The organism is Phenylobacterium sp. VNQ135 (assembly GCF_049445735.1).
Taxonomy (GTDB): domain Bacteria; phylum Pseudomonadota; class Alphaproteobacteria; order Caulobacterales; family Caulobacteraceae; genus Phenylobacterium.
Genome location: NZ_JBMSDS010000004.1, coordinates 550,030 through 603,226, shown reverse-complemented (window position 1 = coordinate 603,226; position 53,197 = coordinate 550,030). Strand labels below are relative to the sequence as shown.

Genomic DNA, 53,197 nt, shown 5'->3' with positions numbered 1-53,197 from the left:
GTGTGAGCCCGGAGCCACTCAGGCGGATCGATCTGGCCATAGGCCATCTTGCTCTCCTTGAACGAAGGCATGCGCGAGGGCCCGCGAGTTTCGCGTGGCTTGGCGCTGCTATTGAGCTGTGGAGTGCGTGGCTCTTGGTGTGACGCCTTGTCCGCTCAAGAGCGGGTGGCGCGGCGCACTGATCGACGCTCCGGCAGCGTGACAGATGCTCCAACGGGAGTCAAGAACAAAAAGAGAACAAACGACTCCGCTCTGTTGCTTCCCGGAATGCACATTACGCGAGGATGGCGGGGGTCATCTCGCGCCACGATCGTTCAGCACGCTTCGGAACCTCGGCTGTGGCGTGCACGTTGGCGTCAACGGCGCAGGTCGGGGACAGCACGAGGAGAGCTGAATGTCCCTTGGCACCATCCTGATCATCATCCTGATCCTGCTCCTGATCGGCGCCCTGCCGAACTGGGGATACTCGCGCGGCTGGGGTTATTTCCCGAGCGGCGGCCTGGGTCTGATCCTGGTGATCATCATCATCCTGGTCCTATTGGGGCGCATTTAGCGACGCGGCCCTTGGCGCAGGCCGCAATCACCCCCTAGCATCCGCCCCCAAAGCCAAGTTGGGGGGAGATGCATGACGGCCACGGAAACCGGGGCTGAGAGCCAGGCGCCGGCCGCGCTGACCACAGCGGGGCTCACGCCGTTCCAGAGAGCGAAGGCGATCGTCGGCGGCTCGGCCGGCAACCTCGTCGAGTGGTACGACTGGTTCGCCTACTCGTCCTTCGCCCTCTACTTCGCCCCCCACTTCTTTCCCAAGGGCGACACCACCGCCCAGCTCCTGCAGACCGCCGCCATCTTCGCGGTGGGTTTCTTCGCGCGGCCGCTGGGCGCCTGGCTGATGGGTCTGTACGCCGACTGGAAAGGCCGTCGCGCTGCGCTGGCGGTGAGCGTCGGCATGATGTGCGCCGGGGCCTTCGCCATCGCGGTCCTGCCGGACGCCCGCCACATCGGCGCGCTCGCGCCCGTGGGCCTGCTCGCCGCGCGGATCCTGCAGGGCCTCTCGGTCGGCGGAGAGTACGGAGCCAGCGCCACCTATATGTCCGAAATGGCCGGTCGCGCGCGGCGCGGCTTCTGGGCCAGCTTCCAGTACGTTACCCTGATCGCCGGCCAGCTCCTGGCCCTGGCCGTGCTCGTGCTGCTGCAGAACGTGATGGACAGGCCGGCCCTGGAAGACTGGGGCTGGCGCATTCCGTTCGTCATCGGCGCGGTCCTCGCCGTCGTCGTCTTCTGGATCCGCGCGGGGATGGACGAGAGCCCTTCCTATCACGCGGCCAAGGCCGAGGGGGCCGAACGGGCGCGGACCATGATGCTGTTCGCCCACTACCCGCGCGAGAGCGGCATCATCTTCGTGCTGACCGCGGCGGGCTCCTTGGCCTTCTACGCCTACACCACCTACATGCAGAAGTTCCTGGTCAACACCGCGGGCTTCAGCAAGGACGCCGCCACGGCGCTCACCGCCGTAGCGCTCGTCGTCTACATGGCCGCCCAGCCGCTGTTCGGCTGGCTGTCGGACAAGATCGGCCGCCGGACCACCATCGCCATCGCCTTCCTGGGCGGGACCATCGCGACCTATCCGGTGATGTCGGCTATCGCCACGGGGCCCTCGCAGGGCGTCGCCTTGAGCCTCGTCATCCTGCTGCTCGTCCTGCTCTCGGGCTATACGGCGGTCAGCGGGCTGGTGAAGGCCGAGCTCTTCCCGGCCCACGTCCGCGCCCTGGGCGTGGCGTTGCCCTATGCCGTGGCGAATGCGCTGTTCGGCGGCACGGCGGAGTATGTGGCCCTCTGGTTCAAGGACACGGGCGCGGAGGCAGGCTTCTACGTCTATGTCTCGGTGATCATGGCCGCCGGGTTCCTGGTGGCGGTGCGGCTGCGCGACACCAATCGCCATACGCTGATCAAGGAGGACTAGCGCAGTGCCGCCCGCGCTGGACATCGTCGCCTTCGCGATCTTCGCCGTCGCCTGGCTGTTCTACGAGCCGCTGCTGACCCTGGTGGCCAAGCGGCGGGGCGGCGTGCTGAACACCGACATGACGGTCATCCGCACTGCGTGGATGACCAACATGACCGGCCGCGATCCGCGGCTGATGGACGGCCAGCTCATGGGCCACGCACTGAACTCGGCTTCGTTCTTCGCCTCCTCCAACCTGCTGCTCATCGCCGCCGCCGCCGGCGCTCTGTTCGGCGGCGAGAACACCTTCCGCTCGGTCTCGGCGCTGGAGGTCGTGAAGACGTCGTCGCGCATGCTGTTCGAGGTGCAGCTGGCCCTGGTGCTCGTCAGCCTCGCCCGCGGGCTGCTCGACTTCATCTGGTCGATCCGCCAGCTCAACTACTGCATCGCCGCCATGGGCGCGGCGCCCGATCCGATGCCGGATCCTGCCGACCGGGAAGCTTATGGCGCGGTCATTGCGCGGATCCTCAATCCGGCGCTCTCGTCCTTCAACGCCGGCGTCCGCGGCTATTACTTCGCGCTCGCGGCAGCGGCCTGGCTGTTCGGCCCTTACGCGTTCATGGCCGCGACCGTCAGCGCCGTGGCTCTGCTGTTCTGGCGCCAGCGTTCGAGCGCGGCGGCCGGGGCGATCCGCGACCTGCGTCGCCTGTTGGAACGCTAGCCCAGGCCCAGCTCGGCCCGGGCCTTCCTGGTCAGCTTCGCGGCGATCAGCTGGTGGGAGGTTGCGATCCAGTCGGCGACGTCAGCCTCGTCCACGTCCGACAGATCGACGATCACCCAATGTCCCTTGGCGAGGTACGGCGCCTGTCGCGCGGGTCCGCCCTCGGTCAGGGCCATGAAGCCGATCTCGCTCACCTTGAACGACAGGGCGTTGTCGCCGGCGATGGCGAACACCTTGCCGCCCACCTTGTAGACGTCGTGGCCGCCCCACTGGACGACGTGGGTGGTCGCCGGCAACGCCAACGCCACCCTCGCCACGGTCTCATGCGTCGCCGCCCCCACCGACGCGCTCCTCAGGCGCTGACGCCGACGCCGATCGGGCAAGTCACGCCCGTGCCGCCGATGCCGCAGTAGCCGTGCGGGTTCTTGGCCAGGTACTGCTGGTGGTAGTCCTCGGCGAAATAGAACGGCCCGGCGGGCGCGATCTCGGTCGTGATGCGGCCCAGACCCTGCTTCGACAGCGCCTGCTGGTAGGCCTCGCGCGAGGCCTCGGCTTCCGCCGCCTGGGCGTCGTTGGTGACGAGGATGGCCGAGCGGTACTGGGTGCCGATGTCGTTGCCCTGCCGCATGCCCTGGGTCGGGTCGTGGTTCTCCCAGAAGGTCTTCAGGAGATCGCCGTAGCCGACCACCTTGGGATCGTAGACCACAAGCACGGACTCGGTGTGGCCCGTCCGGCCCGAGCAGACTTCCTCGTAGGTCGCGTTTGGGGTGACGCCCTGCTGGTAGCCGGCGGCGGTCACGTAGACGCCCGGGATTTGCCAGAAGACGCGCTCGACGCCCCAGAAGCAGCCCATGGCGAAATAGGCGGTCTCCAGCCCCTCCGGATAGGGGCCCTTGAGCGGCCGGCCGTTGACGAAGTGCGTCTCGGCGGTGGGGATGGCGTTGGGGCGGCCCGGCAGCGCCTCCTCAGGCGTCGGCAGGTCGAGGGGCTTCTTGAACAGCATGGGCGGGCTCCCGAAGGCGGAAAACAGGTCGGCCGTACAGATAAGAACTCAGCGCATGCGGCGCATCCCCGCAAGTCGACCGCCGGCTTACGACGCGCCGCTTGCCACTGGGGGCGTCCTGACTATATTCGCGCCCTCTCCGCGGGAGCCGTGGGGTGAGGTGGCCGAGTGGTTGAAGGCGCACGCCTGGAACGCGTGTATAGGGGAAACTCTATCGAGGGTTCGAATCCCTCTCTCACCGCCACTCAGGCGGTCGAACTTAGCTCTCGCGGAAGCACCGGGGAGTTTTCCGACTTCCTAGCCAACAGAACAGTCGCCGCCCCGAAGGCCTCCACCGCCGGGCGACGAAGGCGTTCGCCCATGAGCGCACAGGCCGTCAGTCCGCGGCGTCGGCGGTATGCAGGTGCTGGTCGCGGTCGCTGACGCCTAGGGCGTACATGAGGCCCACCCAGCCGCCCTTGATCCTGGGCAGCAGCGACAGCGTGATCACCAGCATGGACGTCAGCAGGATCGGCAGCGACCAGCGCGGGTCGCTCTCCCACACGATGGGGAACAGCAGCAGCGGCGCCACCACCAGATGGCCCACGAGCAGGATGGTCAGGTAGGCCGGCCCGTCATCGGCTGGATACTGGGCCAGGCTGTGATCGCAGCGCTCGCAGCGGTCGACCACCTTCAGGAAGCGCCAGAACAACCGGCTTTGCCCGCAGGCGGGGCACTTGTGCCGCAGGCCCCGGGACACGGAGCGCATGAGCGGGTGGACGATCTCGGCCATGGCGGCCATATGCCCGCTCGCGAGCTGCAGCGGAAGGGCCGGGGGCGTTCCGCCGCAGCCCTGCGGCGCTACGGATTGGTGCGGTGCTTCTTCTGCGCCGTGGGTTGGCCGAGCGCATCGGCGTCGTTGGCGACGTCGCCTTCCTCGGTGTTCTCGCCGTCGTCTCGCAGGATGTGCGGATCCTCGCCGGCCATGGTCGTGCCGCGGCTAGCGCCGATGCCGGGATCGGTCTCGAGGTCGTCGCGCGGCGGGCGGGCTTCGCCGGGGCCGGGATGCTTAGAGGTGGACATGGGCGGGCCTCCTTGGGTGGTCGCCCTGACCAACCCCAGGCAGCCCGCCGGGTTCCTTTAGCGCTTGGCGTCTTCCGCGGCGCCGGTGACGGCGCGGCCGGCCGCCTGGGCGTCGCGGCCGATGCCGGAGATGGTGTTGCAGGCGCCCACCAGCAGGGCGGAAGCGGCGGCGGCGAGCACGATCAGTTTGCGCATGGTTGAAACTCCTCTGGCGTCATCCTTCAACTCGAAGACGGCGGGTTTGTAGTCAAGCTTGGGGCGGCAATGCGGCGCTGCGGACAGCGCCGCATCCCGACATCTCGCTGCCCCGGACGCCCAGGATTCCGGCAGTTCGATGAAACTTCGCAGAACGCGTTATCGCACTGCAACGAAATCTTGCCAGGATCATTGTGCGATGCGAAACGGCGCGTCGTTCCGCGCCACGCCGTAGTTGGAGTATCCGCGTGCTCGAAATCCCGATGCGTACCTTCCCTGGCCTCTTCGTGGGCCGCCGCACCGTTCTTGCGGCGCAGGAGGTGACCGAGGGGGCGGAAGGCACGGCCTACCGCTGCGGCGCCTGCAATGACATGATCCTCGCCGAAACGGACCAGGCCCGTCTGCGCGACGTGGTCGTGAAGTGCCGCTGCGGCGAGTTCAACCAGCTCTAGGCTAGAGCTTCCGAACGAATTCGGCGCGCAGCACGAGGCCCTTGATGGTCTCGTGCCGGCAGTCGATCTCCTGCGGATCGCCGGTAAGGCGGATGGAGCGGATCACCGCGCCGCGCTTCAAGGTCTGGCCGGCGCCCTTGACCTCCAGGTCCTTGACCAGCGTGACCTTGTCGCCGTCGGCGAGCAGGTTGCCGACGGCGTCGCGCACCTCGACGCGCCCGGCCGCGGCGGCCTTCTCGGCCGCCTCGGTGACGCTGATCCACTCGCCGGTGTCCTCGTCGTAGACGAACTCCTCGTCGCTCATCAGTCCGCGTCCATCTTGAGGGCGGCGATGAAGGCTTCCTGCGGAATCTCGACCTTGCCGAACTGCCGCATGCGCTTCTTGCCCTCCTTCTGCTTGTCGAGGAGCTTCTTCTTGCGGCTGATGTCGCCGCCGTAGCACTTGGCGGTCACGTCCTTACGCAGAGCGCGCACCGTCTCGCGGGCGATGATCCGGCCGCCGATGGCCGCCTGGATCGGGATCTGGAACATGTGAGGCGGGATCAGTTCCTTCATCTTTTCGACCATGCCCCGCCCGCGGCTCTCGGCGCGGTCGCGGTGCACCAGCATCGAGAGCGCGTCCACCGGCTCGGCGTTGACGAGGATCGACATCTTCACGAGATCGCCGACGCGGTAGCCCTCGATCGAATAGTCGAAGCTGGCGTAGCCCTTAGAGATCGACTTGAGGCGGTCATAGAAGTCGAACACCACCTCGTTCAGCGGCAGGTCGTAGACGACCATCGCCCGCGTGCCGACGTAGGACAGTTCGCGCTGCTCGCCGCGGCGGTCCTGGCAGAGCTTGATGATCGAGCCGAGGTATTCGTCCGGCGTGAAGATCGTCGCCTTGATCCAGGGCTCGGCGATGCTTTCGATCTTCACGGGGTCGGGCAGGTCGGCCGGATTGTGCAGTTCGATCTCGTCGCCGTTGGTCATCGTCACGCGATAGACGACCGAGGGCGCCGTCGCGATCAGGTCCAGGTCGAACTCGCGGCTGAGGCGCTCCTGGATGATCTCCAGGTGCAGCAGCCCCAGGAAGCCGCAGCGGAAGCCGAAGCCGAGGGCGGCGCTGGTCTCCATCTCATAGGTGAAGCTGGCGTCGTTCAGGCGCAGGCGGCCGATGGCGGCCCGCAGGTCCTCGAAGTCGGCGGCGTCCACAGGGAAGAGGCCGCAGAACACCACGGGCTGCACCTCGCGGAAGCCGGGCAGGGGCTTGTCGGTCGGTTTCCGCTCGTCGGTGATGGTGTCGCCGACGGCGGCGTGGGCCACTTCCTTGATCGAGGCGGTGATGAAGCCGACCTCGCCGGGGCCCAGTTCGGCCACGTCGGTCTGCTTCGGCCGGAACACGCCCAGGCGATCGATCTGATACTGGGCCCCGGTCTGCATCATCTTGACCTTCTGGCCCACCTTCAGCACGCCATCGAAGACGCGGACCAGTACGACCACGCCCAGGTACTGGTCGTACCAGGCGTCGACCAGCAGGGCCTTCAGGGCTGCGTCGCGGTCGCCCTTGGGCGGCGGCAGGCGGGTGACGATGGCCTCCAGCACATCGTGAATGCCGACGCCCGACTTGGCCGAGCACTCCACGGCGTCCGACGCGTCCAGGCCGATCACGTCCTCGATCTGCTGGCGGACCCGGTCGGGTTCGGCGGCCGGCAGGTCGATCTTGTTCAGGACGGGCACGATCTCGTGGTTGTTGTCGATCGCCTGATAGACGTTGGCCAGCGTCTGGGCCTCGACGCCTTGCGAGGCGTCCACCACCAGGATCGAGCCCTCGCAGGCGGCCAGCGACCGGCTGACCTCATAGGCGAAGTCGACGTGCCCGGGCGTGTCCATCAGATTGAGGATGTAGGTCTCGCCGTCGTCGGCCTTGTAGTGCAGCCGCACCGTCTGGGCCTTGATGGTGATCCCGCGCTCGCGCTCGATGTCCATGTTGTCGAGCACCTGCTCGCTCATCTCGCGCGCGGTGAGCGCCCCCGTCTCCTGGATGAGCCGGTCGGACAGGGTCGACTTGCCGTGGTCGATGTGGGCCACGATCGAAAAGTTGCGGATCTTGTCGAGGGGAGTCGTCATTGCGCGCGCCCTCTACCACATATCGCGCCCTCTGCGAGACAGCAGGGCTCGCTCGGCCCTGGCCGTCACGCGGCGTCGCGTCGCGGCGCTTGTGGTTAATCCGCCATTAAACTGCGAGGGAGCAATCAGGCCCACGGGGACGGGAGCTGGAAGCTACGAAGGAGGCACGCCGCCCATGGACCGTCGCACGCTCATCGCCACCGGCATCGTCGCGCTCGGCGCGCCAACGCTGGTGCGCGCCCAGACCGTCTCCAGCCAGGAGCTGCCGCCGGCGGGCGCCGCTCCACCGCCCCGTCCGGGCGCCCGTGATCCCTACAACGAGGGCCGCTCGGGCGCGCCCAACGCCGAAGGACCGCCTGCGCCGCAGCCGCCGCAGCCCACCTATTCGACGGGCAGCGAGGACAAGACCTACAGCCAGGACGAGATCGTCCGCGGCGTCTCCGACTTCATGGGCGTCACGGCCGAAACCGCCGGCGGCGTGGTCGAAAAGCTGTTCGCCAGGAACGGCCGCCCTACGGCCTATATCGCCGGCGAAGAGGGCTCGGGCGCCTTCGTCGTCGGCGGCCGCTACGGCCGGGGTCTGCTCTACATGAAGGACAGGGAGCCCCTGGAGGTGTTCTGGCAGGGGCCGTCGCTGGGCTGGGACTTCGGCGGCAACGCCTCCCGCGTCTTCACCCTCGTCTACGACCTCTACGAGCCCGAGCTGATCTTCCAGCGCTTCCCGGGCGTGGAGGGCTCGGCCTATGTCGTCGGCGGTTTGGGCGTGAACTACCAGAAGGCCTCGGGCGTCACCCTCGCGCCGATCCGCGCCGGCGTCGGCCTGCGACTGGGCGCCAACGTCGGCTATCTCGCCTACACGCGGAAGCGCAACATCCTGCCGTTCTGATCCCGCCTTCTCCCGCGAGGGAGAAGGAAGATCAGCTCCTGAGCTTCGCGCCGACGGCCTTCTCCGCCGCCGCCACGACCTTGGCCGACAGGACCTCGATCTCGGCGTCGGTGAGGGTCTTCTCGCGCGGCTGCACGACCACCTCGATGGCGACCGACTTCTGCCCCTCGGGCACGCCCGGTCCCTGATAGACGTCGAAGACCCGCACGTCGGCGATGAGCTGCCTGTCGGCGCCCGCAATGGGACGGACAAGGTCGCCGGCTGGTGTCCCGGCATCCATCACGAAGGCGAAGTCGCGCTTCAGCGGCATCAGGGGCGAGAGCTCCAGCGCCGGCTTGGTCTTCACGCCCTTCTTCTTGGGCTCGGGCACGGCGTCGAGGTTGATCTCGAAGGCCAGCATCGGACCGTCGGCGTCCAGCGCCTTCAGCACCTGCGGATGCAGCTCTCCGAACTCGGCGACGACCACCTTGGGGCCGAGCTGCAGCCGGGCCGAACGACCGGGGTGCCACCAGGGCGCGTTCTGGCCCTGGACGACCTGCAGCGCCGGCGCGCCCACCTCGTCCAGCACCGCCAGCAGGTCGGCCTTCAGCGCGAACAGCGGGTCGACCCCGCCTTTGATCCATGACTTCGGCGGGTGCGGAGCCACGAGCGCGGTGATGGCGCTCCACTGGTCGGCCGGCTTGTCGCCGCGGAAGTTGGGGCCGATCTCGAACAGCGCCGCGTCGGGGAAGCCCCGGCGGGCGTTGCGGGCGGCGGCCTCGATCAGGTTGGGCAGGGCCGAGGGACGCATGCAGTCGAGGTCGGAGGCGATCGGATTGGCCAGGACCAGCTCGGGCTGGCCGCCGCCGAACAGTTCGGCCCAGGCCTGGCGCAGGAAGCTCCAGGTGATGGCCTCGGCATAGCCGCGCGCCGCAAGAGTGCGGCGGGCGTCGCGCATCCGCCGCTGGCGCAGCGTCAGCACCCCGCCGGCTTGGGGCGGAACCTCTGGCAGGGGCTCGGCCGGCAGCTTGTCGTAGCCGGCGATGCGGGCGATCTCCTCGACGAGGTCGGCCTTGCCCTCCACGTCGCGGCGCCACGAGGGGGGCGTGACCTGGTCGCCTACGACCTTGAAGCCGAGGTCGGTCAGGATGCGGTCGATCTCAGCCGCCGGCAGGTCCAGGCCCGAGAGCTTCTTCACATAGGCGCGGTCGAATGCGAAGGCCGCCGGCGGCGCCGGCGCCTCGCCCGCCACGCGCAGTTCCGAGGCCTCGCCGCCGCACAGCTCCAGGATCATCGCCGTCGCCAGCTCGATGCCGGGCACGACCGACTGCGGATCGACCGTGCGGGCGAAGCGGTACTGGGCGTCGGAGTTGATGCCGGTGTCGCGGCCGGTCTGGGCCGTCCGGATCGGATCGAACCAGGCGCACTCCAAGAAGACGTCGGTGGTCGCCTCGGAACAGCCGGTGGACTCGCCGCCCATGACGCCGCCGATGCCGATCGGGCGCTGGCCGTCGGCGTCGGCGATGACGCTCATCTCCGGCGTCAGGTCATAGGTCTTGCCGTCCAGCGCGATGAGCTGCTCGTCCTTGTGGGCGTGCGGCGTCGGCTGGTCCTCGCCGGAGGGCTCGGCCGGCCCCTTGCCCAGGCGCGCCTCGATCACGTCGCCCACCATCAGGGCGCGGTCATAGACGTGCAGCGGCCGGGCGCGGTCGTAGGTGATGAAGTTGGTGATATCCACCAGGGTGTTGATGGGGCGAAGGCCGATGCTGGTCAGCCGCTGCTGCAGCCAGGCGGGCGAGGGGCCGTTCTTCACGCCGCGGATCAGCCGGCCGGCGAACACCGGGCAGGCGTCGCCGTCGACGCGGATCTCGACCGGGCAGGGGAAGCTCCCCTTCGCCTGCGGCGTCGTCTCGGGCTTCAGCTTGCCGAGACCCGCCGCGGCCAGGTCGCGGGCGATGCCGCGCACGCCCAGCCAGTCGGGCCGGTTCGGCGTCACCTCGAAGTCGATCACGGCCTCCAGGCCGAAGGCCTCGGCGGCGCTCGCGCCCACCGGAAGCTCGTCCGGCAGTTCGACGATGCCGTCGGACTCCTCGGCGACTTCCAGCTCCTTGGCAGAGCAGAGCATGCCGTTGGAGACGACCCCGCGGACGGGTCGCGCCTCCAGCGTGATTCCGCTGCCGGGCACATAGGCGCCGATCGGCGCGTAGATCGTCGTCAGCCCCGCTCGCGCGTTGGGTGCGCCGCAGACGATCTCAAGGCGGCCGTCCTTGGTCTCCACCTGGCAGACCCGGAGCTTGTCGGCGTTCGGGTGCTGCACGGCCTCGACGATCTTGGCGACCGTGAACTTGGCGAGCTTGGCGGCGGGGTCCTCGACGGACTCCACCTCGAGGCCGGCCATGGTCATGGCGTCGACGACCTCGTCGACCGTCGCGGTCGTGTCGAGGTGCTCCTTCAGCCAGGAGAGGGTGAACTTCATGGCGCCTCTCCTAGCTCAGGCCGGTCGACGAATTCGGAGCCTGGAAGGCCGAGAAGCCCCAATGCTCCAGCCAGCGCACGTCCGAGCCGAACATGTCGCGCAGGTCGGGCATGCCGTACTTCAGGCTGCCCAGGCGATCGACGCCCATGCCGAAGGCGAAGCCCTGCCATTCGTCGGGATCAAGGCCGCAGTTCCGGAGCACGTTGGGGTGGACCATCCCGCCGCCCAGGATCTCCAGCCAGTCGGAACCCTGGCCGATCTTGATCGAGCCGCCGGAGCGGTCGCACTGCACGTCCATCTCGCAGGACGGCTCGGTGAACGGGAAGTGGTGCGGACGGAAGCGGGTGACCACGGCGTCGGTCTCGAAGAACCGGCGCGTGAAGGCGTCCAGGGTCCACTTCAGGTGGCCCATGTGGATGTTGCGGTCGATCACCAGGCCTTCGAGCTGGTGGAACATCGGCGTGTGCGTGGCGTCCGAGTCCGAGCGATAGACGCGGCCCGGCACAATCACGCGGATCGGCGGCTCCTGGCCGTTGGCGATCCAGGCCGGCAGCTTCTCGTTCGCAGTCCGCATCGTGCGGATCTGAACCGGGCTCGTGTGCGTCCGCAGCAGCTTGCGCTCGCCCGCTTCGTCCTCGCGCAGCCAGAAGGTGTCGTGCATCTCCCGCGCCGGGTGCTTGGGCGGGAAGTTCAGGGCCGTGAAGTTGTGGAAGTCGTCCTCGATGTCCGGACCTTCCGCCAGCGCGAAGCCCATGTCGGCGAAGACGGCGATCATCTCGTCCAGCACCTGCATGGTCGGATGCACCCGACCGCGGCGCTGCGGCGCGGGCGGCAGCGAGAGGTCGACCCGCTCGGCCGCGAGCTTGCGGTCAAGCTCGGCGGTCTCCAGCGCGGCCTTCTTCTCGGCGATGGCGCTGGCGACGGCGTCGCGCAGCCCGTTGATCTTCGGGCCCTGCTCGCGGCGCTCGTCCGGGCTCATCTTGCCCAGGCCCTTCAGCATCTCGGAGATCGAGCCGGACTTGCCCAGCGCCTCGACGCGGACGGCTTCCAGGGCGGCGATGTCCTGCGCGGCGTCGATGCGGGCGAGCAGCCCGGCCTGCAGTTCGGTGAGGTCTGTCATGACGGCGGTTGCTCTAGAGGAGGTTTGTCTGGGGCGGAAGGCAGCAAAAAGCCCTCCGGCGGTTCGGCCGGAGGGCTCTTCGAAGCTTCAAGGACCTTACGGTCCCCAAGGGCTTAAGCCAGCGCGGCGCGAACCTTGTCGGCGATGGCCTTGAACCCGGTCGGATCGTTGCCCGCGATGTCCGCGAGGACCTTGCGGTCCATTTCGATCCCGGCCTTGTCCAGGCCGAAGATAAACTGCGAGTAGGTGAAGCCTTCCAGGCGCGCCGCGGCGTTGATCCGCTGGATCCACAGCGAGCGGAAGTTGCGCTTCCGGACCTTGCGGTCGCGGTAGGCGTACTGGCCGGCCTTGTCCACGGCCGCCTTGGCGGCGCGGATGGTGTTCTTGCGGCGCCCGTAGAAGCCCTTGGCTTGCTCGAGAACCTTCTTGTGCTTGGCGTGGGCGACAACGCCCCGTTTCACGCGAGCCATCTGTCAGTTCTCCTTAGAGGCCGTAGGGGAGCCAGTTGCGGATGATCTTGGCGTCGGCCTCGCTCATCACCTTGGTCCCGCGGTTCTGACGGATGTACTTGCCGTTGTGGCTGATGAGGCGGTGGCGCTTGCCGGCGACGCCGGCCTTCAGCTTGCCCGTCGCCGTCATCTTGAAGCGCTTTTTCACGCCCGACTTCGTCTTCAGTTTCGGCATTTCACTCAGGGCCCGAAGGTCCTGTCCTCTGGTCGTGTTGATGAACCGCCATGGCATGCCTTGGGGCCAGGCGGTTCCGAAGGGGCGGGCTAGTAGCGGAAAGGCGTGCCGATGGCAAGGCGGCCATGCTTTCCGGGCCTTTTACCTCGCTCCTTAAAGGCCGGTTACCCGCGATGGCTTAACTGGGGCGTCCCGGCCGCGCAAACGCGGCGACGGAGACGACGAGAATGTCGAGCATCTCTTCCACGGCGCCGTTCACGCCCGGCTACAACCCGCATGCCATTCAGGCCCAACAATCCAGGAAGGCCGATCAGGCCGCGGAGAAGGCGCAGCAGAAGGTCGCCGAGCTCACCGCCACGGCGGTCGCCGCCGAGTCCGTGAAGGACTCCAAGAAGGGCGGCCTGCTCGACATCAGCGTCTAGGCCGGCCCCTCACGCCAGGCGGCTGGTCCTGCCGCGCACCTGCATGGCGAACCACAGGGCGGGCAGGACCAGCAGCGCCGAGAACGCGAACACCGAGCCCGGCGCGACGCGTGAGAAGAGCTGTCCCGCGAGCACCGGGCCGCCGATGCGGGCGAGCGCCATGCCGCTCATGTTCAGGCCCAGCATCTCGCCCTGCCGGTGCGCCGGCGCCGCCTGGGAAATCAGCGCCGAGACGTTCGGGAAGCAGATCGACTGCCCCACGCAGACCAGCGCGAACCCGACCATCGCTACGATCCAGGTGGGAGACAGCCCCTGGACCGTCAGCCCCAGCCCCATCAGCACCAGCCCGGCCGTCAGGGTCGAGGCCTCGCCGTAGCGCCGGGCCAACCGCCCTGAGAGCCAGCCCTGGCAGACCGCGCCCAGCAGGCCGATGCCCATGAAGGCCAGGCCGATCTGGCGCGGACCCCAGCCGAAGCGGGCTTCGGTCCACAGGCCGTAGGTGGCCTCGATGCCGGCGAAGCCCACCACCACGATGAAGCTGATCATCACCACCCGGCTGATCACCGGGTGGGCGAAGGCGTCGCGCACGCGGGCGGGCTTCGGTCCTTTGGGCAGCGGGACGGCGTCGGGCCGCCGCTCGCGCACCAGCAGGACAACCGCCAGGGCGGAGGCGATCGCAAACGCGGCCGCCGCCAGCAGCGGCAGCTGGAAGCCGAGGGCGCCGCGGCTGGGTTGGGCCAGCAGACCACCGATGGCGGGTCCGGTCATGAAGCCCGCGCTGAACGCCGCGCCCATGATCCCCATGCGCTGCGGGCGCTTCTCTGGCGGCGTGATGTCCGCCAGCGCGCCCTGCAGGGTGGAGATGTTGCCGGCGAAGAAGCCGTTGGCGAACCGAATGGCGAACGCCCAGCCGATGTTGGGCGCAAAGGCGAGCGCCACATAGCTCACGCCCACCATGGCGATGGTGGCGATCAGCACCGGACGCCGCCCCATGCGGTCGGACAGCCGGCCCCAGAACGGCTCGCCGAGGAACTGGCCGACCGAAAACGTCGAGAACAGCAGCGTCACCTGCCAGGCCGGCGCATCGAACGCCTGGGCGAAGAAGGGCAGCAGCGGGATGACCAGGCCGAAGCCGGCGATCATCAGGAAGATGACGCCCAGCAGGACGACCAGCGCCCGGCGTTCCTCGAGCTCGCTCATGGCGCGACCCGGAGGTTGGCGGAAACGGAAGAGGGCGCCGACGCGCGCGCAGGCGACGTCGTCGCCCGCGGTGCGAACTGGGACATGGCGGGTGAGGTAGGCTCAGGCCCCGGCGGCGGCAACCGCCGTTGGTCGCAAGGTTCGGCGCCTGTGGCCGCCAGGCCTCAGCGGGCGGCGGCCTGCTGCTTGCCGAGCTCGGCCTTGAAGCCGGCGTAGCCGCGCTCGAAGAACGTCCGGCAGCCCTCGGGATCGACGAAGGCGTCGGCCTTGCCCGACTTGGCCTTCTCCGCCGCTCGGAAGAACTGCGCGTGGCTTGCCAGGAACACGTCGCAGGGCGCGGCGCGCCAGAAGCGGTAGCTCTTCTCGTAGTCGGCGGCGATGCCGGGGTAGCTCTCCTGGCCCGCCAGCGTGTAGCCGGGAAGCACGGTGTTCGAGCAGAGGACGAGGGCCTGCCGCGCCTGACCGGACACCGTCACCGGGAAGGTCCAGGTGGTGCAGCCTCGCGTGTGGCCTGGCGTGATGTGGGCGGTCAGCGTGCGATCGCCCAGCTTCACCTTCTGGCCGTCGCGGATGGTCCCGTCCGGCTTCACCGGCGGGTAGCCATAGCGGTCGCCCAGGAAGAAGTCGCCCTTGCCGCCGCGGGCCATCAGCTTGCCGTCCTCGGCGCTGACCAGCACCTTCGCCCCCGTGGCGGCTTTCAGCGCGGCGATGCCGCCGGCGTGGTCGATATGGGCGTGGCTGTTCAGGATGATCTTCACCTGGCTCTTCGGGTCGAAGCCCAGGCGGCGGATGTTGTTCAGGATCTGCGGCGCGGTGCTCTCGTAGCCGCCGTCGATCAGGATCAGGCCCTTGTTGGTCTGGATCAGGTAGCTGGCGACGTCCGAGGCACCCACCCACCAGACGCCGTCGGCGACGGCGAAGGGCTTCACCGGCTCGTTGCCCCGATCCTGGGCGGCCGCGGGCATGAAGAAAGCGGCCGTCCCGAGGACGGCCGCTCCCAGAATTCCGATCGTTCTGCGGATCACGGTCCGGCTCAGCGCGGGGCCAGGATCATGATCATCTGACGGCCCTCCATGCGGGGCTCGTACTCGACCTTCGCCACGGGCTCGAAGTCGGCCTTCACCTTCTGCAGCAGCTTCATGCCGAGTTCGGGGTGGGCCAGTTCGCGGCCGCGGAAGCGCAGGGTGATCTTCACCTTGTCGCCTTCCTCGAAGAAGCGGTGCATCGACCGGGCCTTCACGTCGTAGTCGTGCTGGTCGATGTTGGGCCGCAGCTTGATCTCTTTGATCTCGACGACCTTCTGCCGCTTGCGCGCCTCGTTCTTCTTCTTCTGTTCCTGGAACTTGAACTTGCCGTAGTCCAGGATCTTGCAGACGGGCGGATCCGCGTTGGGGACGATCTCCACCAGGTCCAGACCCACTTCCTGCGCGGCCTCGATGGCGGCGGAGGTGGGCATCACGCCCTGCTTCTCACCGTGCTGGTCGATGAGGAGGACGCGGGGGACGCGGATATCTTCGTTCATGCGCGGCCCTTCCTTGACGGGCGGCGCTTGCATGGGGCGGCGAATAGGCAGTGCTCCTGGAGCTGTTGAAACGAGAGTGTCGAACGCAAAAACGCCGGCGCGCCGCAGGCGCTCCGGGCTCACCTCAGTATATGACGAAGGCGCCCTGCGGTATCAAGGTCGCGCGGAGGGGGCAGGGGCCAGGGAGTTCGCCGCCTGCGCCACTTGCGCCACACTGATGTCGGCCAGGTTGTCCGACTGGAGGATGGCCACCCGACCCCGGGGCGCCGATAGCGCCGGGTCCGAGCTCTTTCCGAAGATGACGATCGTGGGGGCGCCGGCGGCGGCGGCCAGGTGCAGGGGGCCCGTGTCGTTGCCGACCGCCAGCGCCGCCTTGGCGCCCAGGATGGCGACCCGGGCGAAATCGGTGCGGCCGGTCAGGTCTCGGGCCCTCGGCGTCTGCCGCTGGATGGCGTGGGCCAGCGCGGTCTCCTGGGGGCCGCCGATAATCACGATGTCGAAGCCGCGCGAGTAGAGGATCTTCGCGAGCTCGGCGTACTTCTCCAGCGGCCAGCGCTTGTCGAGGCGATGCGCCGAGCCGCCCGGCACGAACATTACATAGGGCCGCGGCTTCACCGCGCCCGGCACCGGGCGCTCGGCGGGCGCCTGCTTCAGGATCCACGACAGGTCTGGGGGCGGAGCCGTCCCGGGCTCGGTCGGCGCGTCCGGCCAGATGCCGGCGTACATGAGCTGGTCGGCCTGCCGCTCCAGGGTGTGCATCTGGTTTCGCAGCGGGTTCCTGTGCGGCAGCGAGCAGCCGAAGGCGATGCCGGACCAGGCCGGCGGGCCGGGCCGCAGGAGCTGGAAGATGCGGTTCGACTGGGCCGAGGTCTGCAGGTCGTACACCCGCGTCGGGTTCATGGCCTTCAGACGCTTCCGGAGCGCCATCCACTCGGGGAAGCTCTCGGGCCGGCCGCCGGTGTCCACGGCGTTGAAGTAGGGGCAGGTCTTGGCCAGCGCCTCGAACGGCGGCGTCGTCAGCAGCGTGATGTGCGCCTTCGGATGGGCCTCGCGGATCTTCTTCATCGCGGCAAGGGCCAGCACGAAGTCGCCCAGCGCCGACAACTTGATGACCAGGATGCGCTCGACGGTGCGGGCCATCAGCGGCGGCCTTCCAGCACGCGCTCGTAGGCGGCCAGGGTCGCCGAGCACATGGCGTCGTTCGAGTAGAGCTGGTGGGCCCGCGTCTGTCCGATATGGCCCATCTCGCTGCGCTTGCCGACCCCGGAGTCGATCGCGAGCGCCAGCGCCCGCATCCACGCTTCGGGGTCGCCCGGCGGAACCAGCCAGCCGGTGACGCCATCGACCACCGTTTCCGTGACGCCGCCGTGGTTGGAGGCGATCACGGGGCGACCCATGGCCTGCGGCTCCACCGCCGCGCGGCCGAAGGACTCCGGAACCGTCGTCGGCAGTATCGCGACATCGGCGAGCAGATAGGCCGCGGGCATGTCGTCACAATGGCCGACGATCCTTACGGCCTCCTGAAGGCCGGCGTCTGCGATCTCGCGCCGCAACTCCTCAGCGTAGCCGGTGCGGCCCTGATCGTCGCCGGCGAAGAGAATCAGGAAGTCGTGGCGCCCTTCCGCCGCCAGCCGCCGCGCAGCCTCGATGATCGTCAGGTGTCCCTTGATACGGGTGAGGCGGCCAGCCAGCAGCACCTTCACGCGTCCGTCGTCCGGCGCCACGCCCCAGGCTTTCCGCAGGGCATCCACCCGGTTCGGCGTCACCAGCCCCGGATCGAAGCGGCCGAAGTCGACGCCTCGCGGGATCGTCACCACCTTCGCCGGGTCGATCGCATGTTCCGACAGGATGTGGTCGCGGGTGTACTCGGAATTGGCGATGACCAGGTCGCCCCGCGTCATCACCGCATTGTACCAGCGCTTGAGGCTGCTCTTGGCCTTGTAGACCCCGTGGTAGGTCGCGACGAACGGCGTGCCCGTGGCATGGGCAGCCCAGAGCGACGCGAAAGCCGGCGCGCGGCTGCGGGCGTGGACGATCGAGACCTTTTCCTGGCGGATCAGCGCCACGAGCCGAGCCGCGTTTCCCAGCATCACCAGCGGGTTCTTGGTCTGCACGGGCATCTGGGCCAGCCGCCCGCCGTCGGCGATCAGGCGCTGGGTCATCCGCCCGCCGGCCGTGGCGACCAGGGCCGTGCCGCCGGCGCGCACCACCGCCTGGGCGATGTCGATCGTGCTCTGCTCGGCGCCGCCGGTCTCGAGCTCCGGGATGACCTGCAGAAGGGTGAAATCGGAGGGAAGAGCCACACGCCTTCTCTAAACTGAGTTGGCGCCGCCTGCTAAGAGGCTCCCATGAGCGAAACGAGCGAATTTCTCGAACGGCCTGACGGCGAGCGGCTGGCTTGGCGGAAGGTCGACGGCGCAGGCCCTGCGGTGGTGTGGCTGGGCGGCTTCAAGTCGGACATGGCGGGCACGAAGGCCCAGGCGATCGCCGAGTGGGCGCAGGCGAACGGCCGCGCTTACGTCCGCTTCGACTATTTCGGACACGGCGAGTCCTCGGGCGACTTCCGGGACGGTACGATCACCCGCTGGCGCGAGGACGCCCTGGCGGTTCTGGATGCGCTGACCGAGGGGCCGGTGGTGCTGGTGGGGTCGTCGATGGGCGGCTGGGTGGCCTGCCTGGCGGCCATGGCCGTTCCCGAGCGGGTGAAGGCGATGGTTCTGATCGCGCCCGCGCCCGACTTCACCGAGAAGCTGATGAAGCCCGAGATCCCGCCGGAAGGCCTGGCTGACCTCGCGCGCGACGGCGTCTGGCTGCGGCCCAGCGAGTACGGCGAACCCTATCCGATCACCGCGGCCCTGCTGGAGGACGGCGCCCGCTGGTCGATCCTCGAGGCTCAGGAGGTCCCGATCGAGGCGCCGGTGCGGATCCTCCAGGGCGGCGAGGACCCCGACGTGCCGTGGAGCCACGCCCTTCAGCTCGCCCACGCGATCAAGAGCCCGGACGTGGTCTTCACCCTGGTCAAGGACGGCGACCACCGCCTGTCGCGGGCGGAGGACCTGACGCGGCTGATCTCGGCGCTGGAGGACGTGATCCTCTGAACCTCTCGGCCATGTGGCGCGCAGCGCCGCTCCTTCTTTCGCTGACCATCCTGTTCTGGGCCGGCAACTCGATCGCCGGCCGGGCGCTCGCCGGCCTCGTCCCGCCGGTGGCCCTGTCGTTCTGGCGCTGGCTGCTGGCGCTGGTTCTGGTCACGCCCCTGGCCTGGCCGCACCTCAGGCGCGACCTGCCTGTGCTGCGCGCCCGTTGGCGCATCGTGGTCGCGCTCGCGCTGATGGGCGTCGCGAGCTTCGGCGTACTGCTCTACTTCGGCCTTCACACCACCACGGCGCTGAACAGCGTCGTCATGCAGGCGGGCATCCCGCCGCTCGTCATGCTGTTCGGGTGGCTTGGGCTGAAGGATCGCGTGAACCGCTGGCAGGTCGCGGGAATGGCGCTGTCGCTGACCGGAGTGCTCGCGGTGGTCACACGAGGTCGACCGTGGGATCTGATGCACCTCGGCCTGAACGCGGGCGACGGCCTGATCCTGATCGGCGTGGTGCTCTACGCCGTCTATTCGCTGATGCTGCGGCGGCGGCCGGACGTCCACCCGCTCAGCCTGCTCTGGGCGACCTTCGCCGTCTCAGCCCTGGCGCTGGCCCCGCTTTATGCCGTCGAGATGGCGCTGGGCGCGCGCATGGTGCTCTCGGCCAAGGCCCTGCTCGGCATCGCCTACGTGGCGGCCCTGCCGTCGTTCGCCGCCTACCTGTTCTTCAATCGTGGCGTGGAGCTCGTGGGCGCGGCGCGGGCCAGCCAGTACATGCACCTGCAGCCCATCTTCGGCGCGGTGCTCGCCGTCCTTCTGCTGGGCGAGCGTTTCCAGCTCCACCATGCGCTCGGCATGGCGCTGATCCTGGTCGGCATCGTCGTGTCCGGACGAAAGCCGCGGTGCTAGCCGCCCGCGGCAAGCACCGCCGCCAGCCCTTCACGGTAGCTCGGATAAGCCGGTCGCCAGTCCAACTCCGCCTTGGCGCGGGCGTTCGAGACCCGCTTGCTCTCGGCGTAGAAGCGCATGGCCGCGGGCGTAAGCTGGGCTTCGGCGAGGGGAACCTCCTGCGGAACCGGCAGGCCGAGGAGCTCGGCCGCATAGGCGACCACGTCCGGGTTCGGCGCCGGCTCGTCGTCACAGAGGTTGTAGATCCCGCCCGCCCGCGGCCGGGCGATCGAAGCCGCAAGGCCCGCGGCCAGGTCGTCGACGTGGATGCGCGAGAACACCTGGCCGGGCGCTACGATCCGCCGGGCCTTGCCTTCCCGCAGCCGGTCGAACGCCGAGCGTCCGGCGCCGTAAATCCCTGGCAGACGGAAGACCGTTACGGTCAGGCCCATGCCGCGGCCGACCTCCAGCCAGTCGCGCTCGGCGCCGACGCGGCGCGCGCCCTCCACCGATTGCGCCGCCAGCGTGCTGCGCTCGCTCACCCAGCCGCCGCGGCGGTCGCCATAGACGCCGGTGGTGGAGAGATACCCCGTCCAATCCGGGAAGGCCTGCGCGTGGGCCAGCGCCGGGACGAGCGCGTTCAAGCCCGGGCAGCCGTCCGCCCCCGGCGGCGCCGTGACGAGCAGCGCCTGCGCCTTGGCGAGTTCGCGGACCAGGGCTTCGCGATCGTCCACATGCACCGGCGTCACGCCGTCGGCCAGCAGGGCGTCGGGCGTCCCGCGATGGGTCGCCGCCGCCGTCCACCCCTGCCGCATCAGCCGGCGTGCGAGCGCCGAGCCCGAGAAGCCATAGCCGAAGACGAACAGCCGCAACCGCTACTCCGCCGCCACCTTGGCGGTATGCGCCGCCAGCGCCTGGGCGCGTTCGGCGTTCCAGGCCGAGACGCAGGGGATCTTCGTCAGGTCGGCCCGATGCGCATAGGCGCGCGCCGTCTCGGAGATCTCCATGAGCAGGCCGTCTTCCAGTGTGATCGGCTGCAGGCCATAGCCCAGCAGCCGGCGGTTCTCCACGCAGAGCTCGTTCTCGTCCGCCTCGGCGCGGGGGTTCGGCATGTGCGCCACCTCGGCGCCGGCCAGTCTGGCCACCATCGCCGCCAGGTCGCGGACCCGCCAGCATTCGGTCATCTGGTTCATCACCTTCACCCGATCGCCGCGTGCCGGAGGATGGGCGAGGGCGAGCTCCACGCAGCGCACGGTGTCCTGGATGTTGATGAAGGCCCGCGTCTGGCCGCCGCTGCCGTGCACCGTCAGCGGATAGCCCAGCGCCGCCTGCATGAGGAACCGGTTCAGCACCGTGCCGTAGTCGCCGTCGTAGTCGAAGCGGTTCACCAGCCGCGGGTCCATCCGCGTCTCGGCCGTCTGCGCGCCCCAGACGATGCCCTGGTGCAGGTCGGTGATCCGCAGGCCGTCGTTCCGCGCGTAGAACTGGAAGAGCAGGGCGTCCTGGGTTTTGGTCAGGTGGTAGATCGAGCCCGGATTGGCCGGATACAGGATCTCCTTCGGGGCCCAGCCGTCCGCCGTCTCCACCTGCACGGTCAGGTAGCCCTCCGGGATCGCCACGCCCGCCGTGCCGTAGCCGTAGACGCCCATCGTCCCCAGGTGGGCCAGGTGCACGTCGAGGCCGCTCTCGACGATCGCGGCCAGGACGTCGTGGGTGGCGTTCAGGTTGTTGTCGATGGTGTAGCGCTTGTGGGCGGCCGACTTCATCGAATAGGGCGCGGCCCGCTGCTCGGCGAAGTGGACGATGGCGTCGGGCCGGAAGCCTTTCAGCAGGTCGACCAGGCCGTCGAAGTCCTTGCCGACGGTGAGGTCGTGCGCGGCGATGGTCCGCCCCGAAACCTCGCGCCAGGCGGCCAGCCGCTCGGCCATGGGCGAAATCGGCGTGAGGGAGCCGGCGCCCAGCTCCTCGTCGATGCGCCGCCGCGAGCCGTTGTCGACGATGCCGACGTCGTGGCCGCGCGCCGACAGGTGCAGCGCCGTCGGCCAGCCGCAGAAGCCGTCCCCGCCGAGGATCAGTACCCGCATTCCCGCTCCCCGTCCCGAGAGCCCCCACCGCGGTTAGGGCTATCGCACCCCGGGCGACGGGGGAAGTCCGGCCGTCACAGGAGTTCGTGGATCGCCTTGCGGGCGGCGTCCTTCAGCTCGGGCCGCATCAGCGCGAAGGCCACGTTTGCGCGCAGCAGGCCGATCTTGTCGCCGCAATCGTAGGTGACGCCCTCGTACTCCAGGGCGTGGAAGTCCTGGATCTTCATCAGGTTGGCCATGCCGTCGGTGAGCTGGATCTCGCCGCCGGCGCCGCGCTCCTGGGTCTCCAGGATCTCGAAGATCTCGGGCTGGAGGATGTAGCGGCCGGAGATGAACAGGTTCGAGGGCTCCGTGCCCGGCGCCGGCTTCTCGACCATGCCGGTCATGCGGTTCAGCCGGCCGTCCTGACCGTCGAGGGCCACGATGCCGTACTTGTGGGCCTCGCCCTCGGGCGCCGGTTCGACGACGACGATGTTACCGCCGGTCTTTTCGTAGGCGGTGACCGCCTGCGCCAGCGCCGGCGGGTTCGCCGCCATCAGCATGTCCGGCAGCATCACCGCGAACGGCTCGTCGCCGATGATGTCGCGGGCGCACCACACGGCGTGGCCCAGGCCCAGCGGCGCCATCTGGCGCACGAAGCTCATTTGGCCGGGCTGCAGCACGTCCCGGCGCACGTCGGCCAGGATATCGGTCTTGCCCTTGGCCTCCAGCGCCTGCTCGATCTCGGGACTGGCGTCGAAATAGTCCTCGATGGCGCCCTGGCCCCGGCCGACGATGAACACGAAGTGTTCGATGCCGGCGGCTCGCGCCTCCTCGACGATGTAGGACAGGATCGGCCGGTCCACGACGTTCAGCAGGTTCTTCGGCGTCGTCTTGGCGCCGGGCAGCACCCGGGTCCCCAGTCCGGCCACCGGCAGGACCGCCTTGCGCACACGCTTCGTCATTCATCCCCTCCGAACGCTCCGGACCCGTCCGAAGCTCAGCCTTGGCTCGCGGCTCTCAGAACGCCGCAGGGCCGGCTGCGATCCCGGTCGGCGGCATGCCTGTACTGGTGTGATCACGATTTTGCGATCACGGGAAGTTGTGCAACGCTCCTCGCGGGGGATTCACCCCTAGGGAGCCAACCAAAATGAAGCTTCGCATTCTGACCGTTGCCGCCGCCGGCGTCATGGCCCTGGGCCTCGCCGCCTGCCAGAAGAAGGCTGAAGAAGCTCCGGCCACCGACGCCGCCGCCACCGCGCCGGCCACCGACTCGATGGCCACGACCGCGCCTGCGACCGACTCGATGTCGACCACGGCTCCGGCCGCCGACGGCATGGCCGCGACGCCGCCGGCCGACGCCACGGCGCCGACCACCACGCCGCCGGCCACCACGGGCGAAACCGCTCCGGCGCCGAAGTAAGGAATTCCCAGCCGAACGGCTGAACTGCGACGGCCGCCCCCTCGGGGCGGCCGTTTTGCTTTGCCGCTATTCGACGGTGACCGACTTCGCCAGGTTGCGCGGTTGGTCGACGTCCGCGCCCTTCTGCACCGCCACGTGGTAGGCCAGGAGCTGCACCGGCGCCGACAGCACCAGCGGCGCGATCAGCGGATCGCACTTCGGCGCCGTCACCACGATGCGGGCGCCCTTCGGCGCGTGCTTCTCGCCTTCGGGGTCGGTGATGAAGATCACCTGGCCGCCTCGGGCCATGACCTCCTGCATGTTGGACGCCGACTTCTCGAAGTAGCTGTCCATGGGCGCCAGGATGACGATGGGCGTCTGCTCGTCCACGAGCGCGATCGGCCCGTGCTTCAGCTCGCCGGCGGCATAGCCCTCGGCGTGGATGTAGCTGATCTCCTTCAGCTTCAGCGCGCCTTCCAGGGCCAGCGGATACATCGGCCCGCGGCCGAGGTAGAGCACGTCCCGCGCCTTGGCCACGTCCTGGGCGATGCTGCGGACAGCGTCCTCCAGCTTGATGGACTCGGCGATGAGGCGCGGCGCCTCCAGGAGCACCTTCACGAGGCGCTGCTCCTCGGCCTCGTCGATCTTGCCCCGGGCGCGCGCGGCGGCGATGGCCACCGCGGTCAGCACCGAAACCTGGGCGGTGAAGGCCTTGGTGGAGGCGACGCCGATCTCCGGGCCGCAGTGGATCGGCCAGACCACGTCCACCTCGCGGGCCATGGTCGATTCCGTGGCGTTGACGACGGCGGCGGTCTGCATGCCCTTGCCCTGGCAGAAGCGCAGGGCGGCCAGGGTGTCGGCCGTCTCGCCCGACTGCGACATGGCGATGGCCAGCGCGCCCGCCCGCAGCGACGGCTGGCGATAGCGGAACTCCGAGGCGATCTCGACGTCCACCGGCAGGTCGGCCATCTGCTCGATCAGGTACTTGCCCAGCAGGCCGGCGATGTACGAGGTGCCGCAGGCCACGATCTGCACGCGCTCCAGGCCCGCCCAGTCGATGCCGCCCGAGACCGCCGCACGGTTGGAGATCGTGTCCACATAGGCCGAGATGGTGCGCTGGCACCCCTCGGGCTGGTCGTGGATCTCCTTCTCCATGAAGTGCCGGTAGTTGCCCTTCTCGACCAGGGCGGCCGAGGCCGGCACGGTGCGCATCGGCCGGTCTGCGGGCTGGCCCGTCTCGTCGAAGATCCGCGCCGAGTTGTGATCGATGGCGACATAGTCGCCTTCGTCCAGGTAGCTGATCCGGTTGGTGAAGGGGCCGACCGCCAGGGCGTCCGAGCCGATGAACATCTCGCCGTCGCCGTAGCCTACGACCAGCGGGCTGCCGCGCCGGGCGCCCATCACCAGGCCATCCTCGCCTTCCACCAGCACCCCTAGCGCATAGGCCCCGGTGAGCTGATCCAGCGTCGCCTTGAAAGCCTCCAGCGGGGCCTTTCCGGTCTCCAGCTCGCAGTCCAGCAACTGCGCGATCACCTCGGTGTCGGTCTCGCTCTCGAACGTGCGGCCCTTGGCCTGCAGCGCCTCGCGCAGCTCGGCGAAGTTCTCGATGATCCCGTTGTGCACGAGCGTGACGCGGCCGGCCTTGTGCGGGTGGGCGTTGACGGTGTTCGGGCGCCCGTGGGTGGCCCAGCGCGTGTGGCCGATGCCGACGGTGGCGCGCAGCGGCTCGTCCGCCAGCACCTCTTCCAGCGCCTTGATCTTGCCCGCCGCCCGGCGACGCTCGAGCTTGCCGTCCACGATCCCCGCCACCCCGGCGGAATCATAGCCGCGGTATTCCAGGCGCTTGAGGCTGTCGATGAGCCGGTCCTGGACGGGTTTCGTCCCCACGATGCCGATGATGCCGCACATGTGGCTCGCGCGTTCCTTGTGCTAGAGGCAGAGGTTCGACCCTGTAACGCCGCGGCTTTAGCATCGGCTAAGGTCCGGGCCACTAAATCTCAGTTTCCAAACGTTTCGAGGCGGATCGATGAGCAAGCGCGCCTACTTCGGCACCGACGGGATCCGCGGCCAGGCCAACCGGCATCCGATGACGGCCGAGGTGGCGCTCAGGGTCGGCATGGCGGCTGGCAAGCTGTTCATGTCCAAGGACGACCGCCGCCACCTCGTCGTGATCGGCAAGGACACCCGGCTCTCGGGCTACATGATCGAGCCGGCCCTGGTGGCGGGCTTCACCAGCGTCGGCATGGACGTCCGCCTGTTCGGCCCGCTGCCGACGCCGGGCGTTGCTATGATGACCCGCTCGCTCCGCGCCGACCTCGGCGTGATGATCTCCGCGTCGCACAACCACTTCGCCGACAACGGGATCAAGCTGTTCGGCCCCGACGGCTACAAGCTCTCGGACGAGCAGGAGCTGGGCATCGAGGCGCTGATGGACCAGGGCCTGCAGGAGGGCCTCGCGCCGCCGGACAAGCTTGGCCGGGTGCAGCGGATCGACGACAGCCAGGCGCGTTACGTCGAGATCGCCAAGGCCACGTTCCCCAAGGGCCTGAGCCTCGCCGGGATGCGGGTGGTCATCGATTGCGCCAACGGGGCGGCCTACAAGGTGGCTCCCGAGGCGCTGTACGAGCTGGGCGCCGAGGTGATCCGCGTCGGGGTCTCGCCCAACGGCTTCAACATCAACGAGGAGTGCGGCTCCACCCACCCGCTGGCGATGTCGAAGATGGTCAAGGAGTACCGGGCCGACATCGGCATCGCGCTGGACGGCGACGCCGACCGCCTGGTGATCTGCGACGAGAAGGGCCAGGTCGTCGACGGCGACCAGATCATGGCCATCATCGCTGACAGCTTCGCCAAGGGCGACAAGCTGAGGGGCGGCGGCGTGGTCGCCACGGTCATGTCGAACCTCGGGCTGGAGCGCTACCTCGCCGACCGGCAGCTGAGGCTGGAGCGCACCGCCGTCGGCGATCGCTACGTCATGGCGCGGATGCGCGAAGGCGGCTTCAACCTGGGCGGCGAGCAGTCCGGCCATCTGATCCTCTCGGACCTCTCGACCACCGGTGATGGTCTCATCGCGGCGCTGCAGGTGCTGGCCGTGCTGAAGGAGTGCGACAAGCCGATGAGCGCGCTCGCCCGCCAGTTCGAACCGGTGCCGCAGCTTCTCGAGAATGTCCGCTTCAGCTCGGGCAAGCCGCTGGAGGACGCCCAAGTGAAGCAGGCCATCGCGGACGCCGAGGCCCGCCTCAACGGCTCGGGCAGGCTGGTGATCCGCCCGTCCGGCACCGAGCCCCTGATCCGGATCATGGCCGAAGGCGACGACGCCAAGCTGGTCAGCCAGGTGGTCAGGGAGATCGCCGGCGCCGTGAAGAAGGCGGCCGCCTAGGCGGCTCTGCAAAGCCGCAGAGCGGGTCTGCGCCCGCCCCTTATTGTGCAGCTACGCCACCGTCTTTAAAGCCCCGCGCTCCGCGAACGCCGGCCGATGACCGGCGGCCCGCGGCGAGGATTTGGGGAGATTTTCGATGCGTGTCGTGAAGTGGGCCGGCTATGGCCTGGCCGGCGTGGCGGTGTTCGTCCTGTTCGCAGTCGCGGGCGCGTTTGCGGCGTCGGAGGCGATGATCCGCTGGCCTGCCGGGGAACGCCCGGCTCAGTTCGTGTCCGCCACGCCGCCCATGACCGGCTCGGCCGAGCGCGGACGCCGCCTCGCCGTTCTGAACGGCTGCCACGATTGCCACGGCGATCGGCTACAGGGCCGGCTCTTCCACGACGATCCTGCAATCGTGCGCGCCTGGGGCCCGAACCTGACGCGGGTCGCGGCGCAACAGACCGACAGCCAGCTCAACGCCGCCATCCGTCATGGCGTCGGCGGGGACGGGCGCCAGCTGTGGGTGATGCCCTCCAGCGCGTTCGCCCAGCTGTCGGACCGGGAGACCGCCGACCTGATCGCCTACGTCCGCAGCTTCCCGGTCGCCGGCGAAGATCAGCCGCGCCTGGAAGTCGGCCACGTCGGACGGCTCGGCGTCCTGCTCGGCAAGTTCCGATCGGAGCACGCCCTGCTGAAGGCCGGCGTTCCCCCGCTGCCCAACCTCGGACCGCAGTACGCCCAGGGCCGCGCGGTCGCCCGCCTCTGCGTGGAATGCCACGGCGCCGACCTGAAGGGCTCGGAGGCGACGAAGAGCCCCGACCTGACCATGGCCGCATCGTACGACGACGCCGATTTCCGGCGCTTGCTGCACCAAGGCGTCGCCGCCGGCGGCCGCAGGCTCGACAACCTGATGGGCGCGGCCGCCCGCAGCCGCTTCACCGCGCTCACCGACGCCGAGATCCAGGCGCTGCATGCCTATCTGAAGGCCCGCGCCGAGCGGGAGATCGCCGCAGCGCAGTAGGCCCCCGCGGAGATTTGCGCCGGATTGCGGCGGCAGAACGCAGTTCGAGATTTCTGCGCAGCAACCCTACCCAGGCCTTAAGCCTTGTGTCACAGTCGTTACAACCACCGGACTTGAGCCGGGGACCAAAGAGCAAGACTTGGGAGGAAATATGCGGCGCGACCTCGCCCATTGGGGTGTGGCGCGGCAAGCCCGGCGTCCCGCGACGTCCATCGCCTGCCTCGCTTTCGTAGCTTTGCTTGCCACCGCCTTCTGGGCCGGCGTGGTCTGGATCGCCCAGGCTTTCATGGCGCTGGGAACCCTGGGCTTCTAGCCCGCCGGAGTTCTCGGGCGCCCGCGGGCGCTCAAGGCCTGCCGACGCTGTCGTATTCGAAGCCGCGCGCCTTCATGTCGTCGGGCTTGTAGATGTTGCGCAGATCGATGAGCACGGGCTTGCGCATCAGCAGCTTGATCCGGTCGAGATCGAGCGCCCGGAACTGGTCCCACTCCGTGATGATGACGAGCGCGTCGGCGCCGGCGGCCACCGCGTAGGGATCTTCGCGGAAGTCCACATCCGACAACATGTGCTTCGCTTCGGAGAGGCCCTCCGGGTCAAACGCCTGCACGCGGGCGCCCTTGTCCTGCAGGGCGGGGATGATCGCCAGCGACGGCGCATCGCGCATGTCGTCGGTGTTCGGCTTGAACGTGAGCCCCAGGACGCCGACCGTCTTGCCCTTCACCTCGCCATCCAGCGCCTTGATCACCTTGCGCGCCATCGCCCGCTTGCGCTCGTCGTTGACCTTGACGGTCGTCTCGATGAGCTCGACGGGAGCGCCATAGTCCCGTGCGGTGCGCACCAGCGCCAGCGTGTCCTTCGGGAAGCAGGAGCCGCCGTAGCCGGGGCCGGCGTTCAGGAACTTGTTCCCGATCCGCCCATCCAGGCCGATGCCCCGGGCCACCTGCTGGACGTCGGCGCCCACGGCTTCGCACAGGTCGGCGATTTCGTTGATGAAGGTGATCTTCAGCGCCAGGAAGGCGTTGCCGGCGTACTTGATCAGTTCGCTGGTTCGGCGGCCCGTGAAGACCATCGGCGTCTCATTGAGGTAGAGCGGCCGGTACAGCTCGCGCATGACGTCGCGGGCGCGCTCGTCGTCGGTGCCGACCACCACGCGGTCCGGCCGCTTGAAGTCCTCGATCGCCGCCCCTTCGCGCAGGAACTCCGGGTTCGAGACGACCGCCACGTCCGCGTCGGGCCGCACGCGCTTGAAGATGGCCTCGATTTCATCGCCGGTGCCCACCGGGACGGTCGACTTCGTCACCACGACGGTGAAGCCGTCCACCAGGCCCGCCACTTCCTCGGCTGCGGCATAAACGTAGGAGAGGTCCGCATGGCCGTCGCCGCGCCGCGAGGGGGTGCCCACGGCGATGAACACCGCATCGGCCTCGCGCACGGCCTCGCGCGCCTCGGTGGAGAAGAAGAGGCGGCCCGCCTTCACGTTCTGGGCGACCAGCACGTCGAGGCCCGGCTCGTAGATCGGGATGCCGCCCGCCTTCAGGCGCTCGATCTTGCCCGCGTCCTTGTCGATGCAGGTGACGGTGTGCCCGAAGTCGGCGAAGCAAGCCCCGCTGACCAGGCCCACATAGCCCGTCCCGATCATCGCAACCTTCATTCAGCGGTCCCCCGAAACTCTGCGCCTGGCCTCGAAGACGTCCGTGGACGTCGGAATCAGATTTCCTGGTTATAGGCGCCCACTTGTGACCGTTTCGCGAGGCGCGGCTTCACCTCTTCGCGGAACAGGCGGCGCATGTCGTCCTCGGACTGCGTGCTCTCCACCACGACCACCAGCTCGGGCTTGTTGGATGAGGCGCGCACCAGCACCCACGAGCCGTCCTCCAGGGCCACGCGGACCCCGTTGACGGTGACGAGGTCGGTGATCTTGCGGCCCAGGATGGTCCCGCCGGCGTTGGCGAATTCGGTGTATTCGCGGACGACGTCGTCGACCACGCCGTACTTCTCCTCGTCGGCGCAGTGCGGGCTCATGGTCAGGGAGGTGAAGGCCACCGGCAGGGCCTTCTTCAGGTCGGAGAGCTTCTTGTCGGGGTTGCGGTCCAGCATCGACAGGATCGCGGCGGCGGCCACCAGGCCGTCGTCATAGCCGCGCCCGATCGGCGGGTTGAAGAAGAAGTGGCCGCTCTTCTCGAAGCCGGCCAGCGCGCCGAGTTCGGCCGTCTTGCGCTTGATGTAGCTGTGGCCGGTCTTCCAGTAGACCGTCTTGGCGCCGTTGGCCTTCAGCACCTCGTCGGTGGCGAACAGGCCTGTGGACTTCACGTCGACGATGAAGGTGGCGTCCTTGTGCAGGACCGAAAGGTCGCGGGCCAGCATCAGGCCGATCTTGTCGGCGAAGATCTCCTCGCCCTCGTCGTCCACCACCCCGCAGCGGTCGCCGTCGCCGTCGAAGCCCAGGGCGACGTCGGCGTCATAGCGTCGGACCGCCTCGGCCATGGCGTGCAGCATGACGCTGTCTTCGGGGTTCGGGTTGTACTTCGGGAAGTTGAAGTCGAGATCGCAGTCCATCTCGATCACCGTGGCGACGCCCATCCGGCGCAGCGCTTCCGGCGCGAAGGCCCCGGCCGTGCCGTTGCCGCAGGCCGCGATCACCTTCAGCGGCCGCTTCAGGCTGGCGCGGCTCGCCACGTCGGCGATGTAGCGCTCGGCCACGCCTTCGACGTGCTGAACCGAGCCGCCGGGGCGCTCCGCCCACTCGCCCTTCAGGACGATCTCCTTCAGCCGGCCCATCTCGTCGGGGCCGAAGGTCAGCGGCTTCTGGGCGCCCATCTTCACGCCCGTCCAGCCGTTCTCGTTGTGGCTGGCGGTGACCATGGCCACGCAAGGGGCGTCCAGGTCGAACTGGGCGAAATAGGCCATCGGCGAGACCGACAGGCCGATGTCCAGCACCTCGCAGCCGGCGGCGACGAGGCCGATGGTCAGCGCCTGCTTGATCGACAGCGAATAGGACCGGAAGTCGTGGCCCACCACGATCCGCTTCTGGCCGAGCTCCTGGATGTAGGTCCCAAGGCCAAGGCCCAGCGCCTGGATGCCCAGCAGGTTGATCTCGGGACCGAAGAGCCAGCGGGCGTCGTATTCGCGGAAGCCCGTGGCCTTCACCAGCGGCCGGATCTCGTAGTCGAAGGTGTTCGGGACAAGGTCGGCTCTGGGGGCAGGCAGCATCGGAACTCCGGCGTTACGGGTCGCGGGTCTCTTTACTTGGCGGATCGATCCCCGGCCAGCCGAACGCATAAGGCGCAGCTTGGGTCCGTCCTTTTCATTTGATCGTGCGATCCCTCGGGACCTACATCACCCCGGCGCGCAGCAGGTCGTGGACGTGCAGGATGCCTACGGGGCGGCCGTCCTCGACGACGAACAGCACGGTGACCGCCGGCGCAGGATCGCTCATCAGCGCCAGCGCCTCGCCCGCCAGCATGTGCGGCGGAGCGGTCTTTTTCGGACCGCGGGTCATCACCTCGCCCGCTGTGTGGTCCATCAGGCCGTCGATGTGGCGGCGCAGGTCGCCGTCGGTGATCGCTCCCAGAAGGCGCCCGTCCGGCGCCACCACGCCCACGATTCCCCAGCGCATCTGCGTCATGACCAGCAGGGCCTGGCGCATCGGCGTCTCGGGTGAGACCAGCGGCAGTTCCTCGCGCCCGTGCATCAGGTCGGCGGCCGTCCGCAGCATGGCGCCCAGCTTGCCGCCAGGATGGAAGATCCTGAAGTCGGTCGGCTGGAACCCGCGGCGCTCCAGCAGCGCCACCGCCAGGGCGTCGCCCATGGCGAGCTGCAGGGTCGTCGACGTGGTCGGCGCATTCACCGCGTCCGTGGCTTCAGGCGCGTCCGGCAGCAGCAGCACGATGTCGGCCGCCCGCGCCAGGGTGGCCTCGGCCGCCGCCGTCAGGGCGATCAGCGGGATGCCGAACCGCGCCGCATACGCGATCACGTCCGCCAGTTCGCGGGTCTCTCCGGTCTTGCTCAGCGCGAGGATGACGTCGTCGGCGCCGATCATCCCCAGGTCGCCGTGGCTCGCCTCGCTGGGGTGGACGAAGGCCGCGGTGGAGCCGGTGGACGCCAGGGTGGCGGCGATCTTGCGGGCGATGTGGCCCGACTTGCCCATGCCCGTGCAGATGATCCGCCCGCGGGCGGCGAACAGCGTCTCGACGGCCTTGGCGAACGGCTCACCCAGTTCGCGCGCCATCCGGCCCAGCGCCTCGGCCTCGGTCTCCAGGACGCGGCGGCCAACGGAGATCGGATCGTGGCCGCTCATTGCGAGGGCGCCAGCGCCTGGTTCTGGATGTTGCGGACAGCCTCGCGCGCCTGGTCGGTCCGCTGCATCGCGGCCTCGTGCTCGCGCTTCATGGCCGCCTGCACCGCGGCCGTCCGCTGTACCGGCGTGTGGCCGAACGGGGCGGGCGAGCGGTCGCCCAACCCTTGCGGCCAGACGAGCGCGAGCGCCACCGCCGCTGCGGCGGCGAGAGCCAAAAAGGGGAGGTAGAGGCGGTCCAGCATCCGGCGTTCTATAGCCCGCGCCGACTTGACGGCGAAAGCCTCGGGTCCTAGCCGCTCTCTTCCCGCCAAACAGGAGCGCCGCCTTGCCCACCCTGATCCTGCTGCGTCACGGCCAGAGCCAGTGGAACCTCGAGAACCGCTTCACCGGCTGGGTGGACGTCGACCTGACGCCCCAGGGCGAGGCCGAGGCCAAGAAGGGCGGCGAGCTGATCGCTCAGGCGGGCCTCGCCATCGACCGCTGCTTCACCTCGGTGCAGACGCGTGCGATCCGCACCTCCTGGCTGGCGCTGTGGGCGGCGAAGCAGGCCTTCGTGCCAGAAACCAAGGACTGGCGGCTGAACGAGCGGCACTACGGCGGCCTGACCGGCCTCAACAAGGCCGAGACCGCCGAGAAGCACGGCGAGGAGCAGGTCAAGATCTGGCGCCGCTCCTACGACATTCCGCCGCCGCCGCTGCCCGCCGGCTCGGAATACGATTTCTCCAAGGATCGCCGCTACGCCGGCGCCAAGCTGCCCGACACCGAGAGCCTGAAGACCACGCTGGATCGGGTGCAGCCCTACTGGGAAAGCGACATCGCGCCGTTCCTGAAGAAGGGCGAGACGCTGTTGATCGCCGCCCACGGCAATTCCCTCCGGGCCATCGTCAAGCTGCTGTTCGGGGTGGGCGACGACGCGATCGTCGGCGTCGAGATCCCCACCGGCAACCCGCTGGTCATCGAGCTGGACGAGGGCCTGAAGCCGACGTCCGCGCGCTATCTCGACGCCGCGCGTGCCACGGAGCTGCCGGCGGTCTAGGTTCGTCGCATGACCGACGAGGACTTCATGCGGCGGGCCATCGCGGTCGCCCGAGCCCAGCTCGGCCGCACCGGCGATAATCCGGCCGTCGGCTGCGTGATCGTCCGCGACGGCAGGGTGGTCGGAGAGGGCGCCACCGGCGACGGCGGCCGCCCTCACGCGGAAGAGGTCGCCCTGACTCGGGCGGGCGAGGCCGCCCGCGGCGCGACGGCCTACGTCACCCTCGAACCCTGTGGTCAGCGCTCCTCCGGCGCCGCCTCCTGCAGCGAGCTCCTGGCGCGCGCGGGCGTCGTCCGGGTCGTCGTGGCGTCGCGCGACCCCTCGGTGTTCGCCGCAGGTCGCGGCGAGGTGCGACTGCGTGCGTCGAACATTGCGTTCGACCAGGGGTTGTTGAGCGCCGAGGCGGAGGACCTCTACGTGGGGTACTCGCCCGCTAAATCTATGCAAATACGTCGTTAATCGGTCAGACCGTAACGTGGTTCGAATCGTCGCCGGACCTCGTCCCGAATGCCCGTCACCGAAACCCGGACGCTCGTTCACGTCCGCCTGACCCAGGCGGAGGCGGACGCCGTCTGCGCCAAGCATGACCGGCTGTGGACCTCCAAGCCGGGCGGCGCCCGGGCGGTTTTCGCTTGGAAGGACCTGTCCGGGCTCAACCTGGCCGGCCGCAATCTCTGCGACGCGGACTTCACCGGCGCGATCCTGAGCGACAGCAACCTGGCGGGCGCGCGCCTCGACAATGCGACGTTGTTCGGCGCGGACCTGCAGAACGCCAAGCTGAACGACGCTTCGCTGCGTCGCGCCGACCTGCGCGCCGCCTGCCTGCGCAACGCAGACCTGACCGGCGCAGACCTCTTCGAAGCCGACCTGCGCGAGGGCCAACTCGCCGCCGCCGACCGCAAGTTCGGCTTCCGCCGTCTGGAAACCGGGGCGCCCACCAAGCCCGGAGAGATGCAGGGCGCGATCCTGGCGGGGGCCAACCTCGAACGCTCGCGTCTCTCGGGCGTCATGGCGGTGCGCGCCGATTTCACCGATGCGGTGCTGCGGGACGCCAAGCTGATCCGGGCGAACCTCAAGCAGGCCTCGATGAAGGGGGCCAATCTGTCGGGCGCGGACCTGTCCGGCGCCGACCTCGCGGGCGCCGACCTGCGCGACGCCGTGCTCGTGGGCGCCAAGACGGTGGCCTGGAACGTGATGAACGCGAACCTGGCCGGGGTCCTGACCGACGAGCCGGCGGGCAAGCTCGCCACCGGCATGCCCTACAAGACCATGATCCGCGACCACGCGCGCTGGTGCGAGACGGCGGGCGAGGAAGGCGCGCCATCGGTCTTCGACGGCGCCGACCTGCGGGCGCTGGGTTCCATCCGCGGCTTCAACCTGACGGCGCTTTCGGGCCGGGGCGCGATCTTCTACGGGCTCGATATGGAAGGCGTTCAACTCCAGGGAGCCCACCTCGAGGACGCCGACCTGCGCAACTGCAACCTCCGCCGGGCGGATCTGCGCGGGGCCCGTCTCGTGGGCGCGAAACTCTCGGGCTCGGACTTGCGCGACGCCCAGATGGGGCCGTTGCTGTTGGGCGGCGACCGGGTGATGCCCTGCGATCTCACCGGCGCGCAGCTCAAGAGCGCCGACCTCAGCGGCGCGGACCTGCGGCAGGCAATCCTCGACCAAGCCGACCTGAGCCGGGCCAACTTCCAGGGCGCCGTGCTGCGCCAGGTCAGGCTCACGGGCGCGACCCGCCAGGGCGCGCGCGGCCTGGACGACGTGATCTGACGTGACCGCGCCGAAGCCTGTCCTCACCGGCCGCCGTCGCCTCAGCGAGGGCGAACTGGCGATCCTGCTGGACGCCCACGCCCGCCATGCGGCCGGGCAGGGCGGCAAGCGGGCGATGCTGCCGTTCGTCGACTTCTCGGGCCTCGACCTCGCGGGCCGCGATCTCTCGGGCGCCGATTTCACCGGCTCGGTGTTCGACGCCGCAAGGCTCTCGGGCGCCAGGCTCGCCGGCGCCAATCTCTCCGGTTGCGACCTGCGCGGCGCCGATCTGCGCAACGCCGACCTGCGGCGCGCGAACCTCCGCGGCGCGTGCCTGACGGGTGCGAACCTCGCCGGCGCCGATCTGACCGAGGCCGACCTGCGGCCGGGCAAGATGTCGATGCCGCATCCCAGCAAGGGCTTCCCGACCGTCGTCGAGGAGCCGCGCAGCGGTTATGTCGATGGCGCGACGCTATCGGGCGCCATCCTCGACCGCTCGCAGTTGAACGGGCTGAACGCCGTGGGCGCCGACTTGTCGGATTCTTCGATGAAGGGCGCTCAGCTCACGGACGCCAATTTCCGCGGCGCCAACCTGGCAGGGGCGGCGCTGGCGCACGCCGACGTGAACGGCGCCGATCTGTCCAATGCCGACTTCGCCGACGCCGATCTCGAAGGCGTCAGCCTGACCACCGCCCGGACCGCGGGCGCCAAGCTCGGGCAAGTGCGTCAGCCGCCCGGCCGCCCGGCGATGGTCCGCGCCGAACAGCTCGTCCGCCAGGCCAAGGCGCACGACGCCTGGGTTCGCTCGGGGGGCAAGGAGGGTAAGCCCACCGCCCTCGACGGCGAGGACCTGCGGCCCGCTCTTGCCGAGCTGAAGGGGCTGCGTCTGACCGCCGTCAGCGCCAAGGGGGCCTGCCTTGCGGGCCTCGACCTCTCCGGCGCGCACTTCCAGGGGGCGAACCTCGAGAACGCCGACTTCACCGGCGCCAATCTGGCGGGAGCCGACCTGCGCGGCGCACGGCTGGCGGGTGCGAACCTCACGCGCGCCGATCTGACGAACGCGATTCTCGGGCCGCTGCCGCTGGGCCCTGGTCGGGAAACCCCGACCAACCTCACGGGAGCCCGGCTCCGCTACGCCAGGCTCGACGGGGCCGACCTGACCAGGGCCGTCACCGAGGGCGTCGACGCCCGCGGCTGCCGGCCGCCGCTTCGCTGACGCACCAAAAAAGGCGGCGCCCTCGCGGACGCCGCCTCGTCTTTGGCCTGAGAGGCCGAAGAGCGCTTACGCGGCCTTCTCGCCTTCGATCAGGTTCGACTGGCCGGTCGTGATGGCGATCGTCCGCGGCTTGAGCGCCTCGGGCAGCTCGCGCTTCAGGGCGATCGACAGCAGGCCGTCGGCCAGGTTCGCGTCGGTCACGACCACATAGTCCGCCAGCTGGAAGCGGCGCTCGAAATTGCGCTCGGCGAGGCCGCGGTGCAGGTACTGCTTGGCCTCGTCGTTGGCGGCCTTGCGGCCCTGCACGGTGAGGAGGTTCTCCTTCACCTCGACGTTGAGTTCTTCAGGACGGAAGCCCGCCACCGCGATGTCGATGCGGTAGGCGTTCTCGTCGGTCCGCTCGATGTTGTACGGCGGATAGCCCGTGGCGGCGTCGGCGGCGGCGGTCTCGAGCAGCGAGGCCAGGCGGTCGAAGCCCACGACGGAGCGATAGAGGGGGGAGAAGTCGATCGTACGCATGCGGTTCACATCCTTCTTCAGAAGCAAGGTTGCGTTTGGGTTGGGCGCGCCGTTGGACCTCGAAAGCATCCGCGGCGGCCGGAAAGCCCGGACATCCAGCGCCTTCCGCGAGTTGATTTAGGCGGCAGAAAACCCGGTTCAAGGGCTTGCGCGGGAAGCTCGGCCGCTTAAGGCTCCTCGCCATCAAACGCCTTAGGGAGGCTCCCACAGATGCTCCGTCCGCTCCTCGCCGCCGCCGTCGCCGCGGCCGCGATCTCCGCGCCGGCTTATGCCGCCGACGCCCAGCTCCAGGCCGCCGTGAACGGATCGCAACGGGGCGAGGCGCACAAGGCGCGGGACGCCGCGCGGCATCCTGTGGAGACCCTGACGTTCTGGGGCCTGAAGCCCAAGCAGACCGTGATCGAACTCCAGCCGGGGTCGGGCTACTGGACCGAGATCCTCGCGCCCTACGCCAAGGCCACGGGCGGGACCTACATCGCCACGGCGGCCGACCTGAACAACCCGAACCTGTCCGAAGCCGCCAAGACCGGCCGCGCCAACTTCGAGAAGAAGTACGCCGACGAGGCCAAGTACGGGAAGATCACCTACGCCAACTTCGGTCCGAGTTCCGGCCCGCTGGCCGCCCCGGGGTCCGCCGACCTCGTCATCACGGCCCGCAACATCCACAACTGGGTCACGCAGCCGGGCCTGCTCGAGAAGGTGCTCAAGGACGCTCACGCCGCACTGAAGCCGGGCGGCGTGCTCGCGGTGGAAGAGCACCGGAAGGACCCGAAGCCGGAAGCGGCCAACTGGTCGGACGGCTACATGTCGGAGAAGACCGTCATCGCCGCGGCGGAAAAGGCCGGCTTCAAGCTGCAGGCGAAGTCCGAGATCAACGCCAATCCGAAGGACGCCAAGGACCATCCCTTCGGCGTCTGGACCCTGCCGCCGACACGCCAGAGCGCCGCGCGCGGCCAGCCTGCCGACCCCAGCTTCGACCGCACGAAGTACGACGCGATCGGCGAGAGCGACCGGATGACGCTTCGTTTCGTGAAGGTGGGCTGAGCTGTCGCTTTGACCCCCGGCGGTGATCCGGTTAAGCCCGGATGAGGCCGGCTGCCGGGGGGCGGAGGCGCAAGGTTGCAGGGCAAGATGATCCTTCTCTCCCGCCGCATGGTGCTGGCGAGCGCCGCCGCGCTCGCCGCCTGCGGCCAGAAGCCGGAACCCCAGGCGGCGCCTGCGCCCAAGACCAAGGCCGCTGATCCGGCGACGCTGGAAGGCGCGGTGGCCGGCGCGTGGCGCCTCCCCGCCGATCGGGCCCGCGACCCGTTCCGCCATCCGGTGGAAAGCCTGCGGTTCTGGGGGCTGAAGCCTGGCGCCACGGTCGTGGAGTTCTGGCCAGGGGCCGGCTGGTACACCGACATCCTGGCGCCCTACCTCGCCGCCACGGGCGGCAAGCTCTACGCGGCGCAGCAGCAGATCACCGATCCGGCGGATACGGCCACGCGCACGGTGTTCGACGCCTATGCCCGGCGCTTCAGCGGCAATCCGAAGCTCTACGGCAAGATCGAGTTCACCAGCTTCGGCCCCACCAGCGGCCCGGTGGCGCCGGCCGGCAGCGCGGACCTCGTGCTCTTCCTGCGCAACCTGCACAACTGGATGGCGGCGGGCATCGCCGAGAAGGCGTTCCGCGACGCCTTCCTCGCGCTGAAGCCGGGGGGCGTGCTTGGCGTGGAGGAGCATCGCGCCAATCCCGGCGGCGTGCCCGACCTGCTGGCCAGCAACGGCTATGTGGAGCAGGCCTACGCGATGAAGCTCGCCGAGGAGGCCGGCTTCAGGCTCGCCGGCGAGAGCGAGATCAACGCCAATCCGAAGGACACCAAGGACCATCCTTTCGGCGTGTGGACGCTGCCGCCCGTGCGGCGCACCTCGGCGTTCGGCCAGCCCGCCGATCCAGGCTTCGATCGGGCCAAGTACGAAGCCATCGGCGAAAGCGACCGGATGACGCTGAAGTTCGTCAAACCGGCCTGACGAACGCCTCGTATGCGGCAATCCGCGTAACGGGGGTCACGACCCGTTTACACATTTCGCGCCTAAGGCGAAGCTCAACCGTGAGTCGGGGGAGCGCGGGGGCGCATGGCGACGCTCGAGGAATTGACGGAACGGATCCGCAGGGCGGTCGCGTCGGGGGCCGGACTGTCGCGCGCCGTGAAGCTCGACCTCAAGGGCGAGGGCGTCATCCACGTGGCCGGGACGGAGGTCTCCAACGAGGACAAGCCGGCCGACCTGACGGTGCGGATCAGCCGCGGCGATCTCGTCGCGTTGGGCAAAGGCGAGCTCGACCCGATGCGCGCCATGATGACCGGCCGCATGAAGCTGTCCGACATGGGGCTGGCGATGAAGCTGCAGCCCGAGATTCAGGCTCTGTTTTCGAAGGCCGTGTAAGCGACCCGCAATGACAGAGCCCGCGCCCCTTCTCGACATCGCCGAGGCCCCGGTTCCGCCGGGCGGCGAGGCCGACTGGTTCACCGGCGCGGACGGCGTGCGGCTGCGCGCGGCGCTGTTCCAGCCGGCCGGCCGGGCCCGGGGGTCGGTGGTGCTGTCGGGCGGCCGCACCGAGCCGATCGAGAAGTACTACGAAACCATCACCGATTTCCTGGCGCGCGGCTTCGTCGTGCTGGCGCACGACTGGCGCGGCCAGGGCCTGTCGGCCCGTGCGCTCGCCGATCCGCTGAAAGGCCACGCGCGCGGCTACAACGCCTTCCTGACGGACTTCGGCCGCCTGTTGGATCGCTACGAGGAACGGCTGCCGAAGCCGTGGATCGCCGTCGGCCATTCGATGGGCGGCTGCCTGACCCTGCTCGCCTTGGCCCATGGCGAGAAGCGTTTCGCCGGTGCGGTTCTGTCCGCGCCGATGCTGGGCGTCCAGTTCGGCAAGGTCTCGCCCGTCGCCGCGGCGTTGCTCGCCCGCCTCAACGTCGCTCTGGGCCGAGCCGGCCTCTACACCCTGGGCCAGGCGGGCAAGCCCTTCGACGACACCTTCGAAGGCAACATCCTGACCCATGATCGTCGCCGCTTCATGAGTCACCGCGCCCAGGTCGCCGCCATGCCCGAGCTGGCCCTGGGCGCCCCGACCTGGGGCTGGCTCGAGTTCGCCATCCGCGCCACCGCCTTCCTGGCCAGGCCCGAGCGCCTGCGTTCGGTGACCATCCCGGTCGAGATCGTCTCGGCGGCCGAAGACCGGCTCGTCGACAACGCCGCGCAAGCCGCGGCGGCCCGCAACCTCCCGCAGGGACGGCTCGTGACCGTTCCCGGCGCCTACCACGAAATCCTGATGGAGACGGACGACATGCGTAACATCTTCCTGAAGGTCTTCGACGCGCTCACCGGCAAGACTGCGCCGAAGCCTTCCGAAGGCCCGAAAGCTGCGGCGGCCACCCCGCCGAAGCCTGTCGAGGCGGCCAAGCCCGCCGAGGCCCCGAAGCCCGCTCCGGCCCCCGCAGCGGCCCCGGCCGCCCCCGCGGCGGCGAAGCCCGCTGCGACCGCGGCCAAGCCTGCGGCCAAGAAGCCCGCTGCGAAGAAGCCTGCCGCGGCGAAGAAGCCCGCGACCGCCAAGGCTGTGAAGCCCGCAGCGGCGAAGGCGCCGGCTGCGAAGGCGGCGTCTCCGGCCAAGAAGCCGGCCCCGGCCAAGGCGGCCCCGAAGGTCGCGGCGAAACCCGCCGCGAAGCCCGCCGCGACGAAGAAGGCTCCGGCCGCCAAGGCGCCGGCGAAGACTGCGGCCGCGAAGCCTGCGACCGCCGCCAAGAAAGCTGCTGCGGCCAAGAAGCCGACGGCCAAGCCGGCCGCTAAGCCAGCGGCTAAGCCTGCCGCTGTCGCCAAGGCTCCGGCCGCCAAGAAGCCCGCCGCGGCCAAGGCGCCCGCCGCCAAGAAGGCTCCGGCGAAGAAGTAGGCCTCTAGACGGCTGACCGTCGAAGGGCGACCAGCGCCTCCTCGAGGCAGGCGTGATCGCCGGCGATGGCCACCTGTCCGCCGTTCTGTCCCACCGGCTGGCCGCGCCAGTCGGTGGTCAGGCCGCCTGCGCCCTCGATCAGGGGGATCGCGGCGTCGATGTCCCAGGCCTTGAGCCCGGCCTCGATCACCATGTCGACCGTGCCCGAGGCCACCATGGCATAGGCATAGGCGTCGCAGCCCAGGCGGGCGAGACGCGCCGCCGCGCGGACCTGTGTCCAGGCGCCCAGCTCGGCGCCGCTGAAGCAGGCCTCGGGGTCCGTGGTGGCGATGATCGCATCGGTCAGCTTGGGGCAGGGCCTCACCCTCAGCGGCCGCTCGGCTCCGCGCGCCACCAGTCGCGACCCGGCCGCCGAGCCCAGATAGACTTCGTCGAGGTACGGCTGGCCGATCGAGCCGAGCACGGGCCTGCCCTCGTGACGGAGCCCGATCAGCACGCACCACAGCGGCAGGCCGGCGATGAAGGCCCGGGTGCCGTCGACCGGATCCAACACCCAGACGAATTCGGCGTCGGGGCGGTCCTCCCCGTACTCCTCGCCAATGACGCCGTGATCGGGGTAGCGCTGCGCAATCAAGGTCCGGATGGCCCGTTCGGCGCCGCGGTCGGCTTCGGTGACCGGATCGAAGCCGCGATAGCCGGATGCGCCGGCCACCCCCTTGTCGATCAGGCCGTGGTCGGCCCGGAACAGCGGCAGGATCGCTTCGCCGGCGGTGCGATTGAGCTCCAGCAGGAAGGCGTCGAGTTCGGACATCAGGGCGGGGGACATCGGCATGGCCCCCGCTTTAGCCCGACTTGGGTCCGGGCTTAAGCCTTGGCCTCGCCGTTCATCGCCTTGGCCAGCTCCAGCAGCCGCCGGCGCGGGCGCTCGCCCAAGGCGTAATAGGCGCGGACCAGCTCGTGGGTCTCCTCGCGGGCGAACAGGTCGAGCGCCTCGTCCGCTTCCTCGTGGGCCCTGCGCTGCTCCGCCGACAGGCCTTCGTAGAAATAGCTGACCGGCGCATCCAGGACTTCGGAGAGCTGCCAGAGCCGCGCCGCGGACATGCGGTTGGCGGCGCACTCGTACTTCTGAATCTGCTGGAAGCGCACGCCGCACGCGCCCGCAAGCTCCTGCTGGGTCAGGCCGAGCAGTTTCCGGCGCCGGCGAAGCTTGCGGCCCAGGTGAAGGTCGATCTCGTCCATTTCAGACGCCCGTGCATTAACCCCGCTGTCCCGGTTCGGGACCCGTCCGGTCTTCCGCCGCAAGTCGCGGGCCACTATTGGAGGGACATGGCCGAGACGCGCGAACCGACTTCCAGCTTCGGCCAGAGGCTCGCGTGGCGGCTGGAGGCCCTGGCCTTCGACGCCCTCTCCAGTGTCGCCCGTCTCTTCCCCGTCGACGCCGTCTCGGATTTCGGGGCCTGGCTCTTCCGCACCCTGGGTCCCCTGACGAGCGCGCGCCGCGTGGCCGAGCGCAACCTGCGCATCGCCTTCCCGCAGGCGTCGGACGCCGAGATCGCGGCCCTGATGCGCGCCCAGTGGGAGGAGCTCGGGCGCTGGCTGCTGGAGTTTCCGATCCTCGACGGCATCGTGGCCGATCCCTCGCGCCTGACGATCGAGAACGGCGAGCGGCTGGCCGAAATCGCGAACGGCGGCGGACCCGCCGTCTTCATCTCGGGCCACTTCTCGAACTTCGAGGTGATGGCCGCCGCCATCGTCCGGGCCGGCGTGCCCTGCCAGATCACCTACCGGGCGATGAACAACCCGCTGGTCGACGAGCGGGTGCGAAAGAACCGTTTCCGCTATGGCGTCCGGCTCTTCGCGCCCAAGGGCCTGGAGGGCGCGCGCGAACTGATGCGGGCGCTGTCGCGCGGCGAGTCCGTGGCGCTGATGAACGACCAGAAGTTCAACGGCGGCGTGGCCGCGCCGCTGTTCGGCGAGATGGCGCACACCGCGCCTGGCCCCTCGACCTTCGCGCTGCGGTTCGGCGCGCCGTTGCAGCCGATGAGCGTCGAGCGCCTAGGCCCCGGCGCTCGCTTCAAGGTGATTGTCCACGAACCGATCCATCTGGCCGACACGGGCGATCGTGAGGCCGACATCGAGGCTGGCGTGCGCCGCATCAACGCCTTCATCGAGGCGCGCATCCGCGCCCGTCCCCATGACTGGTTCTGGGTCCACAGACGCTGGCCGAACGAAGTCTACAAGCGGCGGGCCTAGCCCGCGTGCGTCTCGCGCCACCGTTGCAGCGCCTCGCCGGGGCCGGCGTAGGCCTCCTGCAGTTCGGCGCTCCAGTAGCGGAGCTGTTCCAGCGGCACCTTCTGGCCGGTGACGGCGCAGATCACATAGCGGCCCGGCTTCAGCACGGCGAAATCGCCGTCGCCGTAGTGGAGCTTGGCGATGTCGGCGCCGGCGGGGTCGTGGGCGTTCATGCGGGGCTATTTAGACCCTCGAGGGCGATCAGAACAGATCGCCCTGTTCGGGAGGCGGCGCCTTGGACTTCTTCGCGGCCGGCTTCGACACGGCGGGCGGCGCGGTGATGCCGTCCGCGCCGTCGATCACCGCCTGGCGGGTCACGCTGTCGCCGAACTTGATGGCGACCTCTTCGCCGCTGGTCAGGCTCGCGCCGGCGTGGACGAGGCTGCCGTCCGCCCGCGTCACCCGGGCGAAGCCGCGCTGCAGCGGCCGGTCGGGATCGACGCTGGCGTACAGCTTGGAGAGGCCGTCCAACCGCTCGCCGAGCCGCTCCAGCCGCCGGTCCATGCACGGCCGAAGACGCGCGCTCAATGCCTCCAGCCGGTCCTTCTGCACCTGTTGGGGACGCTTCAGCAGCAGCGGCGAGAGCCTGGACGCGACCCGCACCAGGTCCCGCTCGTGCGCCGCCGCGTTGCGTGAGAGGCCCGCGCCCAGCCGGCCCGACACGATCCCGAACCGCTGCGCCGCCAGCTCCACCAGATCGGGCACGCGCTTCAGCGCCCGGTCGGCGTGCTGCACGCGGCCGCGGCGGTCCTCCACCATCCGTCCGGCGCAGCGGTGCATCCGCGCGCCGTGGTCCGAAACCAGGCCCTTCAGCTCGGCCAGCACCGGCGTGGCCATCTCGGCTGCGGCGGTGGGCGTCGGCGCCCGCCGGTCTGAGACGAAGTCGATAAGGGTGGTGTCGGTCTCGTGGCCCACCGCGCTGATCAGCGGGATAGTGCAGGCCGCGACGGTCCGTGCGAGCCCCTCGTCGTTGAACGGCCAGAGGTCCTCCACTGAACCGCCGCCGCGGGCGACGATCAACACGTCGGGCCGCGGGATCGGCCCGGCCGGGTCCAGGGCGCAGAAGCCCCGGATCGCCGCGCTCACCTGTCCCGGCGCCGCATCGCCCTGCACCACCACGGGCCAGACGATCACGTGGCACGGCCAACGGTCGCGGATGCGGTGCAGGATGTCGCGGATCACCGCGCCGGTCGGGCTGGTGATCACGCCCACCACCGCGGGCGTCTCCGGCAGCCGCGTCTTCCGTTCCGGCGCGAACAGGCCCTCGGCGTTCAGCTTGGCCTTCAGCCGCTCGAGCTGCGCCAGCAGAGCGCCGACGCCGGCCGCCTCCATGGTCTCGATGACGATCTGGTAGCGCGAGCCCTGCGGATAGGCGGTGATCTTGCCGGTGACCACCACCTCCAGCCCCTGTTCGGGGCGGATGGAGAGGTTGCGGACGCTGCCCTTCCAGACGACCCCGTCGATGGCCGCCTTGTCGTCCTTGATGGTGAGATAGACGTGGCCGTTGGAGTGGTGGGTGACCTTCGAAAGCTCGCCGCGCAGCCGGACAAAGCCGTAGGCGTCCTCCAGCGTGCGCTTGAGCGCGAACGCCAGCTCCGAGACCGAATAGGGCCGCGCGTTGCCGCCGGTCTCTGTCGTGGTCGCCGCTTCGCTCATGGCCGGAACTTAGTCACCCCTGCGCAGGGTCCCAAATGGAAAGGGGCGCGTCCGGCCGCCGCGAGCGAAACGCACCCGCAGCGGAGGACACGCCCCCCATCCCCAACGGATCGGTCAGGCCGCTTTCGCGGATCTCAGATGTAGCGGCGCAGGCTCCGGGCGAGCTCGGCGGCGCTGGACTTCTTCTTCGCCTGGGCCGGCTGGTAGGCCACCTGGGCGTGCTCGTGGCAATAGGGGCCGGTCTCTTCCGAGCGGCGGCCGCAGAACGTGAAGCTGTCGAGGGCCGGATCGCCGATCGGCCACTTGCACATGTGGGCGCCCAGCGTCAGCACCGTGGCCATGCCCGGCGCCTCGTCGACATATCGGACCGGAGAGGGCGCGGGCTGGGCGGCCACCGGCTCGGCGATGCGGCGCGGCGCCGACGGGGCCGCCGTGGCGACACGCGCCGGACGGGGCGCCTTGAACACGGTGCGCTGCGGCTTCGACGGCGCGGCCCGGCCCGACAGGCCCAGGCGGTGCACCTTGCCGATCACCGCGTTGCGGGTGACGCCGCCAAGCTGCTTGGCGATCTGGCTGGCCGAAAGGCCGTCCTGCCAGAGCTTCTTCAGAAGTTCGACGCGTTCGTCGGTCCAGCCCATTACCGCCTCCCACCCGAGGGTTCGCAGACGTCCCCACGCCTGCAAGATTCAACATCTTGTGGCGCCCGGCTCTTTCGCCGCCCACCAACCACCATCAGTAGTAAACAACTCCCTAACGGCCACAATAGGCGCCCCACCGGTCATCCACAGGAACTAGATATTGCGTGCGGACCGCGCGCGAATGTCGCGGCCCGGGCGGCGGCGCCGGCGCCGGACGGCGGGGTTGCGGCGCGGGGCCGGCGGGCGCACATCTGCGCCATGCGTGATCTGCCTTCCGACGCCGAAGTCGTCCTGCCGCCCACTCCCAGAGCCTATCCCGGGGTGAACTGGGAGGGGTTGAAGACCCTCTACCTCCGCGAAGTCCGGCGCTTCATGAAGGTCGGGATGCAGACCCTCGCCGCCCCGGTGGTGACGGCGCTGCTCTACATGCTGGTGTTCGTCGTCGCCGTCGGCGGGGGCCGCCAGGTGCACGGCGTGGACTACGGCACGTTCGTCGCCCCGGGCCTGGTGATGATGCAGATCCTCTCGAACGCCTTCGCCAACTCGTCGTCGAGCCTGCTGCAGGCGAAGTTCAACGGCCTCATGGGCGACTTCCTGACCCCGCCGCTCACGCCGGCCGAGCACGTTGTGGGCTTCGGCGCCGGCGCCGCCACCCGCGGCATCGTGGTGGGCGCGATCAGCCTGGTCGCCGTCCTGCCCTTCGCCCGCCTGCCGGTCGCCCAGCCGTGGGCGATCCTCTACTTCGGCCTGGGCGCGGCGCTGATCATGGCCTTCGTGGGCATCATGGCCGGCCTGTGGAGCGAGAAGTTCGACCACATGGCCGCGGTCACCAATTTCGTCATCATGCCGATGACGTTCCTGTCCGGCACCTTCTACCTTGTCGAGCGCCTGCCCGAGCCGTTCCGCACGGCCAGCCACTACAATCCGTTCTTCTACCTGATCGACGGCTTCCGCTACGGCTTCACAGGCGTGGCGGAGAGCAACCTGCTCGTCGGCGTGACGATGACGGCGGTGCTGGTCTTCGCGCTCGGCTTCGCCTGCCTGCGGCTGTTCAGCGTGGGCTACAAGATCAAGACCTGAGGGCGGCTCAGCCTCGCAACAGCTGGCCGGGCGTCACGCCCAGGAGGCGGCGCATCCAGCGGGCCAGGTGGCTCTGGTGGGCGAAGCCGGTCTCCAGCGCCGCCTCGGCGATGCCGGTGCGGCCGCTCAGCAGCAGCGCCCGGGCCCGCAACACCCGGCGCTCCATGACATAGGCGTGCACCGACTGGCCCATGGTGCGGCGGAACAGGGTGGTCAGGTGCGGCACGCTGATGCCGGCCACCTGCGCCACCTCCTCCAGGCTGAGCTCGCCGTCCAGCCGGCTTTCCACATAGTCCACGATCCGCCGCAACTGCGGTTTCGAGAGCACCTGGCGGGAGGGCGCGCGCGGCCCGAAGTCCTGGAGCAGGCGCACGGCGAGCGCCGAGGCCACACTGTCGGCATGGAGCCGGCCCGCTGGGGCCGGCGCGTCCAGCTCCGCGACCAGGGCTCCCACGAAGTGCTCCACCAGCGGATCGCGCACCCCCAGCTTCGGCGCGAGCTCGGTCCGGTGCGGCAGGTCCAGCGCCTCGGCGGTTTCGGTCAACAGTTCCGGGGCAAGGCGCACGGAGACCATCTCGGTGGCCGCGGAGTCCTCCCACGATCCGTCCGCCCCGGCCGGCACCACGTCGAAGTCGGCCGGCGTCTGGACGCGTCGCTGCTTCACGCCCTCGCACGCGCACTCGGCCGTCACGCCGCCTGACAGGTAGAACAGCAGCCGGTGATCCGTCAGCACGCCGCCGTCGTGCCGCCCGGCGCTGGCCCGAAGCCGGCGCACGGCAAGTCCGCCCCACTGGCGCGCCTCGCCATATTCCAGGAAGGGCGCCGGAACGTCGGTGAACCGGAAAGGATAGGTCATCACTCGGCCTCGCATCTCAGCGAGCCCGGTTTCCGGCGCGAAGTCAAAGCACCGCGGACGCCATTCGCCGCACGATCATCCGTTCGTGCTCCATCCTGTCGGAACGTGCGCGACGCCCGGCATGCCGTTCGCGACCCTCGGGCGACCATCCGGGGAAAGCAGATGACCATAGCCGCCCTCTCGCCCGCCGCCCCCCGGGGCCGCATCACGCCGGCCCGGATCGGCGCCGCCGCGCTTGCCGGTGGAGCCGTCGACCTCGTGTACGCCACCGCCATGGGCGCGATGGCGGGCCGCTCTTTCCAGCAGGTCTGGCAGGGCGTGGCCGGCGGGTGGATCGGCAGGCAGGCTTCCGATCTGGGCTGGATCTCGGCCGCGCTGGGCCTCGTCACCCACTTCGGCATCGCCACGGCCATGGCCGCGAGCTTCGCCGTCGCGGCGTCTCGAGCGCCTGTGCTTTATCGCCGGCCATGGACCTCGGGCGTGCTCTACGGGCTCGTGCTCTATGCGGTGATGTACGGGCTGGTGCTGCCGCTGCGCTGGCCGCAAGTCTTTCCGCGGTGGGACGGCGTCCCCTCGGCCGCCGATGTCGTCGCGCACATCGGCGTGGGTCTGGCGATCGTGTTCGCGCTCCACAGCCGGGACGCCAGGGCTGCATGAGCACCCAGCCGCGCGCCATGCCCGCGGCCTGGGCCGCTCCCGAGCTGGCCGCTCTGCGCTCGGCGCTCATGGTGCGCGAGCACCTGGGCTTCCGCCGCGCGTCCGAGGTGCTCGGCGTCAATCCCTCGGTGCTCTCGCGACGTGTCGTGGCTCTCGAAGACGCCCTCGGCGTCTCCCTCTTCCAGCGAACGGCGGGCGGCGCGCGGCCCACCGGCGCCGGCGAGCGGTTCCTGGCCGAGGTCGAACGCGCGCTCCAGCTCCTGCAGCGCGCGGCCGCCCAGGCCGGAGCTGCCGGCCGGGGCGAGGAGGGGCGGCTGCGGCTGGGGCACGTCTGGCCGACCAGCGCCGGCCCCGCGGAACGCATCCTGCGCGACTATCGCCGGGCGTGCGCCGGCGTCGATCTCGAGCTTCGCGAAGGCGATGCGGTGAGCCTCGCCGCGGCCGTCCTCGACCGCGAACTGGATGCCGGATTCATGGCCGTCGAGGACGTCCCGCCCGACTTGGAACGTCTCGTGCTCTGGTCCGAGCCCTGGCTTCTGGCCCGGCCGGCGGACGGCGAGGGCCTGAGGCTGGGCGAGGCGCCCGTGCTCTGCGCCGCCAGCGACGACTGCTCGACGATTCGCCGCCTCGCCACGGCCGGCGGCGGGTCGCGGGGCGGCGTGCGGCCGCAACGCACGTCCCACGACGGGGTGCTCAGCCTGGTGGCCGCGGGCGCCGGCCTTGCGATCGTGCCTGAGAGCGTCGCGCAGTCCACGCGGGCGGACGTGAGCTTTTCGATCTTGCCCGGCGCGCCTGCGCCGTTGCGCCTCTGCGCGGCCTGGCGCGGCGACCACGACAATCCGGCGCTCCGCCGGTTCCTGAGCCAGCTTCGCGCCTCGCTCACCGAGACTGCCGCGTCGCCCTTGCGGGCCGTCGGCTGATCGTGCCGTGTGTGGCAGGACGGCCACTCTCTCAAGCAATCGTTGATCTTGTGGTGGTTGTTTCCAGAGGCGATTTCTGTGATCGCTGTCTGATCGACTTGAGTGTTGCTGATCGTGCAACACCTGATGCTCCCTCATACATTGACCGGATTTGTGTCAGATCGATAACTCCGCCATCTGATCCGGCAAAGCCGGGTCGAAATCTACGAGGGGGCGGCCGCCGGCAGCGGTGCGCCGGAGGATTGACCAGTGAGAAAGCATTCCGTTCGTACGCGCCTGCTCGCGTCTTCGATGATCTGTGGCGCGGCCCTGGCGGCTGCGGCCGGTCCGGTCTTGGCTCAGGACGGCGGCGAGGTGGCCGAGGTGGTGGTCACCGGCTCGCGCATCCCGCAGCCGAACCTGACCAGCGCCAGCCCGGTGACCGTGGTCGGCGCCCAGGACGTGGCGACCCGGGGCATCACGCGGACGGAAGACCTGGTCAATCAGCTGCCGCAAGTCCTGGCGGGGCAGGGCTCGATGATCGCCAACGGCGCGACCGGCACCGCGACGGTCGACCTGCGCGGCCTGGGCCCGAACCGCACGCTGGTGCTCATTGATGGCCGCCGCCTGCACATCGGCACCCCGGCGGCGACGGCGTCGCTGACCGCGCCGGACCTGAACTTCATCCCGGCCGCCCTGATCGAGCGCGTTGAAGTCGTCACCGGCGGCGCCTCGGCCGTGTACGGCGCCGACGCCGTGGCCGGCGTGGTGAACTTCATCATGCAGAAGAACTTCGAGGGCGTGCGTCTCGACGCGCAGTACTCGGGGTACCAGCACACCAACAACAACGACGATCTGCAGGAGGTCATCCGCCGGCGCGCCGCGGGCGCCCTCGATCCGTCGGCCTTCACGATCCCGGAGAAGGACGTGTGGGATGGCGGCACGACCGATCTCAACCTCGTCGTCGGCGTCAACTCGCCCGACGGCAAAGGCAATGTCACCACCTACGTTGGCTACCGCAACGTCCAGCCGGTGACTCAGGACAACCGCGACTACTCGGCGTGCAATATCGCCACTTCGAGTGCGGCGGCATCGTACGCCGGATGGATCTGCTCCGGCTCGGGCACCACCGCCCCGGCCCAGCTGCTCCCAGGCGGGGGAACGGGCATTCCGGGCCTGCCGGCGGGCCAGGGCTATACCCTCGATCCAACCGCGCCCGGCGGCCGCGGCTTCCGGCTCTATAGCGCCAACCGCGACGCCTTCAACTTCGCGCCCTACAACCACTTCCAGCGGCCGGACACCCGCTACACCCTCGGCGCCTTCGCGAACTACGAGTTCAGCGAGAAGGCCGAGCTCTACGCCCAGCTCATGTTCATGGACGACCGTACGGCGGCGCAGATCGCGCCCTCTGGGGTCTTCGGCCAGAACATGAACATCAACTGCGAGGGCAACCCATTCCTGACGGCCGCCCAGGTGACGGCGCTCTGCGCCGCCACCATCGACCAACTGCCTGACGATCCGGCGAACCCCGCCTCCACCGGCCTGAACACCGACGCCGATCCCACGACGCCCGGCCAGCAGGCCTCGGTGTCGGTCCTGCGCCGTAACGTGGAAGGCGGCGGCCGCGTCTCGGACCTGCGCCACACCAGCTACCGGGGTGTGATCGGCATGCGCGGGGCGCTGGACAACGGCTTCCAGTACGACGTGTTCGCTCAGCGCGGCTCCGTCGAGTACCAGCTCGTCTTCTTCAACGACTTCTCGCTGGCGCGCTCACGCAAGGCGCTGGACGTGGTGATCGATCCTGCGACCGGCCTGCCGGCGTGCCGCTCGGCGATCCCCTCGCTGGCCGGGACCAACTTCGATCCCGCTTGCCGGCCCTACGACATCTTTTCGATCGCGGGGCCGTCGCAGGAGTCCATCGACTACCTGCAGACGCCGGGCTTCCAGAACGGCGAGTACATCCAGACGGTCGTCTCCGCGTCGCTCACCGGCGACCTGGGCCAGTACGGCGTGAAGGCGCCTTGGGCCCGGGACGGCGTCGGCTTCGCGGTCGGCACGGAGTATCGGCGGGAGCGGCTGCAGCTGAATACCGATATCGCCTTCCAGACCGGCGACCTCGCCGGCCAAGGCGGCGCCGCGCTGCCCACCCAGGGCGCCTACGATCTGTACGAGCTCTTCGGCGAGGCCCGCTTGCCGCTGGTCCAGGACAAGCCGTTCTTCCATAACCTGTCTCTGGAAGTCGGCTACCGCTGGAGCGACTACTCGCTCGGCTTCTCGACCGATACCTACAAGCTGGCTGGCGACTGGGCGCCGACCGAGGACTTCCGCTTCCGCGCCAGCTACAACCGGGCCGTCCGGGCGCCCAACGTGGTCGAGCTCTTCTCAACCCTGAACGTGGTGCTCAACGGCTCGTCGGATCTCTGCGAGGGCGCGACGCCCGAGTGGACGCCCGAGCAGTGCGCGCGCACTGGGGTCACCGCCGCCCAGTACGGGAACATCGTCCCGAACCTCGCCGGCCAGTACAACGGCCAGACCGGCGGCAACCCGAACTTGGAGCCGGAGACCTCCGACACCTACTCGGCGGGCGTCGTCTTCACCCCCACCTTCATCCCCGGCTTCTCCGCCTCCGTCGACTGGTACGACATCAAGCTGAAGGATCGGATCGGCCAGATCGGCCAGGACGTCACGCTCGAACGCTGCGCCACGACCGGCGAGGCCTTCTTCTGCGGCTTGATCCACCGCGCGCCCGGCACCGGCTCCCTGTGGCTGTCGCAGAACGGCTACATCGTCGACACCACGTTCAACACTGGCGGCCTCGAGGTGGAGGGCGTCGACGTCGAAGCCAACTACCGCTTCGACTTCGGCGATTTCGGCGTCACCCGCGGCCTCGACCGCTATGGCGGGCTGTCCGTCAACTTCCAGGGCAGCTGGCTCGACAAGTACGCCATCATCACGCTGCCGGGCGATGCGGCCTTCAACTGCGCCGGCCTCTACGGCTCGGTGTGCACAGGCTCGGCGGTGCCGACCGGCGCGCCGTTCGTGGAATGGCGCCACAAGCTGCGGACCACCTGGCGTACGCCGTGGGACTTCGAACTGTCCGCCACTTGGCGTCATCTGTCGTCCGTCGAGGTCGATGCGGAGTTCTCGGGCGCCAGCCACGCCAACGGGCCGGACGCCAAGCTCGACAGCCAGGACTACTTCGACCTCGCGGGCACCTGGGCGGTGCGGGAGAACGTCACCTTCCGGTTCGGCGTGAACAACGTCTTCGACAAGGAACCGCCGCTGGTGTCCTCGGGCGGCGGGGCGATCAACAACTGTCCGTCGGGTCCGTGCAGCGGGAACACCTATCCGATGACCTACGACTCGCTTGGCCGGTACCTGTTCTTCGGCGTTCGCGCGGACTTCTGACCCCAAACAGAGGCGCCCCGCAGCCGGGCGGGGGCGGCGCCCCACAACGCCGCCTCCGCCTGCTCCCCTAAGGCGTTGACATCACGCCGTTCGAGGTCGAAAAGGCCAGGCCTTCCAGTCCCCGCGCCAGACCCGCGGGGACGCTTCCTTTTCGGAGGGCTTCTTCCTTGACCGATAAGACCGCCGGCCAGACCGCCGCGCCCGTTCCCAGCGATCATCTGATGGGCGTCTATGCGCGCGCCCCGCTGGCGTTCGAGCGAGGCGAGGGCTCGCGACTCTATACGGCCGAAGGCGAGGCCTATCTGGACTGCATGGCGGGCATCGCGGTCACCGCGCTGGGCCACAGCCACCCCAAGCTTGTCCAGGCGGTGAAGGACCAGGCCGAGAAGCTCTGGCACACCTCGAACATCTTCCGCATCCCGAACCAGGAGAAGCTGGCCGACCTGCTGACGCGGAGCACCTTCGCCGACGTCTGCTTCTTCACCAACTCGGGCGCCGAGGCGATCGAATGCGCGATCAAGACCGCGCGGAAGCACCACTGGTCGAACGGCCAGCCTGAGCGGATCGACATCATCGGCTTCGACGGCTCGTTCCACGGCCGGACGATCGCCGCCATCTTCGCGGCGAACAACCCGAGCTATGTGGAAGGCTTCGGCCCGCCGCCGCCCGGCTTCGTCGGCGCGAAGTTCGGCGACCTCGAGGGCCTGAAGCAGCTCGTCGGTCCGACCACGGCGGCCATTCTGCTGGAGCCCGTGCAGGGCGAAGGCGGCGCGCGCTCCTGGACCGAGGCCCAGCTCAAGGAGATCCGCCAGCTCTGCGACGAGACGGGCACGCTCCTGATCTATGACGAGATCCAGTGCGGCCTCGGCCGCACGGGCAAGCTCTTCGCCTACGAATGGGCCGACGGCGCGGCCGACCCCGACATCATGGCGGTGGCCAAGGCGCTGGGCGGCGGCTTCCCCGTCGGCGCGTGCCTGGCCACGGCGCAGGCGGCCAAGGGCATGACGCCCGGCAGCCACGGCTCCACCTACGGCGGCAACCCGCTGGCGATGGCGGTGGGCCTCGCCTCCGTGGAGGAGCTGGTGAACCCCGAACTCCTGGCGCACGTCCGTGAGGTCGCCGGCTATTTCAACCAGCAGCTCTCGGGCCTGAAGGATCGCTACCCGGACGTCGTGCTCGACATCCGCGGCAAGGGTCTGCTGATCGGGGTGAAGCTGGCCACGCCCAACCGCGAGTTCATGCAGCACGCCCGCGACGAGAAGCTGCTGATCGCCGGCGGCGGCGACAATTGCGTCCGCCTGCTGCCCCCGCTCACCCTCAGCCTCGACGAGGCCCGCGAGGCGATCGGCAAGCTGGAACGCGCCTGCGAGACGGCCCGGGC

Annotated in this window: 57 protein-coding genes and 1 tRNA gene (1 of these 58 cut by a window edge); 27 read left to right on the top strand and 31 right to left on the bottom strand. The window is 69.4% G+C overall.

Annotated elements, in window-relative coordinates; genetic code table 11:
- Positions 1-394 precede the first annotated feature (394 nt).
- From ACO2Q0_RS17680 to ACO2Q0_RS17670, 3 genes are all read left to right on the top strand, one after another.
- On the top strand, positions 395-553 hold the full coding sequence (locus ACO2Q0_RS17680; RefSeq protein ID WP_257837210.1) for a DUF3309 domain-containing protein: 159 nt from the start codon (positions 395-397) through the stop codon (positions 551-553).
- 72 nt (positions 554-625) lie between these two features.
- Positions 626-1,960 (top strand): MFS transporter, encoded by a 1,335-nt coding sequence (locus tag ACO2Q0_RS17675; protein WP_423352834.1) that lies wholly within the window; start codon positions 626-628, stop codon positions 1,958-1,960.
- Positions 1,961-1,964: 4 nt separating this feature from the next.
- Complete coding sequence (locus ACO2Q0_RS17670) at positions 1,965-2,660, top strand: DUF599 domain-containing protein (protein ID WP_423352833.1); 696 nt, start codon at positions 1,965-1,967, stop codon at positions 2,658-2,660.
- Here ACO2Q0_RS17670 and ACO2Q0_RS17665 read toward each other — a convergent pair.
- Positions 2,657-3,001, bottom strand: coding sequence for an MmcQ/YjbR family DNA-binding protein (locus ACO2Q0_RS17665; RefSeq protein ID WP_423352832.1), 345 nt, complete (start codon positions 2,999-3,001; stop codon positions 2,657-2,659). The two genes, ACO2Q0_RS17670 and ACO2Q0_RS17665, sit on opposite strands and share 4 nt — an antisense overlap.
- Positions 3,002-3,012: 11 nt before the next feature.
- On the bottom strand, positions 3,013-3,663 hold the full coding sequence (gene msrA, locus ACO2Q0_RS17660) for a peptide-methionine (S)-S-oxide reductase MsrA (protein WP_423352831.1): 651 nt from the start codon (positions 3,661-3,663) through the stop codon (positions 3,013-3,015).
- 154 nt (positions 3,664-3,817) lie between these two features.
- Between msrA and ACO2Q0_RS17655 the strand changes: the two genes are divergently transcribed.
- Positions 3,818-3,907, top strand: a tRNA-Ser gene (locus ACO2Q0_RS17655).
- A gap of 132 nt (positions 3,908-4,039) precedes the next feature.
- On the opposite strand, the gene ACO2Q0_RS17650 is transcribed toward ACO2Q0_RS17655, so the two are convergent.
- The 3 genes from ACO2Q0_RS17650 to ACO2Q0_RS17640 all read right to left on the bottom strand — a co-directional run bounded on the left by ACO2Q0_RS17650 (position 4,040) and on the right by ACO2Q0_RS17640 (position 4,920).
- Positions 4,040-4,435 carry a DUF983 domain-containing protein gene (locus ACO2Q0_RS17650; protein ID WP_423352830.1) on the bottom strand — a complete coding sequence of 132 codons (396 nt, stop codon included), beginning with the start codon at positions 4,433-4,435 and terminating at the stop codon, positions 4,040-4,042.
- 68 nt (positions 4,436-4,503) lie between these two features.
- Entirely contained in the window at positions 4,504-4,725 is a 222-nt protein-coding gene (locus ACO2Q0_RS17645; protein ID WP_423352829.1) for a hypothetical protein, read from the bottom strand.
- A gap of 57 nt (positions 4,726-4,782) precedes the next feature.
- On the bottom strand, positions 4,783-4,920 hold the full coding sequence (locus ACO2Q0_RS17640; protein WP_423352828.1) for an entericidin EcnA/B family protein: 138 nt from the start codon (positions 4,918-4,920) through the stop codon (positions 4,783-4,785).
- A 263-nt stretch (positions 4,921-5,183) separates the two neighbouring features.
- Here ACO2Q0_RS17640 and ACO2Q0_RS17635 point away from each other — a divergent pair, with 263 nt between their 5' ends.
- Positions 5,184-5,372 (top strand): hypothetical protein, encoded by a 189-nt coding sequence (locus ACO2Q0_RS17635; protein ID WP_423352827.1) that lies wholly within the window; start codon positions 5,184-5,186, stop codon positions 5,370-5,372.
- A 1-nt stretch (position 5,373) separates the two neighbouring features.
- Here the strand turns inward: ACO2Q0_RS17635 and ACO2Q0_RS17630 are convergent, their stop codons facing one another.
- A complete protein-coding gene (locus tag ACO2Q0_RS17630; protein WP_423352853.1) occupies positions 5,374-5,580 on the bottom strand; it encodes an alkylphosphonate utilization protein in 207 nt (68 codons plus the stop codon).
- Between the two features lie 95 nt (positions 5,581-5,675).
- A complete protein-coding gene (gene lepA / locus ACO2Q0_RS17625; RefSeq protein ID WP_423352826.1) occupies positions 5,676-7,481 on the bottom strand; it encodes a translation elongation factor 4 in 1,806 nt (601 codons plus the stop codon).
- Positions 7,482-7,656: 175 nt separating this feature from the next.
- On the opposite strand from lepA, the gene ACO2Q0_RS17620 reads away from it, so the two are divergent.
- The gene (locus tag ACO2Q0_RS17620) at positions 7,657-8,367 is read left to right on the top strand and encodes a DUF1134 domain-containing protein (RefSeq protein ID WP_423352825.1); all 711 of its coding nucleotides are present in this window, start codon (positions 7,657-7,659) and stop codon (positions 8,365-8,367) included.
- Between the two features lie 31 nt (positions 8,368-8,398).
- Here the strand turns inward: ACO2Q0_RS17620 and pheT are convergent, their stop codons facing one another.
- The 4 genes from pheT to rpmI all read right to left on the bottom strand — a co-directional run bounded on the left by pheT (position 8,399) and on the right by rpmI (position 12,626).
- Positions 8,399-10,822, bottom strand: coding sequence for a phenylalanine--tRNA ligase subunit beta (pheT, locus tag ACO2Q0_RS17615; protein WP_423352824.1), 2,424 nt, complete (start codon positions 10,820-10,822; stop codon positions 8,399-8,401).
- A 10-nt stretch (positions 10,823-10,832) separates the two neighbouring features.
- Positions 10,833-11,942 carry a phenylalanine--tRNA ligase subunit alpha gene (pheS, locus tag ACO2Q0_RS17610; RefSeq protein WP_423352823.1) on the bottom strand — a complete coding sequence of 370 codons (1,110 nt, stop codon included), beginning with the start codon at positions 11,940-11,942 and terminating at the stop codon, positions 10,833-10,835.
- A gap of 113 nt (positions 11,943-12,055) precedes the next feature.
- Entirely contained in the window at positions 12,056-12,412 is a 357-nt protein-coding gene (gene rplT / locus ACO2Q0_RS17605; protein WP_423352822.1) for a 50S ribosomal protein L20, read from the bottom strand.
- Positions 12,413-12,425: 13 nt separating this feature from the next.
- Positions 12,426-12,626 carry a 50S ribosomal protein L35 gene (gene rpmI, locus ACO2Q0_RS17600; protein ID WP_423352821.1) on the bottom strand — a complete coding sequence of 67 codons (201 nt, stop codon included), beginning with the start codon at positions 12,624-12,626 and terminating at the stop codon, positions 12,426-12,428.
- A gap of 227 nt (positions 12,627-12,853) precedes the next feature.
- On the opposite strand from rpmI, the gene ACO2Q0_RS17595 reads away from it, so the two are divergent.
- A complete protein-coding gene (locus tag ACO2Q0_RS17595) occupies positions 12,854-13,048 on the top strand; it encodes a hypothetical protein (protein ID WP_423352820.1) in 195 nt (64 codons plus the stop codon).
- Positions 13,049-13,057: 9 nt separating this feature from the next.
- On the opposite strand, the gene ACO2Q0_RS17590 is transcribed toward ACO2Q0_RS17595, so the two are convergent.
- The 5 genes from ACO2Q0_RS17590 to ACO2Q0_RS17570 form a co-directional block, all read right to left on the bottom strand.
- Positions 13,058-14,248, bottom strand: coding sequence for an MFS transporter (locus ACO2Q0_RS17590; protein ID WP_423352819.1), 1,191 nt, complete (start codon positions 14,246-14,248; stop codon positions 13,058-13,060).
- A gap of 164 nt (positions 14,249-14,412) precedes the next feature.
- Positions 14,413-15,213 carry a subclass B3 metallo-beta-lactamase gene (gene bla, locus ACO2Q0_RS17585; protein WP_423352818.1) on the bottom strand — a complete coding sequence of 267 codons (801 nt, stop codon included), beginning with the start codon at positions 15,211-15,213 and terminating at the stop codon, positions 14,413-14,415.
- Between the two features lie 68 nt (positions 15,214-15,281).
- On the bottom strand, positions 15,282-15,803 hold the full coding sequence (infC, locus tag ACO2Q0_RS17580; RefSeq protein ID WP_423352817.1) for a translation initiation factor IF-3: 522 nt from the start codon (positions 15,801-15,803) through the stop codon (positions 15,282-15,284).
- A 120-nt stretch (positions 15,804-15,923) separates the two neighbouring features.
- Positions 15,924-16,910 (bottom strand): glycosyltransferase family 9 protein, encoded by a 987-nt coding sequence (locus ACO2Q0_RS17575; protein WP_423352816.1) that lies wholly within the window; start codon positions 16,908-16,910, stop codon positions 15,924-15,926.
- Positions 16,910-18,073 carry a glycosyltransferase family 4 protein gene (locus ACO2Q0_RS17570; RefSeq protein WP_423352815.1) on the bottom strand — a complete coding sequence of 388 codons (1,164 nt, stop codon included), beginning with the start codon at positions 18,071-18,073 and terminating at the stop codon, positions 16,910-16,912. Before ACO2Q0_RS17570 ends, ACO2Q0_RS17575 begins: the two co-directional genes overlap by 1 nt.
- A 45-nt stretch (positions 18,074-18,118) precedes the next feature.
- Here ACO2Q0_RS17570 and ACO2Q0_RS17565 point away from each other — a divergent pair, with 45 nt between their 5' ends.
- Both ACO2Q0_RS17565 and ACO2Q0_RS17560 read left to right on the top strand, forming a co-directional pair.
- Positions 18,119-18,868 (top strand): alpha/beta fold hydrolase, encoded by a 750-nt coding sequence (locus ACO2Q0_RS17565; RefSeq protein ID WP_423352814.1) that lies wholly within the window; start codon positions 18,119-18,121, stop codon positions 18,866-18,868.
- An 11-nt stretch (positions 18,869-18,879) separates the two neighbouring features.
- Complete coding sequence (locus tag ACO2Q0_RS17560) at positions 18,880-19,761, top strand: DMT family transporter (RefSeq protein ID WP_423352813.1); 882 nt, start codon at positions 18,880-18,882, stop codon at positions 19,759-19,761.
- Here the strand turns inward: ACO2Q0_RS17560 and ACO2Q0_RS17555 are convergent.
- From ACO2Q0_RS17555 to ACO2Q0_RS17545, 3 genes are all read right to left on the bottom strand, one after another.
- Positions 19,758-20,612, bottom strand: a complete 855-nt coding sequence (locus ACO2Q0_RS17555) for an SDR family oxidoreductase (protein WP_423352812.1) — start codon at positions 20,610-20,612, stop codon at positions 19,758-19,760. The two genes, ACO2Q0_RS17560 and ACO2Q0_RS17555, sit on opposite strands and share 4 nt — an antisense overlap.
- 3 nt (positions 20,613-20,615) lie before the next feature.
- The gene (locus ACO2Q0_RS17550) at positions 20,616-21,824 is read right to left on the bottom strand and encodes an NAD-dependent epimerase/dehydratase family protein (protein ID WP_423352811.1); all 1,209 of its coding nucleotides are present in this window, start codon (positions 21,822-21,824) and stop codon (positions 20,616-20,618) included.
- 74 nt (positions 21,825-21,898) lie between these two features.
- Positions 21,899-22,768: a UTP--glucose-1-phosphate uridylyltransferase gene (locus ACO2Q0_RS17545; RefSeq protein ID WP_423352810.1), complete on the bottom strand. Its 870-nt coding sequence runs from the start codon at positions 22,766-22,768 to the stop codon at positions 21,899-21,901.
- Positions 22,769-22,953: 185 nt separating this feature from the next.
- Here ACO2Q0_RS17545 and ACO2Q0_RS17540 point away from each other — a divergent pair, with 185 nt between their 5' ends.
- Positions 22,954-23,226, top strand: coding sequence for a hypothetical protein (locus ACO2Q0_RS17540; protein ID WP_423352809.1), 273 nt, complete (start codon positions 22,954-22,956; stop codon positions 23,224-23,226).
- A 66-nt stretch (positions 23,227-23,292) separates the two neighbouring features.
- On the opposite strand, the gene glmS is transcribed toward ACO2Q0_RS17540, so the two are convergent.
- Positions 23,293-25,113: a glutamine--fructose-6-phosphate transaminase (isomerizing) gene (gene glmS / locus ACO2Q0_RS17535; protein ID WP_423352808.1), complete on the bottom strand. Its 1,821-nt coding sequence runs from the start codon at positions 25,111-25,113 to the stop codon at positions 23,293-23,295.
- Positions 25,114-25,231: 118 nt separating this feature from the next.
- On the opposite strand from glmS, the gene glmM reads away from it, so the two are divergent.
- The 3 genes from glmM (at position 25,232) to ACO2Q0_RS17520 (ending at position 27,897) form a co-directional block, all read left to right on the top strand.
- The gene (gene glmM, locus ACO2Q0_RS17530) at positions 25,232-26,584 is read left to right on the top strand and encodes a phosphoglucosamine mutase (protein WP_423352807.1); all 1,353 of its coding nucleotides are present in this window, start codon (positions 25,232-25,234) and stop codon (positions 26,582-26,584) included.
- Positions 26,585-26,720: 136 nt separating this feature from the next.
- Complete coding sequence (locus ACO2Q0_RS17525) at positions 26,721-27,584, top strand: c-type cytochrome (protein ID WP_423352806.1); 864 nt, start codon at positions 26,721-26,723, stop codon at positions 27,582-27,584.
- A 151-nt stretch (positions 27,585-27,735) separates the two neighbouring features.
- The gene (locus tag ACO2Q0_RS17520; RefSeq protein ID WP_423352805.1) at positions 27,736-27,897 is read left to right on the top strand and encodes a hypothetical protein; all 162 of its coding nucleotides are present in this window, start codon (positions 27,736-27,738) and stop codon (positions 27,895-27,897) included.
- Between the two features lie 31 nt (positions 27,898-27,928).
- Here ACO2Q0_RS17520 and ACO2Q0_RS17515 read toward each other — a convergent pair whose 3' ends face one another.
- The 4 genes from ACO2Q0_RS17515 to ACO2Q0_RS17500 form a co-directional block, all read right to left on the bottom strand.
- Entirely contained in the window at positions 27,929-29,233 is a 1,305-nt protein-coding gene (locus ACO2Q0_RS17515) for a UDP-glucose dehydrogenase family protein (protein WP_423352804.1), read from the bottom strand.
- Between the two features lie 56 nt (positions 29,234-29,289).
- Positions 29,290-30,792: a phosphomannomutase/phosphoglucomutase gene (locus ACO2Q0_RS17510; RefSeq protein WP_423352803.1), complete on the bottom strand. Its 1,503-nt coding sequence runs from the start codon at positions 30,790-30,792 to the stop codon at positions 29,290-29,292.
- A 121-nt stretch (positions 30,793-30,913) separates the two neighbouring features.
- The gene (locus ACO2Q0_RS17505; RefSeq protein WP_423352802.1) at positions 30,914-31,879 is read right to left on the bottom strand and encodes a KpsF/GutQ family sugar-phosphate isomerase; all 966 of its coding nucleotides are present in this window, start codon (positions 31,877-31,879) and stop codon (positions 30,914-30,916) included.
- Positions 31,876-32,121: a hypothetical protein gene (locus tag ACO2Q0_RS17500; protein WP_423352801.1), complete on the bottom strand. Its 246-nt coding sequence runs from the start codon at positions 32,119-32,121 to the stop codon at positions 31,876-31,878. The genes ACO2Q0_RS17505 and ACO2Q0_RS17500 overlap by 4 nt, the downstream gene beginning before the upstream one ends.
- Before the next feature lie 83 nt (positions 32,122-32,204).
- Between ACO2Q0_RS17500 and gpmA the strand changes: the two genes are divergently transcribed.
- The 4 genes from gpmA to ACO2Q0_RS17480 are packed head-to-tail and all read left to right on the top strand — an operon-like array spanning position 32,205 to position 35,883.
- On the top strand, positions 32,205-32,915 hold the full coding sequence (gpmA, locus tag ACO2Q0_RS17495; protein ID WP_423352800.1) for a 2,3-diphosphoglycerate-dependent phosphoglycerate mutase: 711 nt from the start codon (positions 32,205-32,207) through the stop codon (positions 32,913-32,915).
- A gap of 9 nt (positions 32,916-32,924) precedes the next feature.
- Entirely contained in the window at positions 32,925-33,374 is a 450-nt protein-coding gene (locus ACO2Q0_RS17490) for a deaminase (RefSeq protein WP_423352799.1), read from the top strand.
- Between the two features lie 48 nt (positions 33,375-33,422).
- Positions 33,423-34,688: a pentapeptide repeat-containing protein gene (locus ACO2Q0_RS17485; protein ID WP_423352798.1), complete on the top strand. Its 1,266-nt coding sequence runs from the start codon at positions 33,423-33,425 to the stop codon at positions 34,686-34,688.
- 1 nt (position 34,689) lies between these two features.
- Positions 34,690-35,883 (top strand): pentapeptide repeat-containing protein, encoded by a 1,194-nt coding sequence (locus tag ACO2Q0_RS17480; RefSeq protein WP_423352797.1) that lies wholly within the window; start codon positions 34,690-34,692, stop codon positions 35,881-35,883.
- A gap of 66 nt (positions 35,884-35,949) precedes the next feature.
- Here the strand turns inward: ACO2Q0_RS17480 and ACO2Q0_RS17475 are convergent, their stop codons facing one another.
- The gene (locus ACO2Q0_RS17475; protein WP_423352852.1) at positions 35,950-36,402 is read right to left on the bottom strand and encodes an Hsp20 family protein; all 453 of its coding nucleotides are present in this window, start codon (positions 36,400-36,402) and stop codon (positions 35,950-35,952) included.
- A gap of 210 nt (positions 36,403-36,612) precedes the next feature.
- On the opposite strand from ACO2Q0_RS17475, the gene ACO2Q0_RS17470 reads away from it, so the two are divergent.
- The 4 genes from ACO2Q0_RS17470 to ACO2Q0_RS17455 all read left to right on the top strand — a co-directional run bounded on the left by ACO2Q0_RS17470 (position 36,613) and on the right by ACO2Q0_RS17455 (position 40,330).
- A complete protein-coding gene (locus ACO2Q0_RS17470; protein WP_423352796.1) occupies positions 36,613-37,446 on the top strand; it encodes a class I SAM-dependent methyltransferase in 834 nt (277 codons plus the stop codon).
- Between the two features lie 87 nt (positions 37,447-37,533).
- A complete protein-coding gene (locus tag ACO2Q0_RS17465) occupies positions 37,534-38,412 on the top strand; it encodes a class I SAM-dependent methyltransferase (protein ID WP_423352795.1) in 879 nt (292 codons plus the stop codon).
- A gap of 105 nt (positions 38,413-38,517) precedes the next feature.
- Entirely contained in the window at positions 38,518-38,826 is a 309-nt protein-coding gene (locus ACO2Q0_RS17460) for an SCP2 sterol-binding domain-containing protein (protein ID WP_423352794.1), read from the top strand.
- A gap of 10 nt (positions 38,827-38,836) precedes the next feature.
- Positions 38,837-40,330 carry an alpha/beta fold hydrolase gene (locus ACO2Q0_RS17455; RefSeq protein WP_423352793.1) on the top strand — a complete coding sequence of 498 codons (1,494 nt, stop codon included), beginning with the start codon at positions 38,837-38,839 and terminating at the stop codon, positions 40,328-40,330.
- Between the two features lie 4 nt (positions 40,331-40,334).
- Here ACO2Q0_RS17455 and hisN read toward each other — a convergent pair whose 3' ends face one another.
- Positions 40,335-41,162: a histidinol-phosphatase gene (gene hisN / locus ACO2Q0_RS17450; protein WP_423352792.1), complete on the bottom strand. Its 828-nt coding sequence runs from the start codon at positions 41,160-41,162 to the stop codon at positions 40,335-40,337.
- 32 nt (positions 41,163-41,194) lie between these two features.
- Positions 41,195-41,569, bottom strand: coding sequence for a helix-turn-helix domain-containing protein (locus ACO2Q0_RS17445; protein ID WP_423352791.1), 375 nt, complete (start codon positions 41,567-41,569; stop codon positions 41,195-41,197).
- A gap of 87 nt (positions 41,570-41,656) precedes the next feature.
- On the opposite strand from ACO2Q0_RS17445, the gene ACO2Q0_RS17440 reads away from it, so the two are divergent.
- Positions 41,657-42,583, top strand: a complete 927-nt coding sequence (locus ACO2Q0_RS17440; RefSeq protein WP_423352790.1) for a lysophospholipid acyltransferase family protein — start codon at positions 41,657-41,659, stop codon at positions 42,581-42,583.
- Here the strand turns inward: ACO2Q0_RS17440 and ACO2Q0_RS17435 are convergent.
- The 3 genes from ACO2Q0_RS17435 to ACO2Q0_RS17425 all read right to left on the bottom strand — a co-directional run bounded on the left by ACO2Q0_RS17435 (position 42,580) and on the right by ACO2Q0_RS17425 (position 44,916).
- Positions 42,580-42,795, bottom strand: coding sequence for a DUF2093 domain-containing protein (locus ACO2Q0_RS17435; protein ID WP_423352789.1), 216 nt, complete (start codon positions 42,793-42,795; stop codon positions 42,580-42,582). The genes ACO2Q0_RS17440 and ACO2Q0_RS17435 overlap by 4 nt on opposite strands.
- A 28-nt stretch (positions 42,796-42,823) precedes the next feature.
- A complete protein-coding gene (gene xseA, locus ACO2Q0_RS17430; RefSeq protein WP_423352788.1) occupies positions 42,824-44,278 on the bottom strand; it encodes an exodeoxyribonuclease VII large subunit in 1,455 nt (484 codons plus the stop codon).
- Between the two features lie 134 nt (positions 44,279-44,412).
- A complete protein-coding gene (locus ACO2Q0_RS17425) occupies positions 44,413-44,916 on the bottom strand; it encodes a GcrA family cell cycle regulator (protein ID WP_423352787.1) in 504 nt (167 codons plus the stop codon).
- A 258-nt stretch (positions 44,917-45,174) separates the two neighbouring features.
- Here ACO2Q0_RS17425 and ACO2Q0_RS17420 point away from each other — a divergent pair, with 258 nt between their 5' ends.
- A complete protein-coding gene (locus tag ACO2Q0_RS17420; protein WP_423352786.1) occupies positions 45,175-45,996 on the top strand; it encodes an ABC transporter permease in 822 nt (273 codons plus the stop codon).
- Between the two features lie 7 nt (positions 45,997-46,003).
- Here ACO2Q0_RS17420 and ACO2Q0_RS17415 read toward each other — a convergent pair whose 3' ends face one another.
- The gene (locus tag ACO2Q0_RS17415; RefSeq protein ID WP_423352785.1) at positions 46,004-46,852 is read right to left on the bottom strand and encodes a helix-turn-helix transcriptional regulator; all 849 of its coding nucleotides are present in this window, start codon (positions 46,850-46,852) and stop codon (positions 46,004-46,006) included.
- Positions 46,853-47,014: 162 nt separating this feature from the next.
- Here ACO2Q0_RS17415 and ACO2Q0_RS17410 point away from each other — a divergent pair, with 162 nt between their 5' ends.
- The 4 genes from ACO2Q0_RS17410 to ACO2Q0_RS17395 form a co-directional block, all read left to right on the top strand.
- Entirely contained in the window at positions 47,015-47,509 is a 495-nt protein-coding gene (locus tag ACO2Q0_RS17410) for a hypothetical protein (protein ID WP_423352784.1), read from the top strand.
- Complete coding sequence (locus ACO2Q0_RS17405) at positions 47,506-48,429, top strand: LysR family transcriptional regulator (protein ID WP_423352783.1); 924 nt, start codon at positions 47,506-47,508, stop codon at positions 48,427-48,429. The genes ACO2Q0_RS17410 and ACO2Q0_RS17405 overlap by 4 nt, the downstream gene beginning before the upstream one ends.
- Positions 48,430-48,678: 249 nt before the next feature.
- Positions 48,679-51,816 (top strand): TonB-dependent receptor domain-containing protein, encoded by a 3,138-nt coding sequence (locus ACO2Q0_RS17400; protein WP_423352782.1) that lies wholly within the window; start codon positions 48,679-48,681, stop codon positions 51,814-51,816.
- 221 nt (positions 51,817-52,037) lie between these two features.
- Positions 52,038-53,197 carry the 5' portion of an aspartate aminotransferase family protein gene (locus ACO2Q0_RS17395; RefSeq protein WP_423352851.1) on the top strand. It continues 25 nt past the right edge of the window, so 1,160 of the gene's 1,185 nt are visible here — the first part of the coding sequence; its start codon is at positions 52,038-52,040; the stop codon falls past the right edge of the window.

Bases quoted from the DNA above. Each gene is read 5' to 3' on its own strand.
- ACO2Q0_RS17520 (WP_423352805.1), top strand. From the start codon at position 27,736: ATGCGGCGCGACCTCGCCCATTGGGGTGTGGCGCGGCAAGCCCGGCGT.
- msrA (WP_423352831.1), bottom strand. From the start codon at position 3,663: ATGCTGTTCAAGAAGCCCCTCGACCTGCCGACGCCTGAGGAGGCGCTG.
- xseA (WP_423352788.1), bottom strand. From the start codon at position 44,278: ATGAGCGAAGCGGCGACCACGACAGAGACCGGCGGCAACGCGCGGCCC.
- ACO2Q0_RS17505 (WP_423352802.1), bottom strand. From the start codon at position 31,879: ATGAGCGGCCACGATCCGATCTCCGTTGGCCGCCGCGTCCTGGAGACC.
- ACO2Q0_RS17620 (WP_423352825.1), top strand. From the start codon at position 7,657: ATGGACCGTCGCACGCTCATCGCCACCGGCATCGTCGCGCTCGGCGCG.
- ACO2Q0_RS17420 (WP_423352786.1), top strand. From the start codon at position 45,175: ATGCGTGATCTGCCTTCCGACGCCGAAGTCGTCCTGCCGCCCACTCCC.
- ACO2Q0_RS17415 (WP_423352785.1), bottom strand. From the start codon at position 46,852: ATGACCTATCCTTTCCGGTTCACCGACGTTCCGGCGCCCTTCCTGGAA.
- ACO2Q0_RS17405 (WP_423352783.1), top strand. From the start codon at position 47,506: ATGAGCACCCAGCCGCGCGCCATGCCCGCGGCCTGGGCCGCTCCCGAG.
- ACO2Q0_RS17470 (WP_423352796.1), top strand. From the start codon at position 36,613: ATGCTCCGTCCGCTCCTCGCCGCCGCCGTCGCCGCGGCCGCGATCTCC.
- ACO2Q0_RS17475 (WP_423352852.1), bottom strand. From the start codon at position 36,402: ATGCGTACGATCGACTTCTCCCCCCTCTATCGCTCCGTCGTGGGCTTC.
- lepA (WP_423352826.1), bottom strand. From the start codon at position 7,481: ATGACGACTCCCCTCGACAAGATCCGCAACTTTTCGATCGTGGCCCAC.
- ACO2Q0_RS17680 (WP_257837210.1), top strand. From the start codon at position 395: ATGTCCCTTGGCACCATCCTGATCATCATCCTGATCCTGCTCCTGATC.
- ACO2Q0_RS17525 (WP_423352806.1), top strand. From the start codon at position 26,721: ATGCGTGTCGTGAAGTGGGCCGGCTATGGCCTGGCCGGCGTGGCGGTG.
- bla (WP_423352818.1), bottom strand. From the start codon at position 15,213: ATGCCCGCGGCCGCCCAGGATCGGGGCAACGAGCCGGTGAAGCCCTTC.
- glmM (WP_423352807.1), top strand. From the start codon at position 25,232: ATGAGCAAGCGCGCCTACTTCGGCACCGACGGGATCCGCGGCCAGGCC.
- ACO2Q0_RS17645 (WP_423352829.1), bottom strand. From the start codon at position 4,725: ATGTCCACCTCTAAGCATCCCGGCCCCGGCGAAGCCCGCCCGCCGCGC.
- rplT (WP_423352822.1), bottom strand. From the start codon at position 12,412: ATGGCTCGCGTGAAACGGGGCGTTGTCGCCCACGCCAAGCACAAGAAG.
- ACO2Q0_RS17410 (WP_423352784.1), top strand. From the start codon at position 47,015: ATGACCATAGCCGCCCTCTCGCCCGCCGCCCCCCGGGGCCGCATCACG.
- rpmI (WP_423352821.1), bottom strand. From the start codon at position 12,626: ATGCCGAAACTGAAGACGAAGTCGGGCGTGAAAAAGCGCTTCAAGATG.
- ACO2Q0_RS17435 (WP_423352789.1), bottom strand. From the start codon at position 42,795: ATGAACGCCCACGACCCCGCCGGCGCCGACATCGCCAAGCTCCACTAC.
- ACO2Q0_RS17540 (WP_423352809.1), top strand. From the start codon at position 22,954: ATGAAGCTTCGCATTCTGACCGTTGCCGCCGCCGGCGTCATGGCCCTG.
- ACO2Q0_RS17595 (WP_423352820.1), top strand. From the start codon at position 12,854: ATGTCGAGCATCTCTTCCACGGCGCCGTTCACGCCCGGCTACAACCCG.
- ACO2Q0_RS17640 (WP_423352828.1), bottom strand. From the start codon at position 4,920: ATGCGCAAACTGATCGTGCTCGCCGCCGCCGCTTCCGCCCTGCTGGTG.
- ACO2Q0_RS17565 (WP_423352814.1), top strand. From the start codon at position 18,119: ATGAGCGAAACGAGCGAATTTCTCGAACGGCCTGACGGCGAGCGGCTG.
- ACO2Q0_RS17590 (WP_423352819.1), bottom strand. From the start codon at position 14,248: ATGAGCGAGCTCGAGGAACGCCGGGCGCTGGTCGTCCTGCTGGGCGTC.
- ACO2Q0_RS17455 (WP_423352793.1), top strand. From the start codon at position 38,837: ATGACAGAGCCCGCGCCCCTTCTCGACATCGCCGAGGCCCCGGTTCCG.
- ACO2Q0_RS17440 (WP_423352790.1), top strand. From the start codon at position 41,657: ATGGCCGAGACGCGCGAACCGACTTCCAGCTTCGGCCAGAGGCTCGCG.
- ACO2Q0_RS17560 (WP_423352813.1), top strand. From the start codon at position 18,880: ATGTGGCGCGCAGCGCCGCTCCTTCTTTCGCTGACCATCCTGTTCTGG.
- ACO2Q0_RS17425 (WP_423352787.1), bottom strand. From the start codon at position 44,916: ATGGGCTGGACCGACGAACGCGTCGAACTTCTGAAGAAGCTCTGGCAG.
- ACO2Q0_RS17545 (WP_423352810.1), bottom strand. From the start codon at position 22,768: ATGACGAAGCGTGTGCGCAAGGCGGTCCTGCCGGTGGCCGGACTGGGG.
- ACO2Q0_RS17550 (WP_423352811.1), bottom strand. From the start codon at position 21,824: ATGCGGGTACTGATCCTCGGCGGGGACGGCTTCTGCGGCTGGCCGACG.
- glmS (WP_423352808.1), bottom strand. From the start codon at position 25,113: ATGTGCGGCATCATCGGCATCGTGGGGACGAAACCCGTCCAGGACCGG.
- ACO2Q0_RS17445 (WP_423352791.1), bottom strand. From the start codon at position 41,569: ATGGACGAGATCGACCTTCACCTGGGCCGCAAGCTTCGCCGGCGCCGG.
- hisN (WP_423352792.1), bottom strand. From the start codon at position 41,162: ATGCCGATGTCCCCCGCCCTGATGTCCGAACTCGACGCCTTCCTGCTG.
- pheS (WP_423352823.1), bottom strand. From the start codon at position 11,942: ATGACAGACCTCACCGAACTGCAGGCCGGGCTGCTCGCCCGCATCGAC.
- pheT (WP_423352824.1), bottom strand. From the start codon at position 10,822: ATGAAGTTCACCCTCTCCTGGCTGAAGGAGCACCTCGACACGACCGCG.
- ACO2Q0_RS17500 (WP_423352801.1), bottom strand. From the start codon at position 32,121: ATGCTGGACCGCCTCTACCTCCCCTTTTTGGCTCTCGCCGCCGCAGCG.
- ACO2Q0_RS17460 (WP_423352794.1), top strand. From the start codon at position 38,518: ATGGCGACGCTCGAGGAATTGACGGAACGGATCCGCAGGGCGGTCGCG.
- ACO2Q0_RS17490 (WP_423352799.1), top strand. From the start codon at position 32,925: ATGACCGACGAGGACTTCATGCGGCGGGCCATCGCGGTCGCCCGAGCC.
- ACO2Q0_RS17485 (WP_423352798.1), top strand. From the start codon at position 33,423: ATGCCCGTCACCGAAACCCGGACGCTCGTTCACGTCCGCCTGACCCAG.
- ACO2Q0_RS17675 (WP_423352834.1), top strand. From the start codon at position 626: ATGACGGCCACGGAAACCGGGGCTGAGAGCCAGGCGCCGGCCGCGCTG.
- ACO2Q0_RS17515 (WP_423352804.1), bottom strand. From the start codon at position 29,233: ATGAAGGTTGCGATGATCGGGACGGGCTATGTGGGCCTGGTCAGCGGG.
- ACO2Q0_RS17510 (WP_423352803.1), bottom strand. From the start codon at position 30,792: ATGCTGCCTGCCCCCAGAGCCGACCTTGTCCCGAACACCTTCGACTAC.
- ACO2Q0_RS17635 (WP_423352827.1), top strand. From the start codon at position 5,184: ATGCGTACCTTCCCTGGCCTCTTCGTGGGCCGCCGCACCGTTCTTGCG.
- ACO2Q0_RS17650 (WP_423352830.1), bottom strand. From the start codon at position 4,435: ATGGCCGAGATCGTCCACCCGCTCATGCGCTCCGTGTCCCGGGGCCTG.
- ACO2Q0_RS17575 (WP_423352816.1), bottom strand. From the start codon at position 16,910: ATGGCCCGCACCGTCGAGCGCATCCTGGTCATCAAGTTGTCGGCGCTG.
- infC (WP_423352817.1), bottom strand. From the start codon at position 15,803: ATGCAAGCGCCGCCCGTCAAGGAAGGGCCGCGCATGAACGAAGATATC.
- ACO2Q0_RS17465 (WP_423352795.1), top strand. From the start codon at position 37,534: ATGATCCTTCTCTCCCGCCGCATGGTGCTGGCGAGCGCCGCCGCGCTC.